This window comes from Mesorhizobium sp. M0296 (genome assembly GCF_040321675.1).
Classification (GTDB): domain Bacteria; phylum Pseudomonadota; class Alphaproteobacteria; order Rhizobiales; family Rhizobiaceae; genus Mesorhizobium.
In genome coordinates this window covers 1-55,742 of sequence record NZ_JAMYRZ010000032.1, presented here as the reverse complement: position 1 = coordinate 55,742, position 55,742 = coordinate 1, and the positions used below count along the sequence as shown (strand labels likewise).

Annotated in this window: 53 protein-coding genes and 1 tRNA gene (1 of these 54 running past the window's edge); 34 read left to right on the top strand and 20 right to left on the bottom strand. The window is 62.9% G+C overall.

Annotated elements, in window-relative coordinates:
* Together NKI97_RS25790 and NKI97_RS25785 are read left to right on the top strand one after the other, a co-directional pair.
* Window positions 1-989, top strand: partial view of a DUF2333 family protein gene (locus NKI97_RS25790; protein WP_352837293.1) — the 3' portion only. It extends 136 nt beyond the left edge of the window; only the last 989 of its 1,125 coding nucleotides appear in the window; its start codon lies beyond the left edge, outside the window; its stop codon occupies window positions 987-989.
* Between the two features lie 303 nt (window positions 990-1,292).
* Complete coding sequence (locus NKI97_RS25785) at window positions 1,293-2,972, top strand: formate--tetrahydrofolate ligase (RefSeq protein ID WP_352837291.1); 1,680 nt, start codon at window positions 1,293-1,295, stop codon at window positions 2,970-2,972.
* A 78-nt stretch (window positions 2,973-3,050) separates the two neighbouring features.
* Here the strand turns inward: NKI97_RS25785 and NKI97_RS25780 are convergent, their stop codons facing one another.
* Window positions 3,051-3,698 carry a cysteine hydrolase family protein gene (locus NKI97_RS25780; protein ID WP_352837288.1) on the bottom strand — a complete coding sequence of 216 codons (648 nt, stop codon included), beginning with the start codon at window positions 3,696-3,698 and terminating at the stop codon, window positions 3,051-3,053.
* Between the two features lie 128 nt (window positions 3,699-3,826).
* On the opposite strand from NKI97_RS25780, the gene NKI97_RS25775 reads away from it, so the two are divergent.
* From NKI97_RS25775 to NKI97_RS25765, 3 genes are all read left to right on the top strand, one after another.
* On the top strand, window positions 3,827-4,816 hold the full coding sequence (locus NKI97_RS25775) for a helix-turn-helix domain-containing protein (RefSeq protein WP_254819147.1): 990 nt from the start codon (window positions 3,827-3,829) through the stop codon (window positions 4,814-4,816).
* A 187-nt stretch (window positions 4,817-5,003) separates the two neighbouring features.
* Complete coding sequence (gene parS, locus NKI97_RS25770) at window positions 5,004-5,483, top strand: type II RES/Xre toxin-antitoxin system antitoxin (protein WP_352638288.1); 480 nt, start codon at window positions 5,004-5,006, stop codon at window positions 5,481-5,483.
* Window positions 5,480-5,989, top strand: a complete 510-nt coding sequence (locus tag NKI97_RS25765; RefSeq protein WP_352833387.1) for an RES family NAD+ phosphorylase — start codon at window positions 5,480-5,482, stop codon at window positions 5,987-5,989. Before parS ends, NKI97_RS25765 begins: the two co-directional genes overlap by 4 nt.
* A gap of 58 nt (window positions 5,990-6,047) precedes the next feature.
* Here NKI97_RS25765 and NKI97_RS25760 read toward each other — a convergent pair whose 3' ends face one another.
* Window positions 6,048-6,605 carry a sugar O-acetyltransferase gene (locus tag NKI97_RS25760; protein ID WP_352837284.1) on the bottom strand — a complete coding sequence of 186 codons (558 nt, stop codon included), beginning with the start codon at window positions 6,603-6,605 and terminating at the stop codon, window positions 6,048-6,050.
* Between the two features lie 147 nt (window positions 6,606-6,752).
* Here NKI97_RS25760 and NKI97_RS25755 point away from each other — a divergent pair, with 147 nt between their 5' ends.
* From NKI97_RS25755 to NKI97_RS25745, 3 genes are all read left to right on the top strand, one after another.
* The gene (locus tag NKI97_RS25755) at window positions 6,753-7,214 is read left to right on the top strand and encodes a DUF4126 domain-containing protein (protein WP_352450545.1); all 462 of its coding nucleotides are present in this window, start codon (window positions 6,753-6,755) and stop codon (window positions 7,212-7,214) included.
* Entirely contained in the window at window positions 7,211-8,587 is a 1,377-nt protein-coding gene (locus tag NKI97_RS25750) for an FAD-containing oxidoreductase (RefSeq protein ID WP_352837281.1), read from the top strand. The genes NKI97_RS25755 and NKI97_RS25750 overlap by 4 nt, the downstream gene beginning before the upstream one ends.
* Window positions 8,588-8,688: 101 nt before the next feature.
* Complete coding sequence (locus NKI97_RS25745) at window positions 8,689-9,738, top strand: M14 family metallopeptidase (protein WP_352744290.1); 1,050 nt, start codon at window positions 8,689-8,691, stop codon at window positions 9,736-9,738.
* Between the two features lie 14 nt (window positions 9,739-9,752).
* Here NKI97_RS25745 and NKI97_RS25740 read toward each other — a convergent pair whose 3' ends face one another.
* The gene (locus tag NKI97_RS25740; RefSeq protein WP_352450548.1) at window positions 9,753-10,523 is read right to left on the bottom strand and encodes an isocitrate lyase/PEP mutase family protein; all 771 of its coding nucleotides are present in this window, start codon (window positions 10,521-10,523) and stop codon (window positions 9,753-9,755) included.
* Window positions 10,524-10,843: 320 nt separating this feature from the next.
* Here NKI97_RS25740 and NKI97_RS25735 point away from each other — a divergent pair, with 320 nt between their 5' ends.
* Window positions 10,844-13,033 carry an anthranilate synthase gene (locus tag NKI97_RS25735; protein ID WP_352837278.1) on the top strand — a complete coding sequence of 730 codons (2,190 nt, stop codon included), beginning with the start codon at window positions 10,844-10,846 and terminating at the stop codon, window positions 13,031-13,033.
* A 32-nt stretch (window positions 13,034-13,065) separates the two neighbouring features.
* Window positions 13,066-13,995: a cation diffusion facilitator family transporter gene (locus NKI97_RS25730; protein ID WP_502895031.1), complete on the top strand. Its 930-nt coding sequence runs from the start codon at window positions 13,066-13,068 to the stop codon at window positions 13,993-13,995.
* Between the two features lie 88 nt (window positions 13,996-14,083).
* Here NKI97_RS25730 and NKI97_RS25725 read toward each other — a convergent pair whose 3' ends face one another.
* Entirely contained in the window at window positions 14,084-15,172 is a 1,089-nt protein-coding gene (locus NKI97_RS25725) for a hypothetical protein (protein WP_352450550.1), read from the bottom strand.
* A gap of 101 nt (window positions 15,173-15,273) precedes the next feature.
* Here NKI97_RS25725 and NKI97_RS25720 point away from each other — a divergent pair, with 101 nt between their 5' ends.
* From NKI97_RS25720 to NKI97_RS25695, 6 genes are all read left to right on the top strand, one after another.
* Window positions 15,274-15,726 (top strand): DsrE family protein, encoded by a 453-nt coding sequence (locus NKI97_RS25720; protein ID WP_352450551.1) that lies wholly within the window; start codon window positions 15,274-15,276, stop codon window positions 15,724-15,726.
* A 171-nt stretch (window positions 15,727-15,897) separates the two neighbouring features.
* A complete protein-coding gene (locus tag NKI97_RS25715) occupies window positions 15,898-16,695 on the top strand; it encodes an SDR family NAD(P)-dependent oxidoreductase (RefSeq protein ID WP_352837275.1) in 798 nt (265 codons plus the stop codon).
* Window positions 16,696-16,744: 49 nt separating this feature from the next.
* On the top strand, window positions 16,745-17,053 hold the full coding sequence (locus NKI97_RS25710; protein WP_352837273.1) for a putative quinol monooxygenase: 309 nt from the start codon (window positions 16,745-16,747) through the stop codon (window positions 17,051-17,053).
* A gap of 270 nt (window positions 17,054-17,323) precedes the next feature.
* Window positions 17,324-18,412, top strand: coding sequence for an AbrB family transcriptional regulator (locus NKI97_RS25705; RefSeq protein WP_352450554.1), 1,089 nt, complete (start codon window positions 17,324-17,326; stop codon window positions 18,410-18,412).
* A gap of 182 nt (window positions 18,413-18,594) precedes the next feature.
* Window positions 18,595-20,682 (top strand): TonB-dependent siderophore receptor, encoded by a 2,088-nt coding sequence (locus NKI97_RS25700; RefSeq protein WP_352837270.1) that lies wholly within the window; start codon window positions 18,595-18,597, stop codon window positions 20,680-20,682.
* Entirely contained in the window at window positions 20,682-21,896 is a 1,215-nt protein-coding gene (locus tag NKI97_RS25695; RefSeq protein ID WP_352837267.1) for an MFS transporter, read from the top strand. The genes NKI97_RS25700 and NKI97_RS25695 overlap by 1 nt, the downstream gene beginning before the upstream one ends.
* Before the next feature lie 20 nt (window positions 21,897-21,916).
* Here the strand turns inward: NKI97_RS25695 and NKI97_RS25690 are convergent, their stop codons facing one another.
* The 4 genes from NKI97_RS25690 to NKI97_RS25675 form a co-directional block, all read right to left on the bottom strand.
* Window positions 21,917-22,993, bottom strand: coding sequence for a siderophore-interacting protein (locus tag NKI97_RS25690; protein ID WP_352837264.1), 1,077 nt, complete (start codon window positions 22,991-22,993; stop codon window positions 21,917-21,919).
* A gap of 200 nt (window positions 22,994-23,193) precedes the next feature.
* Window positions 23,194-23,508 (bottom strand): nuclear transport factor 2 family protein, encoded by a 315-nt coding sequence (locus tag NKI97_RS25685; RefSeq protein WP_352697516.1) that lies wholly within the window; start codon window positions 23,506-23,508, stop codon window positions 23,194-23,196.
* Window positions 23,509-23,526: 18 nt separating this feature from the next.
* The gene (locus NKI97_RS25680) at window positions 23,527-24,303 is read right to left on the bottom strand and encodes an esterase family protein (protein WP_352837261.1); all 777 of its coding nucleotides are present in this window, start codon (window positions 24,301-24,303) and stop codon (window positions 23,527-23,529) included.
* A gap of 4 nt (window positions 24,304-24,307) precedes the next feature.
* Window positions 24,308-25,474, bottom strand: a complete 1,167-nt coding sequence (locus tag NKI97_RS25675; protein ID WP_352837259.1) for an ATP-grasp domain-containing protein — start codon at window positions 25,472-25,474, stop codon at window positions 24,308-24,310.
* An 808-nt stretch (window positions 25,475-26,282) separates the two neighbouring features.
* Between NKI97_RS25675 and leuA the strand changes: the two genes are divergently transcribed.
* The 4 genes from leuA to NKI97_RS25655 all read left to right on the top strand — a co-directional run bounded on the left by leuA (window position 26,283) and on the right by NKI97_RS25655 (window position 31,742).
* Window positions 26,283-28,019 carry a 2-isopropylmalate synthase gene (leuA, locus tag NKI97_RS25670; protein WP_352837256.1) on the top strand — a complete coding sequence of 579 codons (1,737 nt, stop codon included), beginning with the start codon at window positions 26,283-26,285 and terminating at the stop codon, window positions 28,017-28,019.
* Between the two features lie 143 nt (window positions 28,020-28,162).
* Entirely contained in the window at window positions 28,163-29,959 is a 1,797-nt protein-coding gene (locus NKI97_RS25665) for a tetratricopeptide repeat protein (protein ID WP_352837253.1), read from the top strand.
* A gap of 227 nt (window positions 29,960-30,186) precedes the next feature.
* Window positions 30,187-30,990: an alpha/beta fold hydrolase gene (locus NKI97_RS25660; RefSeq protein WP_352837250.1), complete on the top strand. Its 804-nt coding sequence runs from the start codon at window positions 30,187-30,189 to the stop codon at window positions 30,988-30,990.
* 134 nt (window positions 30,991-31,124) lie between these two features.
* Window positions 31,125-31,742, top strand: coding sequence for a hypothetical protein (locus tag NKI97_RS25655; RefSeq protein ID WP_352452908.1), 618 nt, complete (start codon window positions 31,125-31,127; stop codon window positions 31,740-31,742).
* Between the two features lie 75 nt (window positions 31,743-31,817).
* Here NKI97_RS25655 and NKI97_RS25650 read toward each other — a convergent pair whose 3' ends face one another.
* The gene (locus NKI97_RS25650) at window positions 31,818-32,750 is read right to left on the bottom strand and encodes a metallophosphoesterase family protein (protein ID WP_352837321.1); all 933 of its coding nucleotides are present in this window, start codon (window positions 32,748-32,750) and stop codon (window positions 31,818-31,820) included.
* Window positions 32,751-32,803: 53 nt separating this feature from the next.
* On the opposite strand from NKI97_RS25650, the gene NKI97_RS25645 reads away from it, so the two are divergent.
* Entirely contained in the window at window positions 32,804-33,304 is a 501-nt protein-coding gene (locus NKI97_RS25645; protein WP_352837247.1) for an NUDIX domain-containing protein, read from the top strand.
* 1 nt (window position 33,305) lies between these two features.
* Here NKI97_RS25645 and NKI97_RS25640 read toward each other — a convergent pair whose 3' ends face one another.
* Entirely contained in the window at window positions 33,306-34,295 is a 990-nt protein-coding gene (locus tag NKI97_RS25640) for a glutathione S-transferase family protein (protein WP_352837245.1), read from the bottom strand.
* 281 nt (window positions 34,296-34,576) lie between these two features.
* Between NKI97_RS25640 and NKI97_RS25635 the strand changes: the two genes are divergently transcribed.
* From NKI97_RS25635 to NKI97_RS25620, 4 genes are all read left to right on the top strand, one after another.
* Window positions 34,577-35,131, top strand: a complete 555-nt coding sequence (locus NKI97_RS25635) for a GNAT family N-acetyltransferase (RefSeq protein ID WP_352837243.1) — start codon at window positions 34,577-34,579, stop codon at window positions 35,129-35,131.
* A 63-nt stretch (window positions 35,132-35,194) separates the two neighbouring features.
* Window positions 35,195-35,956, top strand: a complete 762-nt coding sequence (locus NKI97_RS25630; RefSeq protein WP_352837240.1) for a 3-hydroxyacyl-CoA dehydrogenase — start codon at window positions 35,195-35,197, stop codon at window positions 35,954-35,956.
* Between the two features lie 16 nt (window positions 35,957-35,972).
* Window positions 35,973-36,734, top strand: a complete 762-nt coding sequence (locus NKI97_RS25625) for a HugZ family pyridoxamine 5'-phosphate oxidase (protein WP_352743344.1) — start codon at window positions 35,973-35,975, stop codon at window positions 36,732-36,734.
* 173 nt (window positions 36,735-36,907) lie between these two features.
* Window positions 36,908-37,246 (top strand): ArsR/SmtB family transcription factor, encoded by a 339-nt coding sequence (locus NKI97_RS25620; protein WP_023679553.1) that lies wholly within the window; start codon window positions 36,908-36,910, stop codon window positions 37,244-37,246.
* 90 nt (window positions 37,247-37,336) lie between these two features.
* Here the strand turns inward: NKI97_RS25620 and NKI97_RS25615 are convergent, their stop codons facing one another.
* Window positions 37,337-38,341: a L,D-transpeptidase gene (locus NKI97_RS25615; RefSeq protein WP_352452914.1), complete on the bottom strand. Its 1,005-nt coding sequence runs from the start codon at window positions 38,339-38,341 to the stop codon at window positions 37,337-37,339.
* A gap of 312 nt (window positions 38,342-38,653) precedes the next feature.
* On the opposite strand from NKI97_RS25615, the gene NKI97_RS25610 reads away from it, so the two are divergent.
* Window positions 38,654-39,451, top strand: coding sequence for a TrmH family RNA methyltransferase (locus tag NKI97_RS25610; RefSeq protein ID WP_352837237.1), 798 nt, complete (start codon window positions 38,654-38,656; stop codon window positions 39,449-39,451).
* A 37-nt stretch (window positions 39,452-39,488) separates the two neighbouring features.
* Here NKI97_RS25610 and NKI97_RS25605 read toward each other — a convergent pair whose 3' ends face one another.
* Entirely contained in the window at window positions 39,489-40,652 is a 1,164-nt protein-coding gene (locus NKI97_RS25605) for a coiled-coil domain-containing protein (RefSeq protein ID WP_352837234.1), read from the bottom strand.
* 149 nt (window positions 40,653-40,801) lie between these two features.
* Window positions 40,802-41,383: a DUF1134 domain-containing protein gene (locus NKI97_RS25600; protein WP_023679557.1), complete on the bottom strand. Its 582-nt coding sequence runs from the start codon at window positions 41,381-41,383 to the stop codon at window positions 40,802-40,804.
* Between the two features lie 340 nt (window positions 41,384-41,723).
* Here NKI97_RS25600 and chpT point away from each other — a divergent pair, with 340 nt between their 5' ends.
* Together chpT and NKI97_RS25590 are read left to right on the top strand one after the other, a co-directional pair.
* Window positions 41,724-42,353 (top strand): histidine phosphotransferase ChpT, encoded by a 630-nt coding sequence (chpT, locus tag NKI97_RS25595; RefSeq protein ID WP_352452917.1) that lies wholly within the window; start codon window positions 41,724-41,726, stop codon window positions 42,351-42,353.
* A 239-nt stretch (window positions 42,354-42,592) separates the two neighbouring features.
* Window positions 42,593-42,961: a response regulator gene (locus NKI97_RS25590; protein WP_023679559.1), complete on the top strand. Its 369-nt coding sequence runs from the start codon at window positions 42,593-42,595 to the stop codon at window positions 42,959-42,961.
* Between the two features lie 105 nt (window positions 42,962-43,066).
* On the opposite strand, the gene ctrA is transcribed toward NKI97_RS25590, so the two are convergent.
* The gene (ctrA, locus tag NKI97_RS25585; protein ID WP_006203583.1) at window positions 43,067-43,762 is read right to left on the bottom strand and encodes a response regulator transcription factor CtrA; all 696 of its coding nucleotides are present in this window, start codon (window positions 43,760-43,762) and stop codon (window positions 43,067-43,069) included.
* A gap of 450 nt (window positions 43,763-44,212) precedes the next feature.
* On the opposite strand from ctrA, the gene NKI97_RS25580 reads away from it, so the two are divergent.
* The gene (locus NKI97_RS25580; RefSeq protein WP_023719275.1) at window positions 44,213-44,590 is read left to right on the top strand and encodes a flagellar export protein FliJ; all 378 of its coding nucleotides are present in this window, start codon (window positions 44,213-44,215) and stop codon (window positions 44,588-44,590) included.
* Window positions 44,591-44,650: 60 nt separating this feature from the next.
* Here the strand turns inward: NKI97_RS25580 and NKI97_RS25575 are convergent, their stop codons facing one another.
* Entirely contained in the window at window positions 44,651-45,046 is a 396-nt protein-coding gene (locus NKI97_RS25575) for a winged helix-turn-helix transcriptional regulator (protein ID WP_352469683.1), read from the bottom strand.
* Window positions 45,047-45,139: 93 nt separating this feature from the next.
* On the opposite strand from NKI97_RS25575, the gene NKI97_RS25570 reads away from it, so the two are divergent.
* The gene (locus NKI97_RS25570; protein ID WP_352837231.1) at window positions 45,140-46,066 is read left to right on the top strand and encodes an NADP-dependent oxidoreductase; all 927 of its coding nucleotides are present in this window, start codon (window positions 45,140-45,142) and stop codon (window positions 46,064-46,066) included.
* Window positions 46,067-46,123: 57 nt separating this feature from the next.
* Here NKI97_RS25570 and sciP read toward each other — a convergent pair whose 3' ends face one another.
* Complete coding sequence (sciP, locus tag NKI97_RS25565; RefSeq protein ID WP_023679563.1) at window positions 46,124-46,399, bottom strand: CtrA inhibitor SciP; 276 nt, start codon at window positions 46,397-46,399, stop codon at window positions 46,124-46,126.
* 261 nt (window positions 46,400-46,660) lie between these two features.
* Between sciP and mnmA the strand changes: the two genes are divergently transcribed.
* On the top strand, window positions 46,661-47,851 hold the full coding sequence (gene mnmA / locus NKI97_RS25560) for a tRNA 2-thiouridine(34) synthase MnmA (RefSeq protein WP_352456412.1): 1,191 nt from the start codon (window positions 46,661-46,663) through the stop codon (window positions 47,849-47,851).
* A 13-nt stretch (window positions 47,852-47,864) separates the two neighbouring features.
* On the opposite strand, the gene NKI97_RS25555 is transcribed toward mnmA, so the two are convergent.
* Window positions 47,865-48,839 (bottom strand): Gfo/Idh/MocA family protein, encoded by a 975-nt coding sequence (locus tag NKI97_RS25555; protein ID WP_352837228.1) that lies wholly within the window; start codon window positions 48,837-48,839, stop codon window positions 47,865-47,867.
* Window positions 48,840-49,075: 236 nt separating this feature from the next.
* On the opposite strand from NKI97_RS25555, the gene NKI97_RS25550 reads away from it, so the two are divergent.
* A tRNA-Met gene (locus tag NKI97_RS25550) sits at window positions 49,076-49,152 on the top strand.
* Here NKI97_RS25550 and NKI97_RS25545 read toward each other — a convergent pair.
* Window positions 49,109-50,737, bottom strand: coding sequence for a recombinase family protein (locus NKI97_RS25545; RefSeq protein WP_352837318.1), 1,629 nt, complete (start codon window positions 50,735-50,737; stop codon window positions 49,109-49,111). The two genes, NKI97_RS25550 and NKI97_RS25545, sit on opposite strands and share 44 nt — an antisense overlap.
* 570 nt (window positions 50,738-51,307) lie before the next feature.
* On the opposite strand from NKI97_RS25545, the gene NKI97_RS25540 reads away from it, so the two are divergent.
* Together NKI97_RS25540 and NKI97_RS25535 are read left to right on the top strand one after the other, a co-directional pair.
* Entirely contained in the window at window positions 51,308-51,817 is a 510-nt protein-coding gene (locus NKI97_RS25540; RefSeq protein WP_352837225.1) for a Vgb family protein, read from the top strand.
* A gap of 233 nt (window positions 51,818-52,050) precedes the next feature.
* Window positions 52,051-52,293, top strand: coding sequence for a hypothetical protein (locus NKI97_RS25535; protein WP_352837222.1), 243 nt, complete (start codon window positions 52,051-52,053; stop codon window positions 52,291-52,293).
* Window positions 52,294-52,313: 20 nt separating this feature from the next.
* On the opposite strand, the gene NKI97_RS25530 is transcribed toward NKI97_RS25535, so the two are convergent.
* Together NKI97_RS25530 and NKI97_RS25525 are read right to left on the bottom strand one after the other, a co-directional pair.
* Complete coding sequence (locus NKI97_RS25530) at window positions 52,314-52,568, bottom strand: hypothetical protein (protein WP_352624653.1); 255 nt, start codon at window positions 52,566-52,568, stop codon at window positions 52,314-52,316.
* 947 nt (window positions 52,569-53,515) lie between these two features.
* Window positions 53,516-54,232: a pentapeptide repeat-containing protein gene (locus tag NKI97_RS25525; protein WP_352837219.1), complete on the bottom strand. Its 717-nt coding sequence runs from the start codon at window positions 54,230-54,232 to the stop codon at window positions 53,516-53,518.
* Window positions 54,233-55,742 lie beyond the last annotated feature (1,510 nt).

Genomic DNA, 55,742 nt, shown 5'->3' with positions numbered 1-55,742 from the left:
AGGCGGTGCTCGGCCTGGCTGTGCTCGTGCTGATCGGTCTCTATGTCAACTTCTTCTACGCCACCCAGTGGTGGAACAATTTCGACCCGAATTACGTCGACAAATACACGTTCGAAAAACGCAACAGCTCCGCCGGTGAACAGGTTTCCGCCGGCGTCGGCACCGACACGGCCAAGACCTGCGGAAATTCAGCCATTGCCCAGGTTGCGGCCGACCTGACCGACTTCAACGTCAACCAGAATGCCTGGGTGTCGTCGATGATCCTTTACAAGCTCGGCCTGTTCGGCATCGACTGGGATCACACGCCGTTCATGGACAACAAGGCTTCGTTCCAGCGCGGCATCAACCAGGCGGTGCGGCGCACGGCGACCGAGCTTGCCGATAATCTCGGCCGCGTCCGCACCACCTCGCAGATCGACGCCGACCTGCAGGATGCCCGCGGCAATCTGCAGTTCGACGAGGAAACCTGGTATTTCGGCTTGAACCCGTTCGGCCCCAAGACGCCGACGCCGAGCTACTATCGCGACGCGGTGCGCAAGCTGCGTTCCTTCAACGCCCGCCTCGCAGCCTGCCAGGCGACGTTCGATGCCCGCGCCGACAATCTCAAGCAGTATATCGACCGCATCTCGTCCGACATCGGTTCGACCTCGGCGATCCTCAAGGAGCGTGCCGAAAACCACAATAATGGCTGGTTCGACACTCGCGCCGACGACCGCTTCTGGTTCGCCTATGGCCAGCTCTATGCCTATTACGGGCTGATGAAGGGCGCACAGGCCGACTTCGAGGACGTCATCAAGGAAAAGCACCTGCAGAACCTGTGGGATACGATGGACGCGCAGTTCGTCTCGGCACTGCGCATCCAGCCCTTCATCATCGCCAATGGCCGCGAGGACGGCTGGCTGTTGCCGACACATCTGACGACTATGGGCTTTTACATACTCAGGGTGCGCTCGAACATGGTCGAGATCAGCAACGTCCTGACGCAGTAGCGGATCGTCCCGCACAGCCGGCGCTGGTGAATTTGCGCCGTTGCTTCTGTCGCTTTTCGCGTATTACGCGGCTGTTTTGAGACGGCGGAACCGCGCCTGCTCTGGCTTCTATACGGCGCGGCAACCGGCGCGAAAAGAACCTGTAGCAGGGCAGCCGGCCGCAGAGGCATTTTCTTCGTAGGAAACATAGTTGCATGAAAGTTGACGCCGCGGCAGCGACAGGGGTAGAACATGCCCGCGCCTGCAATGCCGGGCTATTCTTGCGACCACACTAGTCAAGTCCAATTCAGAGGGAAGTCGTCCATGGCCGAAGTGAAGTCCGACATCGAGATCGCGCGCGGCGCCAGGAAGAAGCAGATCCAGGAGATCGGCCAGAAGATCGGCATTCCGAGCGAACATCTTCTGCCCTACGGCCACGACAAGGCGAAGATCTCGGCCGAGTTCATCAAGTCGGTGAAGGGCAACAAGGATGGCAAGCTGATCCTCGTCACCGCCATCAACCCGACACCGGCCGGCGAAGGCAAGACGACGACGACGGTGGGCTTGGGCGATGGCCTCAACCGCCTCGGCAAGAAGGCCATCGTCTGCATCCGTGAGGCTTCGCTCGGACCGAATTTCGGCGTCAAGGGCGGTGCCGCCGGCGGTGGCTACGCGCAGGTCGTGCCGATGGAGGACATGAACCTCCACTTCACCGGCGATTTCCACGCCATCACCACCGCCCATAACTTGCTGTCGGCGCTGATCGACAACCACATCTACTGGGGCAACGAGCTCGGCATCGATACCCGCCGCGTCGTCTGGCGCCGCGTCATGGACATGAACGACCGGTCGCTGCGCGAGATCATCTGTTCGCTCGGCGGCGTCGCCAACGGTTTCCCGCGCGAGGCCGGTTTCGACATCACAGTCGCCTCGGAAGTCATGGCCATCCTGTGCCTGTCGAACGACCTGAAGGACCTGGAAAAGCGCCTCGGCGACATCATCGTCGCCTATCGCCGCGACAAGTCGGCCGTCTATGCCCGCGACCTCAAGGCCGACGGCGCCATGGCCGTACTCTTGAAGGATGCCATGCAGCCCAATCTCGTGCAGACGCTGGAGAACAACCCGGCTTTCGTCCATGGCGGCCCCTTCGCCAACATCGCGCATGGCTGCAACTCCGTCGTTGCCACGACGACGGCGCTGAAGCTTGCCGACTACGTCGTCACCGAAGCCGGTTTCGGCGCCGATCTCGGTGCCGAAAAGTTCTTCGACATCAAATGCCGCAAGGCCGGCCTGAGGCCCGCCGCGGCGGTCATCGTCGCCACGGTTCGCGCCATGAAGATGAATGGCGGCGTCAAGAAGGAGGACCTCGGCAAGGAGAACGTCGAGGCGGTCAAGAAGGGATGTGCGAATCTCGGCCGCCACATCGAGAACATCCGCCAGTTCGGTGTGCCGGCAGTGGTCGCCATCAACCATTTCTACTCCGATACCGAGGCCGAGGTCCAGGCGATGAAGGACTACGTCGCCTCGATGGGCGAAGAGGCGATCCTGTGCAAGCACTGGGCCCAGGGATCGGCCGGCATCGAGGAACTGGCCAAAAGAGTCGTGGCGTTGGCCGAATCCGGCGCGTCGCAATTCGCCCCGCTCTATCCCGACGCCATGCCGCTGTTCGAGAAGATCAACACCATCGTCCAGCGCATCTATCGCGGTTCCGAAGCGATCGCCGACAAATCGGTGCGCGACCAGCTCCACGCCTGGGAGCACGCCGGCTACGGTCATTTGCCGGTCTGCATGGCCAAGACGCAATATTCCTTCTCCACCGATCCGAATCTGCGCGGCGCGCCAACCGGCCACACCGTGCCGGTGCGCGAGGTCAGGCTGTCTGCCGGCGCCGGCTTCGTCGTCATCATCTGCGGCGAGGTGATGACCATGCCCGGCCTGCCCAAAGCGCCATCCTCGGAAAAGATTTTCCTGAACGAAATGGGCCAGATCGAAGGCCTGTTTTAGGGATAATCAACGCTTGAACGGCAAAGGGCGCCGCAACGCTGCGGCGCCCTTTTTGGCGACTTCGCGACGAGCTCGTCCCTAAGCCGCGCTTCGCGCCAGCGCGCGCTGGTTGGAGGCATAGGGTGTGTCGTGCTGGGGTACCACGCCGGTCTTCAGGCAATCGATCCACTCGGCGGTCTTGAGAACGGCCGCGAAGCGCGACTGCAATACGATCGTCACCACGCGATGGATTTCCTCCCCCGAAGCGTAGCCGGCGCTGTTGGCGTACGGCAACGACCCCGTTGCGTCCGACAGGAACTCCACCTCGAAGCCCATATGCACGGCGTGGATGACCGTCGACAGATCGCAATTGTGCGTCATGTAGCCGATGACTGTGACCGTATCGATAGAGTTGGCGCGCAGCCACTCCTCGAGGTCCGTGCCGGTGAAGGCGCTGGGCAAGTTCTTTTCGATGTAGTGGTCGCGGTTTCGCCTAGCGATTTCCGGGTGCAACTCGGCGCCATGGCTGCCCTTGGCGAAGACCGGTGAGGTTTCCGGCGCCAACTGTTTGATGACCACCACCTTGACGCCTGCCTCGGTGGCCGCATCCATCGCTCGCGCCACATTGACGACGCTGTCGCGGAACGGCGGATGCTGGATGGCGAGGTTGCCGCCGTCATAGTCGTTTTGAACATCGATGACGATGAGGGCGCGGCGTGGAGCTATGCCTTTGGCTGGTTGCGACATGGGGTTTTCCTTTCCCGTTGGACATTGATGGGCGGACGATAAGCTCGGCACCGGATTGCAAAAAGTGTCCCGATTGACATTATTCGAAAGAATTGGGACAATCGGCCTCACCCGTTGCTGGAGCTCCCATGACCGATCCTGCCGTTGCCGCCATCGCCTTCGATGGCATCAGCCCGTTTCATCTCTCCGTGCCGTGTCTCGTGTTCGGCGCGGATCGCACGGAGCTCGGCCTGCCGCGCTTCGACTTCCGGGTCTGCGCGATTGAGGACGGGCCGATCCGCACCGATGCCGGTCTGACCATCAGCGTCCCGCACGGGCTTTCCGCGCTCGATGACGCCGACATCGTCATCGTGCCAAGCTGGAAAGATCTCGGGAGCTCGCCTCCAGCGGCATTGATCGACGCGTTGCTTGGCGCGCACGAGCGCGGCGCGCTGATCGTCGGACTGTGCTTGGGAACGTTCGCTGTTGCGGCGACCGGACTGCTTTCGGGGCGGCGAGCGGCGACGCACTGGGCCTACGCGGATCAGCTGCAGGAACTCTATCCCGACATTCTCGTCGAACCGGAAGTGCTCTACATCGACAATGGCGATGTCGTGACATCCGCCGGCGTCGCCGCCGGGCTCGACTGCTGCCTGCACGTCGTACGGGCTCGTTACGGCGCGGAGGCGGCACTTCGCCTTGCCCGGCAGATTGTGCTTTCTCCGCACAGGCAGGGCGGGCAGGCGCAATTCATCGAACGTCCCATCGCCAGGACCGGCAATGCGGACCGCTTCACCCAGGCTCTCGAAGCGGTGCGCAAAACCCTGGGTGAGCCGCACAGTCTGGACAGCGTTGCCGGTCACGCCGGCCTCACCCGCCGGACGTTCACGCGCCGTTTCCAGAAAACGATCGGCACCAGTTTCGGCGACTGGCTGACCGACCAGCGCGTCCAGCTGGCGCAACGGCTGCTGGAAGCAACGGAAAAATCGATGGACACGGTTGCCTTCGAGGCCGGCTTCGGCAGCGCTACCTCGCTGCGCCAGCATTTCGCAGCGCGCCTCAGAACCTCGCCGGCGCAGTACCGGCGCGAATTCTCGAAGAGTGCTCAGGAGGAGCGCGTGGCGCACATGCCGAGGTGAAATTCGGCTCGCGCTCGATTCCAGGGCAATCGCTTCAGTGCCGACGTTGGACTGCCATCTGGCCCGAGTAGGCTATCTTTTCTCTCGAAGCGATTGCCCTGCTCTCGATCCTGTCGTGGTTGAAAGGCTCTGCGTCATCTGTCATATATTAAAGCGACAGATGACGCGAAGAGGGCTCGCCGTGGCGATGGCATTGGAAAAGGCTGCGCCAGCAGCAAAAAACAATGAACTTCAGAAGGTGGCGAAATTGCTAGGCGGCAGCCGCATTCTGGCAAGGCGCCTCAGCAGCGCTTTGGATGCCCACGAGTTGCTTCTGCACGGCCTGCCGGCTTCAGCGCTGGACCATCTTATCGGGCAACTCGTCTTCATCCAGAAGACCGATTCGCTGGAGAAGGCCGTCGGCATGAGCCTGCGCACCTACCAGCGCCGCAAGGATGCTCCGTCCAAGCCTCTCAGTCAGGACCAGAGCGGACGAACCTGGAAGTTCGCGGAGATCCTGTCGAAAGCTACCGACGTGTTCGGTTCGCAGGCGGAGGCAGAGCAATGGCTGGAGCGCCCGGCGATTGGGCTCGACCAGCGTCGTCCAATCGACCTTCTGGCGACGCCGGCGGGGATCGAGCTTGTAGAAGACTATCTGGAACGGCTTGAATATGGCGTTTATGCATGACGCCGCTGCCGGCGGCGCTTGGTGGCTCCGACCTCATCGGATGGCGCCTCGATCAAGCCGCGTTTGCGCCTACATGGGATAGTGGCGAGGGCGCATACAGGGTGGGCGGACGCTGGAACAGCAAGGGCGTGCGCGCCGTCTACTGCTCGATCGATCCGTCGACTGCGATCCTCGAGGTTGCGGTCCATAAGGGCTTCAGGGCGCTCGACACGATTGCGCATGTCATGACGGCAGCAATCGTCAGCGATGTCGCGGATGTGCATATCGTCGACCCCGCCGCCGTGCCCAACCCCAAGTGGTTGCGCCCTGGCATTCCGAGCTCCGGACAACAGGCGTTTGGCGACGATCTTCTGCAACGGCACCGGTTCGTGGTGATTCCGAGCGCCGTATCGCAGCGTAGCTGGAACCTGATCTTCGACGCGAGCCTCGCCAGAGGGGCATACGCCATGAAGACCCAGGAGGCGTTTGCGCTCGACACACGGTTGCATCCACCTCCGGCCAAGTGACATAGCCGCCCCCATGTCCATCAGAACGAGGACGTGACCGGCAACAGAAGCACGGTGCTCAGTTGTTGCTGATTACCCGTGCCGGATTGCCGACCACCGTGGTGTTCGCCGCGACGTCGCGCGTCACCACAGCACCGGCGCCGACGATGGCGCCATCGCCGATCCTGACTCCGCCGAGGATGACGGCACTGCCGCCGATCCAGGCATTGTCGCCGATCTCGACCGGCTTGGCGATCTCCAGCCCTGCCCGTCGCCCGGCAGCCTCCTTGTGGTGCTCGGCGCAATAGATCTGCACATTCGGGCCGAGCAGCGTTCCCTTACCGATGCGCACTGGCGCCGTGTCGAGAATGATGCAGCCGGCATTGAGAAAAACGCGGTCGCCGAGAAAGATGTTGAAGCCATAAGCGCAGTGGAACTGCGCCTCGATCCGGGCGCCCTCGCCCGCAGCGCCGAGCAGCGTCCGCAATCCACGCCCGATGTCGCGACGCTGCCGGGGCGGCAGGCTGTTGTGCTCGAACACCGCGTCTCGCGCCGTGATGCGCAACGCCTCCAGTTCCGGATCGAGGCAGCAATACCACTCGCCCGCCGCCATTTTCGTGCGTTCGCTTTCGGCCATGGCCGCAACTCCAGTCTCAATCTTTGCCAAAGCACAAGTGCTGCAAATGCGGAAGCGCCGGCGGCGACACCACCTCTGGTCAAATACCGGACCTATGGTAGCTTGCTCTCTCGGACCTGTCCCAAGCCGGCCATCGAGGGATCAATCATGCTGTACATTTTTGCACTCCTGATTGGCATCGTTGCCGGGCTTCGCGCGATGACCGCGCCCGCCGCCGTCGCGTGGGGCGCCTGGCTTGGCTGGTTGCCGGTCGCGGACACCTGGGCGAGCTTCATGGGCCACTGGATCGCCGTCGGCATCTTCACCATCCTGGCCATCGCCGAGCTGGTCACCGACCAGCTGCCCTCGGCGCCGAGCCGCAAGGTGCCGCAGCAATTCGGCACGCGTATCGTCTTGGGCGCTTTCACCGGCGCGGTGATCGGCGCCACCGGCGGCGCCACCATCGGCGGCCTGATCGCCGGCGCCATCGGCGCGGTGATCGGCACGCTGGGCGGCGCCGAGGCGCGTAAACGCCTGGCCGCCGCCTTCGGCAAGGACCCGCCGGCCGCCTTCATCGAGGACGCGGTGGCGATCGTCGGCGGGCTTCTGATCGCGGCGGCGGCGGCATGACGGCAAAGACATTCGACGCCATCATCGTCGGTGCCGGGCAGGCCGGCCTACCGCTCGCCGGCCGGCTGAATGCGGCCGGCATGAGCGTGGCGCTGATCGAGCGAAAGCTGGTCGGCGGCACTTGCGTCAACACCGGCTGCACGCCGACCAAAACGATGGTGGCAAGCGCCTATGCCGCGCATCTCGCCCGCTCGGCCGCGGATTACGGGGTGACGCTGTCCGGTCCCGTCGGCGTAAACTACAAGGCGATCAAGGCGCGCAAGGACAAGGTCTCCAACGGCGCCCGCGGCAATCTCGAAGACTGGATTGCCGGCATGGACAAATGCACGCTCTATCGCGGCCATGCGCGCTTCGTAAGCGCCAACACGGTGCGCGTCGGCGACGATCTGCTGAGCGCCGAAAAGATATTCCTCAACACCGGCGGGCGCGCCTCGGTGCCCGACCTGCCTGGCATCGACGGCATTTCTTACCTGACCAATTCCTCGATGATGGATCTCGACGTGCTGCCGCGCCATCTCATCGTTGTCGGCGGCAGCTATGTCTCGCTCGAATTCGCGCAGATGTTCCGCCGCTTCGGTTCCGAAGTCACGGTCATCGAAAAAAGCCCGCGCCTGATCGGTCGCGAGGACGAGGATGTCTCGGACGCCATTTTGTCGATCCTCGAAAACGAAGCCATTGCCGTCCATCTCGGCGCCGACGACATCCGCTTCGCCAGGCGAGGCAACGAAATCGCCGTGACCTTCTCGCCAGGCAAGGCGGCTGCGGTCGGCTCGCATGTGCTGCTGGCGCTCGGCCGCACGCCAAACACCGACGATCTCGGCCTCGACAAAGCCGGCGTCGAGGTCGACAAACGCGGCTTCATCGTCGTCGACGACCAGTTGCGCACCAGCGTGCCCGGCATCTGGGCGATGGGCGACTGCAACGGCAAGGGCGCCTTCACCCACACCTCGTACAACGATTACGAGATCGTCGCCGCCAACCTGCTCGACAACGATCCGCGCAAGGTCAGCGACCGCATCGAGGCCTATGCGCTCTATATCGACCCACCGCTCGGCCGCTGCGGCATGACCGAAGCCGCGGTAAGGAAATCCGGCCGCCGCGCCTTGGTCGGCCAGCGGCCAATGACCCGCGTCAGCCGTGCCGTCGAAAAAGGTGAGACGCAAGGCTTCATGAAGATCCTGGTCGATGCCGACACCAAGGAGATCCTCGGCTGTTCGGTGCTCGGCCCGGGCGGCGACGAGGCGGTGCACTGCGTGCTCGACCTGATGTATGCCAAGGCGCCGGTCAGCACGCTGGCGCGCGCCGTGCACATCCACCCGAACGTCTCGGAGCTTCTGCCGACCATCGCCCAGGAACTCAAGCCGCTGGTGTGACGGCCGGGTAGAATCGTGCGCCCATAGCGGCAGCGACTGGACCAATCGACAGCCCAGCGGCAAAAGGGCATGTGTTCCGCCTCTTCTCCCGGAGCCATCCCATGCAGAAGTCCATCGAACGCGTCGCCGGCGACAGCGAAGGCGTTTCCTACGAATTCCCCGTCTTCCGCTTCGCCGGAACGGACAAGACGGCGCCTTCCGCCTATCTGCAGGCGGCACTTCATGCCGGCGAATTGCCGGGCGTCGTCGCCATCGACACGCTGATGCCGATGCTCAGCAAGGCGGAAGCCGAAGGCCGCATCACCGGCAATATGACCATCGTGCCCTGGGCTAATCCGATCGGCCGCGCGCAATATCTTTACGGCGACCATCAGGGCCGCTTTCATCTGGGCACGCGCACCAATTTCAATCGCGGCTTTCCGCGGCTCGCCGCGCCCGACCTCACGCTGCTGCCGGCGCACGGCACGGTCGACCAGCGGCTGAAAACGCGGCTGCTGCAGCTCTCCATTGGCCACGACATCGTGCTCGACCTGCATTGCGACGATGAGGGCCTCGCCTATCTTTACGTCCACACCAGCCTGTGGCCGGCCATGGCGGATTGTGCAGCGGCCATGGGCGTCGACGCGGTGATGCTGTGGGACGAAGACCCCGACGGCACCTTCGAAGGCGCCTCGATCATGCCGTATCAGAACGTTCCCGCCGACGTCGCGTGCCTCGACCGGCGCGTCGCCACCACGGTCGAATATCGCGGCATACTCGATGTCGACGGCGCCCTCGCCGGCGCCGATGCCGAAGGGCTCTACCGGCTGCTGGTGGCGCGCGACGTCATCCAGGATCAGGCGCTGCCCGCGCCTGGCAGCTTCGTTGGGCTCGTCGCGCCGCTCGAAAACATCGAGATGATGCCGGCGCCCCGCTCGGGCGCGATCCTTTACGACGTGAAGCCGGGCGACCGCGTCACCAAGGGTGCGCGCCTTGCCACCATCGTCCACGCGCCCGGCGAGCCCGACGGCCGCACGGAAGTGTTGGCGCCGCAGGCGGGCCTCATCCTGACGCGGCGTTCCCGCCGCATCATCCGCGCCGGCGAAGACCTCTTGAAGCTGGTCGGCGACGGGACGAGCGCCGATGCAAGGTCGGGAACGCTGGAGGACTGACGCACCCCGCCAGGCTACCCCGAAATCGCCTGTCGCGCCTTGGCCTCCAGCCATTCGGCCATCTGCCGGTACGGCACCGGACCATGGCTCACGCGGGCGACGCCGAGTTCGGCAAGCCTCTGGCGCGGCGGCACATGCGCCAGGGCAATGATGTTGACCGGCAATGCCGTTGCCTCGCAGAGCGCCTCGATCAGGCCTTCATCGGCAAGCCCCGGCGCAAAGAAGCCATGCGCTCCGGCCCTTTCGTAGGCGTGCGCCCGCTCGATCGCCTGATCGAGAAGAGCCTTGTCGTGCGCATTCGGTTTAGTCTTCAGGAAAATGTCGGTTCGGCTATTAATGAAGGCCGGAATACCCGACGTCTTCACCGCCGCTGCAGCCGCTTCGATCCGCCTCACCTGTATGGCGATGTCGTGCAGCCCACTGCCGCCGACGATCTGATCCTCGAAATTAAAGCCGACGGCTCCAGCCTGCACGGCGAGCGTCACGCTGCGGGCGACAACCTCCGGAGCGACCCCGTAACCCCCCTCGAGGTCCATGGTTACCGGCACATCCACCGCCGCAACGATGCGTTTGATGTTTTCGAGCGCCAGTTCCAACGGGATTTTCTCGCCATCGGCGAATCCGAAAGCGGCCGCGACCGGCCAGCTTCCGGTGGCGATGGCCTTGGCCCCTGCTTTCTCGATGATCTTGGCGGAGCCTGGGTCCCAGGCATTGTAGAGGACAATCGGGTTTCCCTTGACATGGAGAGAATGGAACGTCCGTGCGCGGTCGAACTGCTGGGTCATTTGATGTTTTCCCGTCTTCCTGCTGTTTGATGCAGAGTCTAGGCAGGACGGCCGGTCTTGGCCATGTGCCATGGGTTGCGAAAGCGGCAGCCACCCCACAGACTTTCAAACCTGTTGCGCATACCGCTTTTCGCGGCTATGGATTTCGCCATGAATATGCGTTCGATCAAGACCATTTGGTGGTGGGCTCGCTGACAGCGGCCTGTTCGAACGCGTTCGCGTGACAATAGAGGGTGGCCGCAGCGGAATGTCCGGGCGGCCATTTGTTTTTTCAAGCCATTCCCGGGTCCGTTGCCCCAAAGACGCTGATGGAGACGGCAATGACGACGAAAATTCTGGAGAATGGCGCCGAGCGCTTTGTCACGGCGGGTGGCGTGGCGATTACCCGCCAGCGCCATGACCGGCCTTACGAGGGGGCGATCGACGGCTATGTCGATGGCCTGAATTCGCGCCGCGGCGCCGTGTTTTCCTCGAATTACGAATATCCCGGCCGCTATACGCGCTGGGACACCGCCATCATCGATCCGCCGGTGGTGATCTCGGCACACGGCCGCGCCATGCGCATCGAGGCGCTGAACCGCCGCGGCGACGTGCTTTTGCCGGTGATCGGCACGGTGCTTGCCGGCCTTGACGATGTCACGATCGCCGAGACGTCCAACAAACTCATCCGCCTCGAGGTCGCCAAGCCCGATCGTATCTTCACTGAAGAGGAACGCAGCCGAGTTCCCTCCGTCTTCACCGTGCTGCGCGCCATCACGGCTTTGTTCAAGACCGAGGAAGACGCCAATCTCGGCCTCTATGGCGCCTTCGGCTACGACCTCGCCTTCCAGTTCGATCCGGTCGACTACAAGCTCGAGCGCAAGCCAAGCCAGCGCGATCTCGTGCTGTTCCTGCCCGACGAGATCCTCGTCGTCGACCACTATTCGACCAAGGCCTGGACCGACCGCTACGACTATTCCGGCGATGGCTTCTCGACCGAAGGCCTGCCGCGCGACGAAATCGTCGAGCCGTTCAGGACCGCCGACCGCATCCCGCCGCGCGGCGACCACGAGCCCGGCGAATATGCCAAGCTGGTGCGCAAGGCGATGAAGAGCTTCGAGCGCGGCGACCTGTTCGAAGTGGTGCCGGGGCAGATGTTCTACGAACGCTGCGAAACCCAGCCCTCCGAGATTTCCCGCAAGCTGAAGAGCATCAACCCTTCGCCCTATTCCTTCTTCATCAATCTCGGCGAGGGCGAATATCTGATCGGCGCCTCGCCGGAAATGTTCGTGCGCGTCAACGGCCGCCGCGTCGAGACCTGCCCGATCTCCGGTACCATCAAGCGCGGTGACGACGCCATCTCCGACAGCGAGCAGATCCTGAAGCTGCTCAATTCGAAGAAGGACGAATCCGAACTCACCATGTGCTCGGACGTCGACCGCAACGACAAGTCGAGGGTCTGTGAGCCGGGCTCGGTGCGCGTCATCGGCCGCCGCCAGATCGAAATGTACTCCCGCCTGATCCACACCGTCGACCACATCGAGGGGCGGCTGCGCGAAGGCATGGACGCCTTCGACGCCTTTCTGTCGCATGCCTGGGCGGTCACCGTCACCGGCGCGCCGAAATTATGGGCCATGCGCTTCATCGAGCAGAACGAGAAGAGCCCGCGCGCCTGGTATGGCGGGGCGATCGGCATGGTCAATTTCAACGGTGACATGAACACCGGCCTGACGCTTCGCACCATTCGCATCAAGGACGGCATCGCCGAGGTGCGCGCCGGCGCCACGCTGCTCTTCGACAGCATTCCCGAGGAAGAAGAAGCCGAAACCGAACTGAAGGCATCCGCCATGCTCTCCGCCATCCGCGACGCCAAATCAGGCAATGCCGCCAGCACCGAACGCAGCACCGCGCGTGTCGGCGACGGCGTCAACATCCTGCTGGTCGACCACGAGGACAGTTTCGTCCATACGCTCGCCAACTATTTCCGCCAGACCGGCGCCAATGTCTCGACGGTGCGCACACCAGTGCCGGATGAGATCTTCGACCGGCTGAAGCCAAACCTGGTCGTGCTCTCGCCCGGCCCCGGCACGCCGAAGGACTTCGACTGCGCCGCCACCATCAAGCGGGCCCGTGCGCGCGACCTGCCGATCTTCGGCGTCTGCCTCGGGCTGCAGGCGCTGGCCGAGGCCTATGGCGGCGAGCTGCGCCAACTGCACATCCCGATGCATGGCAAGCCGTCGCGCATCCGCGTGTCGAAGCCGGGCATCATCTTCTCCGGCCTGCCCAAGGAGGTGACGGTCGGCCGCTATCATTCGATCTTTGCAGATCCGGTGCGGCTGCCCGATGGTTTTGTCGTCACCGCCGAGACCGAGGACGGCATCATCATGGCCTTCGAGCACCGCAAGGAGCCGATCGCCGCAGTGCAGTTCCACCCGGAGTCGATCATGACGCTCGGCCACAATGCCGGCATGCGCATCATCGAGAACATTGTCGCGCACCTGCCGCGCAAGGCCAAGGAAAAGGCCGCTTAATTCGAGGGCTCTGTGTTGGGATCTTTTCCCCAGTGACCGCGGCGGAAATCAAAGCCGCCGCCAGGCAGAAGGTCGCCAGCCTCGCCTTCTGGTCGATCGTCGTCGCCTGCGTCGTGCTCGGCCTGAAGCTGGTGGCCTGGTACGTCACCGGTTCGGTCGCGCTTTATTCGGACGCGCTGGAATCGATCGTCAACGTCATTGCCTCTGCCGCCGCCTATTGGGCGATCCAGGTCAGCTACAAGCCAGCCGACCAGGACCATCCGTTCGGTCACCACAAGGCCGAGTATTTCTCGGCCGTCCTCGAAGGCGTGCTGATCGTGCTTGCCGCCTTGCTGATCCTCAATGAGGTCTGGTGGTCCTGGCAGCATCCCGCCCTGCTGGAACAGCCATGGACCGGCCTTGCCGTCAATGGCGTCGCAACGGTCATCAACGCCGTCTGGGCCTTGACGCTGATCCGCACCGGCCGAAGCGAAAAATCGCCGGCTCTCGTTGCCGACGGCAGGCACATCATGACCGACGTGGCGACCTCGGTCGGTGTGTTCATCGGCCTGGTCGGCGCCGTGCTGACCGGCTGGCAGGTTCTCGATCCGGCTCTTGCCGTGATCGTGGCGCTGAACATCCTGTGGCAGGGCTGGCACGTCATCGGCTCGTCGATGAACGGGCTGATGGACCGCGCCGTCGACACCCAGGAACATATCCGCATACGCGACATCATCTCGGCCAATTGCAAGGGCGCGCTCGAGGTCCACGACCTGAAGACGCGCATCGCCGGCCGCGCCACCTTCATCGAGTTCCACCTGGTCGTCGACGCCGACATGTCTGTCGGCGCCAGCCACGTCATCTGCGACCGCATCGAAGACGCGCTGCAGGCCGAAATCCCTTCCGTGCGGGTCATCATCCATGTCGAGCCCGACGACGAGGCGAAACTGCCCAAGGGCACGACGGCCGTGCCGTTCGCGTGAAGCGATAGCGGGACGCCGCCATCCAAAAACCTTGAGGTCGGCGGGACAGCACCCCCCTCTGTCCCGCCGGCATCGCGTCTCTGAACTGCTACAGCCCGCAGGCAGCCTGCGGCATCGGCTCCAGCCGGTAGACCTTGTCGTCGGAGCTGGTGTCACCTTCCGCCGCTTTCGAGCACAGATCGATGATCGGCAGGCCGCTGTTCGGGTTGGCCAGCATCATCGTGCCGTTGGCGCCGCGGCGAAGGAAGACCTCCCTTTGCGCGATGTCACAGGACGCAGCACCCGTCTTCGCGCTCGCCGCGCAGCGCCACTGGTCGCCCTCGCCCTGACAATTATAGACCTGCGTGACCTTGGCCGATTTCTGCCGCGTGGTAACCGAAACGGCGATATCGGCGCCGCTTGGCCAATTGGCCGGATCGCCCTCCTTGGCGAAAGACGCCAGCTCGACCGGTCCGCGGAACACCCTGATCGACTGGGTCAGTTGGTCGGGATGCGAGCCGAGATGCTCGGCGTCGTAGTCGCGTCCGTAGCAGAAGGCCTGGTCCGGCTTCAGCCGCTCGCGCAATGGCGGGCCAAGTGCCGGATCGATCGGGTCGATGCGCGCGAACTCCGCCTTGCAGGTGGCGGCCGGCATCGGATCGAGCCTGAAGCCGTTGTCGTCCTTGCCCAGCGCCTGCCTTTCGTACTCCGCCTTGCCGAGCTCGTCTTCCGATCCGGCGTCGAGATAGAGGTCGGGCTGCACGTCCGAGACGATCAGCCGGCCTTTGTCGTCGACCTTCAGCGAAGCCATGGTGCGGTCGCAGTCCATACCGCACCGGATCGGGCCGGTCTTGCCGTCCTCCGACTCATGACTGCACCAGCCGCCAAGCCATTCAGGCGCCTCGGCGCCGCGCACCGTCGTCGCCATGAAGCCATTGTAGGAGGAATCGATGCCGGCGCTTGGCTCCTCGTTTGGCCGGCTGACCGGATCGCGGCCGTAATAGAAGAAGATGCGCGTCACCTTCTGCTGCGGATGCGACTTGAGATGCGCGGCGTCATAGACGCGGCCGAAGCAGGCGTCCTTGCCGTCGGGGCTGAGCTCGGTGAGTTTGAGCGTGTCGTCGGCGAAAGCAGAGCCGGCGACGGCGGCGAGCAAGGCAACCCCAACTCCGGCGCCCATCACGGTCCTTGATATCATGCTGGCTCCCCCTGCCCCGACAAGACGTGGCTTCAATTTATGTTAGGATCGAGGCCGAGGCCACGCAAATTGCGCGCGCCGGCCAAATGGGAGATGAAGCCATGCGACGCCGCGATATTTTCCGCGTCGGTCTTGCCGGAGCCGCCGGGCTTTTCGGGCTGCGCCCCACCAAGGCGGCAGCCATTGAAGTCAAGGCCGTCGAAGAGGAAAGGCAAAAGGTCGCCTATCACCTCAGCGATCTCGACAAGGTCAATTTCGTGCTCGGCAACATCAAGAACCACTTCGAAGGCACCGACGGCAAAGTCGACATCGCGCTTGTCGTGCACGGCCCGGCACTTGCCGCCTTCAAGTCGAAGGGTATATCGGCCGCCATTTCCGGGCGGTTCGCCGGCCTTGTCCAGGATGGGCTCAGCCCGCACGCTTGCGCCAACACCATGCACGGCATGGATATCGGCCTGGCCGACCTGCTCGACGGCTTCCATGCAGCCGACAGGGGCGGCGTCGTCAAGCTCGCCGAATTGCAACGCCAGGGCTACGCCTATCTCAGGCCATAGGGCAATTCCAGGAAAAGTGTGAAACGGTTTGCCGTCCGGAATTGCGTCAAGACAAAGAGGGAGCGGTTCGCCGTTTCCGTGAAACGGTGAACCGCCCTAAACTTTTACGGACTTGAACGCGAGGACTGCGAGGGCCTACGAAGAGCAGGCAGAGTCCCCGGAGGAATAGACGTGCCAGCCACCACCACCCTTGTCAGCCCCTCTCTCGTCATCCCCGACCTTGCCGGAAAGGCGGTCCTGGTCACCGGCGCCTCGACCGGCATCGGCGCGGCGCTCGCACTCGCCTACGCCGCGCAGAAATGCCGCGTCGCACTGCATTACAATTCGAGCCGCGCGGCTGCCGAAAACCTGGCCGCGACCATTCGCAACGGCTGCGGCGACGTGTTCCTCGCCCAGGGCGATTTCTCGATTCCCGCCGATGTCGAGCGCGTCGTCGAGGACAGTGCGCAACATTTCGGCCGGCTCGACGGCCTCGTCAACAATGCCGGCGGCATGCTCGGCCGCGTGGCCTATGCCGAGCAGACCGAGGCGCATTACGACGCGGTGATGGACCTCAACGCGCGTTCCGTGCTGACAGCTTCGCGCAAGGCAATCCCATGGCTGAAGCGGCAGGGTGGCTTCATCGTCAACACCTCCTCGATCGCCGCGCGCAACGGCGCCGGCGGCGGCGCCGGCCTGTACGGCTCGGCCAAGGCCTTCGTCTCCAACGTCACGCGCGGCATGGCCAAGGAGCTGATCGGTTTCAACATCCGCGTCAACGCGGTGGCGCCCGGCACGATCGCGACACCTTTCCACGAGCGCTACTCGACCGACGACCAGATGAAGGGCATGATCGCCACCATCCCGCAGGGCCGCGCCGGCACCGCCGAGGACTGCGTTGGCGCCTATCTGTTCCTCTCCTCCGATCTGTTGAGCGGCTACATCACCGGCCAGGTGATCGAGGTGAATGGCGGGCAGTTGATGCCGTAGACGGCGAACTGCATACTCCTGGTTGCGTCATCTCAACGGAGCAAAGCGAATGTACGGACTGATCGGCAAGATGCGGGCGATGCGCGGCCAGCGTGACGCAATGATGGATATCCTGCTCGCCAGCACCGGCGCCATGCCCGGCTGCCTGAACTACATCATCGCCACCGACCCGGCCGATGCCGACGCGATCTGGGTGACCGAAGTGTGGACCGACGCCGAAAGCCACAAGGCTTCGCTGCAGCTGCCCGAAATCCAGGCGGCAATCGCCAAGGCACGGCCGATCATCGCCGGCTTCGAGTTCCAGGTGGAGACGCATCCTGTTGGCGGGTTCGGGTTGCCGGCGGTGAAGGCGGGATAGAGGGAGAGGCCTATGGGACAGCGCCCCCCTCTGGCCTGCCGGCCATCTCCCCCTCAAGTAGGGAGATTGGCAGCTTCGCCGACAGCGCTCTTTTTTGGAGATTGGCGAAGGCCGACGTGACATCCAATCTCCCCACTAGAGGGGGAGATGTCCGGCAGGACAGAGGGGGGCGCGAAGGATCGCTGCGGATGGTTGGTGCCATTACCACCCAAGCCCTTTTCCGCGCAAAAAGGGTTCGCATTTTTTCGCCACCGGTCTAAGAGCCCATCTATGGATTCTTCCCCGAACCCGCCGGCCATCGAGCATCTGGCGCGGATCCACAGGGCCTGGCAGTGGCCGGTCCTGGTGGTGGTCTCGGTGCTGTTTGCCGGCGCGCTGGAACTCGCCGCCCTGCCCGCCGCGCTCTTGATCGGACCGATGCTGGCGGCCATCGCTGCCGGCACCAACGGCGCCACGGTGCGCGTGCCGCGGGTTCTGTTCGGCTCAGCCCAGGCGGTCGTCGGCTGCCTCGTCGCCAGTTCCATCTCGGCCGATATCTTTCCCGTCTTCTACAAGGAATGGCCGCTGTTCCTTGGCGTCGTGATGGCGACGGTCGCGGCATCCAGCCTGCTCGGCTGGCTGATCAGCCGCTGGCGCATCCTGCCCGGCACCACCGCGGTCTGGGGCTCGTCGCCGGGCGCCGCTACCGCCATGGTGCTGATGGCCGGTGCCTTCGGCGCCGACCAGCGCCTCGTCGCCTTCATGCTTTATCTGCGCGTCATCTGCGTCTCGATGACGGCAGCCCTGGTGGCCAAGCTTTGGGTCGACACCTCAGGCATCGAGGTGCCGGCCATCGTCTGGTTCCCGCCGGTCGACCCGCAAGGCTTGGCCGCAACATTCGGCGTGGCGCTGGTCGGCGGCCTCGCCGGAAAGCTTTTCCGGCTGCCGTCGCCGTTTTTCCTCGGCACCTTCATTTTCGGCACCGTGATCCATCTCGGGCTCGGCGTGACCATGCAGTTGCCACCCTGGCTGCTTGCCTTGAGCTATACGATGATCGGCTGGAGCATCGGCCTGAATTTCACCAGGGCCATTTTGCGCCACGCGGCCCGCGCGCTGCCGCAGATCGTCGGCTCGATCATTGCCCTGATCGTCTTTTGCGGCGGCCTCGCCTTCCTGATCAGCCGCCTGCTCGGCATCGATCCGCTGACCGCCTATCTGGCAACCAGCCCCGGCGGCATGGACAGCGTCGCCATCATCGCCGCCGCCGCGCAGCATGTCGACATCTCCTTCGTCATGGCGCTGCAATCGGCACGCTTCCTGATCGTGCTTCTGGTCGGCCCAAGCGTGGCGCGGCTGGTGGCGAGAAGCCTCAAACCATAGCAGCTTGCCTCTCCCTGATTGGCAGCTGGTTTTCCTGAAACCGGTCACACTTTGCTGTCGCCGACCGTATCGGGCCAGCACCCGCACGAGCTCAAAAAATAACTTGACTCAAATACTCAGATTTGAGAGCCCCTTCCGTCAATGTACGGAAGAGTGGAGACGAGTTGATGCGGAAACGGACGATGACATGGCTCCTGGGGATATCACTGCCGGGCAGCATGGCCCTGCTCGGCCTGTCCGGGCCGGCTCACGCCCAGGACCAGGGCGGCGTCACCGTTCTCAACAAGATCGAGGTCGATGCCGAGAGCGACGAGATCCTCGTGCAGGACGGCTACGTCGCCAAGAAGGACCGCATCGGCACCAAGACCGACACGCCGATGGTCAAGATTCCGCAAGCCGTTTCGGTTGTGACGCAAAAGCAGATCGAGGACCAGAAGCCACGCGCGCTGAACGAATCGCTCGGCTATGTCGCAAGCGCCAATCCGAACAGCTTCGGCTTCGACACCCGCTATGATGCCTTCTTCCTGCGCGGCTTCCAGGCCTTTTACAACGGTATGTTCCGCGACGGGCTGCGCCAGTACAACGGCCCCTCGGCCTGGTTCAAGACCGAGCCCTACGGCATCGAGGGCATCACCATCCTGAAGGGTCCGGCCTCCTCGCTTTACGGCATCAGCGGTCCGGGCGGCATCGTCAATCTGGTCACCAAGCGCCCCAAGGAAGAACAGTTCCGCGAAGTCGAAATGCTGCTCGGCGCACACAATCGCTTCCAGGCCGCACTCGACGCTTCCGGCCCGGTGAACGAAGATGGCAGCGTCCTCTATCGCTTCACCAGCCTCGGCCGCACCAGCGACACCGACCTGGTCGGTTATCCCGACGACAAGATCTATCTGGCGCCGGCAGTCACCTTCAAGCCGGATGAGGACACCAAGCTGACCATCCTCGGCGAATATTCGAAATCCGTCACCGGCGGCACCGCTGCATTTTACAATTCGGGCGGCGCTCTGACGCACCTCTATGAGGGCGATCCCGCCTGGAACGACTTCGACCAGACCCAGGGCCGCATCGGCTACGAATTCGAGCACCGTTTCAACGACGTGCTGACGGTCCGGCAGAACCTTCGCTACAGCGCCGTCGACGCCGACATCGAATATAGCGGTCATTACCCGGCCGGCGTGGATCTGAAACGCTATTGGGGCCACTACACCGAGACCATGAAGAACTTCGTCGTCGACAACATGGCGCAGTTCGAATTCGATACCGGCCAGGTCAGGCATACGGCGGTAGCCGGCATCGATTACGCCTGGTCGAACTATGACGCCGGCAACGGTATCTCCTACGTTTCCGTCGACGACATCAAGGCCGCTCCGGTTCCTTACTCTGGCGGGCAGGAGATGAACCAGCTCGGCGCCTACCTGCATGACCAGATGGAGTGGAACGATTTCACCCTGTTCGCCAGCGGTCGCTACGATTGGGCCGATACCACCTCGACCGCCGCCGACTTCACCAAGTCCAAGCAGGACGACAGTGCCCTTTCCGGCCGGCTCGGCCTGTCCTACCAGACCGAATGGGGCATCACGCCCTATGTCAACTATTCGACGTCGTTCTCGCCCAATATCGGCTTCGTCTATGACGATGTCAGCAGCCCCATCGGTCGCGTCGCCCGTCCGACCATCGCGACGCAAAAGGAAATCGGCGTCAAATACGAGTTTGCCGATTACAACGCCGCCGTCAGCGCCGCTCTGTTCGACATCGACCAGAAGGATGGCGTCGTCTTCGACGCCTCGACCGGCATCAACAAGCAGCGCCAGCTCGACCTGAACTCGCGCGGCGTCGAACTGGAAGCCAGCGCCTCGCTCGACAACGGCCTCAGCATACTCGCCTCTTACACCTATCTGCGCGTGAAAATCGAACGCGGCGCCACGGGAACCGCAGGCAAGGAACTGTCGGCGACGCCAAATCACATCCTGTCGCTCTGGGGGCAGTACCAGTTCGAGGACGGGACGCTGCAGGGGCTCGGGCTGGGCAGCGGCGTTCGCGTTGCCGGCTCGAGCTATGGCGACGACACCAACACCTTCAAGAACGACGCGCGCGCCTTCGTCGACGCCTCGCTCTCCTACGATTTCGGCTACCGCAATCCCAAACTCGAGGGCGTGAAGCTGCAGGTCAACGCCAAGAACCTGTTCGACACTCAAAAATCCATCTGCTCGGCCGGCTATTGCTACCGCGACGAGGGCCGCTCGCTGTTCGCTAGCCTGCGCTACCGCTTCTGATGTCGATCGCCGTTTCCAGCCGGGCATCGACACCTGTCGCGATCGTCCTGGCGATCGGCGGGCTCTACGTCGCGCAGAGCGTAATCGGCGGCATCACCTGGGCGGGCCTGCCGGCGGTGATGCGCGACCAGGGCCTGCCGCTCGACCGGATCGGCCTGGTCTCGCTGATCGCGCTGCCATGGGCGCTCAAGTTTCTATGGGCGCCGGCCGTCGAGCGCTATCGGCTGCCGCCGGTCGGCAAGAACCGCACCGGCACGATCGTCGCCGCCGGTGGGCTCGTGTCCATCGCCGGGCTGTGGGCCGTCGGCGCGCTCGGCCCGGAGGCCTGGTGGCCGGTTCTGGCCTGCCTGACCATCGTCGCCTTCGCCGCCTCGACGGTCGACATTGCCTGCGATGGTTTCGCCGTGCAGAGCCTGGCCAGGGAAAACCACGGCTGGGGCAATGCCGCGCAGGTCGGCGGCGCCTACCTCGGCTCGGCCATCGGCGCCGGCCTATTTCTGCTTCTGGTCGACGCTTATGGCTGGCGCATCGCCGTTTGGGCGATGGCCTTGCTGCTCCTGCCGCTCGGTCTGCCCTTCCTGCTTGGCGTGGCCAACCGCGCGCGCGAGGAGACGCGCGAGCATGTTCCCAGCCTTCTCGACGCGTTGAAGCGTCCCGAAATTCGGCGCGGCCTGGCAGCGTCGGCCATCTATGTCCTGGCCCAGAAGGCGGCACTCGCCATGCTCGGACCATTCCTGATCGACGCCGGGCTCGACCTCCCGATGGTCGGACTTGTCAACGGCGTCGGCAGCATGTTCGTCGGCCTGGCTGCCGCACTCGCCGGCGGCGCTCTCGTCAAATGGTTCGGCCCGCGCAACGTGCTCGTCCTGGCGCTTTTCCTGCGGGGCGGATCGCTGTTCTTCTTTTCGATCTTCGATTTTCTTGGTGGCTTCTCGACCACCGCTTTGATGGCCATCGCGGTGCTCAGCTCGTCCGGCTTCATGGCTCTCGGTTTCGTCGCGCTTTACGCGCAGTTCATGCGCTGGTCAGATCCAAGACAGGCGGGCGTCGACTTCACGCTGTTCCAGTGCATGGACGCACTGATGAGCATGGCCGGCGGGATCGCGGCCGGCTACGCCGCGCAGTATTTCGGCTATGGCGCGTTCTTCGCAGGCGCCGGCCTCGTCGCGCTTCTGGCCGCACCGGCGATCGCCTTCGTATCCGACCGCGGCTGACCGCGGAGCATCGTCGCGCGCTATTCTTCGCTGCCGTCCGCCGCTTGCGTCCCGCGGCGCCAGTAGGCGGTGACCAGGTGCCGGTCGCGCGGCACACCCCATTCCTTGCGGACGATCCTGCGGATCTCGCGGAAATCGCCGAACTCGCATCCGGCCCAGACATAGAGATTGTCGGCAAGCGCGGTCCGGCTCCGCTGCTGCAGCACCGCCGGTAACAGCCTGGCTGTACCGGCCTCGCGCCCATGCCGATAGAACCAGGTGACGGCAACGGCCTCGCCCGCGGCCAGCGGCATCCGATCGTCGGGACCATCGACCTCGATGAACGCTTCGGCGCGGGTTGACGGCGAAAGCTGCTCCAGGATCCTGCCGATCGCCGGAAGCGCGGTGTCGTCGCCGAGCAGCAGCAGGTTTTGCGCCTCGGGCACGCCACCTCCGCCCGGTCCGATCATGCCGATGATCTCGCCGGCAACTGCCTTTTCGGCGAAAGCGGCCGCCGGCGTCTCCATACCGGGGTGGAGGACGAAATCGACATCCAGCCAGCCGCTTGCGGCGTCCAGCGCCCGGATCGTGTAGACCCGCACGACGAGCGCGTCCTCGCCCGACGGCCAGACCATCAGGCCGTCGGCGCCCATCGACGGCCACACCGGCAGCCTGCCGCGCGGCGGCAGCAGCAGCCGCACATGCAGGCCGCCACGGCCAAAGCGGCCGAGATCGTTGCCGGTGAAGCGGACGCGCTGCATATGCGGAGAAATCCGCGTCGAGGACAGCACCGTGATCTCGCGGAAGAACACCGGCGTACCGGCATCGCTGCCGTCGCCCTGCCAGGCGATGCCCCTGGTCGTGCCGAGATGTTGCGAAAAATGGCCGGCGACCGCCATCTTCATGTAGGACAGGCAGGTCTGGTCCTCGGCCGCGACGCTAATCAGCACGCTGTTATCACCGAGCGTCGCCTTCAACGAACCGTAATGCGTGCGAAATTCCCAATGATCGGCAAGGCCGGTATCGATCTCGGATTCGCCGTGCTCGGCGCGCAGCCTGTCCATCACCGACCGGATGGCGGCACCGCTGATCCGGGTTTGCGCACTCAATTGCTCCATCGCTCAGCCTTTCGATGCCGTTTGAACCCGAGCGCGCCATAGACGCCGGCGCCCCCGCCATCGCGGCATGCCACAGCCGGCCTGGCGTTTCCACTAAAAGATGATAAACATAGTCATGTTTTTGGCATCAAGCCAATGAGTCCCGCGCGAGCAACGGCGGCGTGTCGGCGAGATGGGCTAAAGGGCCCTCAAAATGTCCTTCAGCTGATCACCAGGCTGGAGATGCGGTCGCCGTCCAGGGTGAACGCCATGTCGCCCTCGCCGTTGAAGCCGTTGCCTGTGACGGCAATGCGGACGTGATAGGTCTCGCCCGCCGGTTCGATACGAATGATGCTAAGTTTGGACTGCACGCCGATATTGTCCGACTGGTTCCAGCGCGCAATCTGCTCGCGGCCCTTGAACGACCGGCCCCAGTCGCTCAGGAAGGCATCGGGCGTGAACGTCTCGAGGAAAGCCTTGGTGTCGCCGGCGTTGGTGGCTTCGACAAAGCGGCGGATGGCATCGGGCGTGGTCATTTCCTTCCTCCAGGTGGCCTAATCCAGCCGGTGCATCAGATCGTCGTCCAGCCAGCGGGCGAAGAAATAGACCAGTTGCTTGTGCCACCACGGCCATTCATGCGCGACATCGCCGCCCCAATAGTCGACCCAGGCCGGAATCGACTTGTCACGCAGGATCTGTTCCAGCGCCTGCGTATCGGCCAGCATCCGTTCCTCCCAGGCACCCTGCCCGCAGCAGAAGATCAGCCGCAGCGCCTTCAGCCTGACAAGCAGCCCCGGATCGACGATACCCGGCAGGTAGTCGAGCGGCGAGTTGAAGAAAATCTGTCCGTCGAGCGCATTGCCGAAGAAATCGTGGGTCGAGTAAACCCCCGACAGCGCGATGACGCCGCTGGCCAGTTCCGGAAAGCGGAAGACGAAATTCGACGAATGGTAGCCGCCCATCGAGCAGCCGCAAAATAGCGGCTTCAGCGTACGCCCGCCATTGGCCTCGGCTGCGACAGACAGGAGTTCCGGCAGCGCCTCTTCGCGCACATAGCGGAAATACGCTTCATGCCGGGCGATGCGATGGGCCGGCTCGGCATGGCGGTCGAAGAAGGATTCCGCATCGATGCCGTCCAGCGTGAACAACTGGATGCGACCGGTGTCGACGAACTCGGCGAGAGCCGAGACCGCGCCGGAATCCTCGAACTGGTAGAACCGCCCTTGCGAAGTCGGGAACACAACCACGGGTCGGCCGGCATGGCCGTAGCGCTTGTATTCCATGTCGCGGCCGAGGTTGCGGCCAAAACCCTTGTGGTAGGAAACGTCCATCGCCTCACGCCTTTTCCGCATGGATGTAGTCGACCGCCCGGCGCAGCGCCTTCGGGTCGGTGGAGCGCAGCTGATAGGCGTAGTTTCCCATGGCGCGGCTGAAAACCTCCTCGATGGCGTGATGATGGACGATCATGCCGCCATGGGCGGCCAGCACGTCGGCGTGGCTGTGCACATAGTTGAGGTGCCGCTTGCGGCTGGCATAGGCGGTGAAATACTTGCCCCTGTAAGGGCCGCCGGCGGCGTCCTTGACCACCATGTCGGCCCATGCGGCATAAACATCGATATCGAAGGTGTAATTGATGGCATCGGTCATCCAGGCGCCAGGCGGCCGCATGTTGACCTCCAGCGCGATGACCCTGTCGTCCCTGGTTTCGAACAGCTCGATGTGGAAGAAGCGCTCGCGCACGTCGAACGCCTTGAGGATTTTCCTGCCGGCCTCCTCGACCGCCCGGCTGATCTCGGGAAAACAGACATAGCTCATATGGCGGTCGCGGTTGACCACCTCCATGACGCTCTGGTCGTAGCGGTGGCTGGCGGCCAGCACCACCTCGCCGTCGCGGTTGATCAGCCCGTCATAGGTCACCACCAGCCCTTCGATGAATTGCTCCATGACGAAGCTGACGCCTTCCGGCTTGTCCCTGAAGAAGCTGTCGAGTTCGCCGGCGTTGGAGATTTTGAAAGTGTTCGAGGCGCCAGAGCCCGAATCCGGCTTCACCACCACGGGATAGCCGACACGGCGGATGAAGGTCATGGCGCCGGCGCGGTCGGAGCATTTGCGTTGCGGGATGGTTTCGACGCCGCTCTTGCGGAAGAACGCCCGCATGCGGCTCTTGCGTTTCAAATTCTTGACGAAGTCGAGCTTGGTGCCGAAGATGTTGAAGTCGGTGCGGATATTGGCTTCCAGCTCCAGCCAATGCTCGTTGAGCGATTCGAACCGGTCGACGCGGCCCCATTTGTGGATGAAATGGCCGATCGCCCGGAACACCGGATCGTATTCCTCCATGTCGTCGATGCGGTAATATTCCGAAAGGGCTGCCTTCAATTTGCCGTCCAGCGCATCGAACGGGGCGTCGCCAATGCCGAGCACAGTGGCGCCGGCCTTCTTCAGCCGGTCGCAGAAATCGGCGCCATTGGCTGGAAAATGCGGCGAGAAGAACACGAAGTTCATGGACGATCCCTCCCGGCGGCGAGCCATCGCACCCCCGCCGACAATCGACTCTGGCGCATTTGCCGGGCTCGGGGAAGAGCAACTGGATCAGGTGAGCGGCTGGGCCCGCGAAAGGTGACGCCAAAACCGCAAAATAAAAAACCCGCCTCGACAGCGGGTCCTCGGCGCCAGTCAGCACCATACCCAAATTAGTAGCATAGCTGCCGGCACAAAGCAAGAACAAAGTTGCTGTAATCAGGAAAAATCGCTTCATGTCGGCGCCGCGCCTTCATTGCAGCTTGGGTTCCTCGCCCCACGAAATGGGGATAGGTGGCTCGGCGAAGCCGAGACGGAGAGGGGACTGCGCCCTGCGAAGGCCCCCTCTCCGGCCGCGGAGCCTGTCCTTGGGCTTGCCGAAGGCAAGACCCGTGGACAGCCACCTCTCCCCCGTTTCGCGACGGCGAGGAACGCAAGTCTTGAGGCTGGATCGGCAGCTTCTGCGACAGCGAGGCTCCCACTTGCCTCGCTTTGCCCGCTCCTGTATGAAATCCGCCATGAGCCCGCGCGCCACCTCTTTTGCGTCCCGTCAGACCGGCATTGCCGGCCAGACCGTTCGCGCGCTTGCCTCCACCCTGCTGCTTCTCGGCCTTATCGGCGATCGCCGGGTTCGCTGAAGGAGCGCCCGGCGGTCGAATTCGCCGCTCACGCGCACGCTCCTTGGCCAGTCACAAATTGGCACGTCACATCAAGCGAACGAAATTCTGGTAAAGGCGCCGCTCGCCACCAATCCGCCTGAAGCTGGATTCGCGAGCCGCCGGGAGAAAAGACGATGAACGCACGAGAAGATATCCGTCTGAATGTAGAGGAAACCGCCAAGCCCGCGAAGGGCATGCCGGACGCCGCCCGCAAATACCAGCCCTATCCGACCGTCGGTCTTGCCGATCGCACCTGGCCTTCGAAAGTGATCGACAAGGCGCCGATCTGGTGCTCGGTCGACCTGCGCGACGGCAACCAGGCGCTGATCGATCCGATGGGCCAGGAACGCAAGGCGCGCATGTTCGCCCTGCTGCTCGACATGGGCTTCAAGGAGATCGAGATCGGCTTCCCGTCGGCCTCGCAGACCGACTTCGATTTCGCCCGCTGGTGCATCGAACAGGGCAACGTGCCCGCCGACGTCTCGCTGCAGGTGCTGGTGCAGTGCCGGCCGGAACTGATCACCCGCACTTTCGAGGCGCTGAAGGGCGCCACCAACCCGATCGTCCATTTCTACAACTCGACCAGCGAATTGCAGCGCCGCGTCGTCTTCGAGAAGGACGTCGCCGGCATCAAGCGCATCGCCACCGATGCGGCCAAGATGATCACCGACATGGCGGCCAAGGCCGGCGGCGGCTACCGTTTCGAATATTCGCCGGAGAGCTTTACCGGCACCGAGCTCGAAGTGGCGCTGGAGATCTGCAACGCCGTCACCGAGATCGTCAAGCCGACGGCGGAGAACAAGCTGATCATCAACCTGCCCTCCACGGTCGAGATGTCGACGCCCAACATCTATGCCGACCGCATCGAATGGATGTGCCGCAATCTCGACGAACGCGAGAACCTGTTGATCTCGCTGCATCCGCACAATGACCGCGGCACCGGCATCGCCACCACCGAACTCGGCCTGATGGCGGGCGCCGACCGCGTCGAAGGCACCCTGTTCGGCAACGGCGAGCGCACTGGCAATGTCGACATCGTCACGCTGGCGCTCAACATGTACACGCAAGGCGTCGATCCCGGGCTCGACTGCTCCGACATCAACCGCATGAAGGACGTCTACGAATACTCCAACCAGCTGAAGATCCCCGAGCGCCATCCCTACGTCGGCGAGCTCGTCTACACTGCCTTTTCCGGCTCGCACCAGGACGCCATCAACAAGGGCATGAAGGCGCTGCGCAAGGCCAACACGCCGCACTGGGAGGTGCCCTATCTGCCGATCGACCCGGCCGATGTCGGCCGCAGCTATGAAGCCATCATCCGCATCAACTCGCAGTCCGGCAAGGGCGGCATCGCCTATGTGCTGCATGCGGATTACGGCCTCAACCTGCCGCGCAACCTGCAGATCGAGTTCAGCCAGGCTATCCAGGCGATCACCGACTCCGAAGGCAAGGAGGTGCCGGTCAAGCGCATCTACGAGCGCTTTCTCGACACCTATGTCGACCAGCCCGGCGCGCGGCTGAAGTTCCTCGACCACCACACCTATCCCGACACCGAGGTCAAGGGCCGGCGCGTGGTCGAGGCGGTGATTCTCGACAAAGGCAAGGAGGTGACCATATCAGGCACCGGCACCGGCCCGATCGACGGCTTCGTCGATGCGCTGTCGCGCCATGTCGGGGTGCCGATGTCGGTGCTCGATTATTCCGAGCATTCCATGCAGCGCGGCTCGAATGCCTCGGCCATTTCCTATGTCGAGATGGAACATCCGGACGGCAAGCTGTTCGGCGCCGGCATCAACACCAACATCGTCGCCGCCTCGCTCGAAGCCGTGGTTTCGGCCGCCAACCGCATCGTCGGCCGAAAGGGCGGCTAGCCGGGACTGCCAGGCCCGCGCATCAGCCCACCGGAAATTTTATCCGGTGGGTACGCTATCGCACCATAAGCACATGCTTGTAAGGCGCCGCCAGCGCGATATGATCGTACCTCAACCTGTGCCGAATTCGAAGGGATCGACACTTGCAGCATACCACGCCTGCCGCCCCCGCAGTGCGCGAAACGTTGGAGCGATTGCTTGCCAGCGAAACGTTCGGACGATCCGAGCGCGCGCGCAAGCTGCTCCGCTACCTCGTCGAGCGCGAGCAGGCAGGCGAAGCCGACAGGCTCAAGGGCTTCTCCATCGCGATGGACGTGTTCGGCAAGGACGGCGATTTCGATCCGTCGACCGATGCGGTGGTGCGGGTGCAGGCCGGCAGGCTGCGCGAGCTGCTGCAGCAGTATTTCGCCAATGAGGGCGTTGCCGAACCGGTCCGCATCGCCATTCCGCGCGGCGGCTATGTTCCGTCCTACGAACTCAACGCCATTCGCTTGCCGGCGGAGGTGGAGCCCAAGGCAGAAAGCAAGCCGGAGCCGGCAACAGAGGAAGCGGCGACGACCGCCCCGCCCGGATCGCTGGAGGACGCCCGCAACCGGGCACATCCGGCTGCATTGCTGAGCGTTCCAGCCGTCGCCCCTGCTGCTCCTTCGCTGCAACGCCATTTGCAGTTCTTCTGGCTGGCGATCGCGCTGGTCATCCTCATGCTGGGTGTGCTGATCCTTCGCCAGGGCAGCGTGGTGTTGCTGACCGGCGGCGACACGGCGATCGAGACCGCGGTGGCGACCGGCAGCATAGCAGCGCCTCCGGTTGAAAACCTCCCCCAGGTCTACATCGCCATCAAGGCCGACAGCGACCTGGCTCGCCGTGTCGCCGCATCGCTGCGCGCCGGCCTCAGCGGCTTCGATACCATCAATTTCATTGGCCGTGATGCCGACAGCCCGCCCGATCCAGTAACCGACGCCGCCAGCTTTGTATTCGATGTCCTGCCCGGGCCGCGTAGCGGCGACATCATGCTCGAGCTGCAAAGCGTGGCGACCGGCCGCGTGCTGCTCTCACGCAACCTGACCGCCGGCGACAGCGCAAACACCGCCATCGAGGACCAGATCTCCGGCATTTTGAGCTCGGCTCTTCCCGCCTCGGGCACGATCTACAACTACATCGAGCAGAGCGGCATCCAGACCGGGCTGACGGCGTGTCTGGTGCTCAACGGCAAATATTATCTCGACCAGAATGCCCAGACGCATGAAGCCGCCTACCGCTGCCTCGAAGATCTTGCCAACCGGGAGGCGAAGTCGTCGCTCGTCTATTCGGAACTCGCGTCCTTGCATCTCGAAGCGGTCACCGACCACTATCCCTACCCCGCCGACGCGACGATCGACAAAGCCATGACGTTTGCCCATCGCGCCATCCAGATGGGCCCGACCAGCCCCTACGCGCACCGCGCCCTTGGTTATCTCAATTCGCGCATGGGCGATTCCGCGGAATCGATCCGCTGGATGCGCAAGGCCTATGAGCTCAATCCCTACGATCTCGCAATGGCCGCCGCCTATGGCTACGGGCTGGTTTTCGCCGGCAGGTACAGCGAGGGCACCCCGATCCTCGCTCACGCGGTGGACATCGCCAGCGCCCATCCGACATGGTGGGATTACGGGCTGTTCGCCGGAGAGTTCATGATGGGCGACATTCACAAGGCCACGCTCGCCAGCGACGGCTTGCGAACGACGGAAATGAAATCGCATTATCTGGCGGCGCGGCTGATCGGCGCCAAGGCTGCCGGCCGCGAGAAGCTGGCGAGCAGGCTGCTGCAGGAACTGACCACCAAATTCCCGAAATTCGCAGCCGATCCGCGCGCAACCTTCGTCGAACGAAGATATCCCGCCGATCTGACCAACCGGCTGGTGGAAGCCCTGCGCGCCGCCGGCCTTGGCGGCGCCAGCTGACGTCTCCCGGCGCGTGCACGACGTCAGGTGATCGCGAAGATTTTACTGGCCATCCGGACGGCCAAAGCGCAATTCAGACACAATTTGAACCGGCCAATCTGATCCCACATAGGTCTGATCCCGCATAAGACTGATCTCCGCATAAGTCTGACCTCCCGCAAAGACTGATCCGCATAAGACCGCCCCCGGCATCCTGACTGATCCCGGCACCAAGCCATAAAGTTTGCATGACCCCATCCCTTTACGCCGCCGAACGGGGCACCGGCCCGACAACGATCGCCTTCCTGCATGGTTTCGGTGGCTGCCACGACGACTGGCGCGACGTGGCCGAGTCTCTGGCGCCCGGCGCGCGGACCCTGGCCTATGATCTGCCGGGACATGGGCTGTCGCTCGATTTTCCGGGCGGCGGTCCGGCCAGGATTGCAGCCAGTGCCGTCCTTGCCGATCTTTCCGCTCGCGGGATAAAGCGGGCTCATCTCGTCGGTCATTCGATGGGCGGCGCCGTGGCCGCCCTGATGGCATTGAGCGAGCCTGAAAAGATGGCCTCGCTGACGCTGCTGTCGCCGGGCGGTTTTGGTCCTGAGATCAATGGTCCGCTGCTGCGTCGCTACGCCGCCGCTGCCGGCACGGATGAAATCCGCGCCTGTCTTGCCGCCATGTCGGGACCGCAAAGCCGGCCCTTGCAGCATAGGGTCGATCTCGTCGACGAGATGCGCCGGCGTCCCGGCCAGTCGCGGACACTTGTCGAGTTCGCAGCCGCCATGACCAGGGATGATCGGCAAGGCGTCATTCAGCGCGAACGGCTGGAAACGCTGAACATGCCGGTCATGGTGGTTTGGGGAACCGACGACGCGGTGCTGCCCGTCAGCCAGGCGGACGGCGTGCCGAAGCATTTTCATCTGCACCACGTGCTGGAAGCCGGCCATATGCTGGTCGAGGAAGCGCCCGGCCTGGTCGTCGAGGCCGTCCGTCGCAATATGCGACGCCGCAGCAGGCGGCTTCGTCCGGGATTCGCCGCTGCGGCGAGCTGATCGGTCTTCGCGCAGGCACGGCGGCGGCGCTGGTGCTGCTCCAGCGAACCCTTGCCCGCTCATCGATCTCGCAAGTGCATTTTGGCGGCGGCTGTGTTAATTCGGTGTTAACCAAACCCCGCGAGGCAACGCCGATGAAGGACGCAGGCGAGAACATCACCCAGATCGATCAGTCGCGAAAACTGTCCGATGCCATTCGCGACGTCAAGAACGCCTTCGCCGACCGCGATGACGTCGTCGTCGAGATGCGCGAAGCGCATCGCATGCGGCTCGATCTGCTTGCCGCCGAACTCGCGCCGGTCTTCGGCGACGTACCCACCGATATGGACAGTTTCGACTTCGCCGTCTCGTCCGGCCTGCAACCACGGCTGTGGATCGACGCGGTCAGCCATGTCGCCATGGGACGCGACCGCCGCACCTACCGCTTTCTCAAGGACACGCGCATCGGCCGCGTCGTGCTCGCCGAGTCGACCGAGATGAAGGTCGTTGCCGATCAGGTGACGCGCTATGTCGCCGAGCGCGTCGTCGAACGCCAGAGGATGATGGAAGGCGGCATCGAGCAGGCCGTCGCCGGCCTGAAACGCGCCCTGGTGGCGGAGGCTGAGCCGCCGCTGCATGTCCCTGCGCGCAGCAACGGCTGGTCGGCGTTCTTCTCGGGTCTCGGCCTGATCGCCGCCGGCGCCCTGGTCGGCCTGGCGATTTCGCTCGTGCTGTTCTGGGACCGCATCGTCGCGATGAAAATCAGCTTTTAAAGCATTTGCAGCCAAGTGATGTCACTTGGCGTCGCAGAGTGCGGCTGACGACCGGCGAGACGCTCCCATCTGAGTTCACCGCGCCCCGGCAAGCGTGGCCTCGGCCCCCACGCCAAGCTCCATTGTCTGCAGGTCGCTGGGCGGCAATGCCGGCCCGGTCAGGCCGCGGCGCGTCAGCCTGATCCGCCAATTGTCCTTTTCACCGTCGATGTCGAGCAGATTGTATTGCGCCGGCGCATGCGAACTGCCGGGCGCCTGCCCCGCGGCGGCGACCCCGACCACCGGAATTTTGATCTTGCGGGCGCCGATGAAGAACAGCGACGGCACATGCGAATGGCCGTGCAGCACAAGCTCGGCGCCGTGCCGGTGAAGAACCTTGTGGAAGCGCGAGATGCCGAACAGCCGCTTGTTCTGCGAAACGGCGCCGCGCACCGGCGGGTGGTGGATCATGATCACCCGGAACAGGCCGCGCTTGCCCGTGGCGTCGAGCATGTCGCGCAGCCGTTCCGCCTGGCCCTCCAGAAAGAAGCCGTTGGCCATGAATGGAGCCGTGGCGCGCGCCGTCGTGACGCCGACCAGCGCAACATTGCCGCGTACGCGCAAATAGGGAAAGGTGTTGCGGTCGACCGGCGTATTGACGCCGTCGCCGGTCATCCACGCCGCCCAGGACCGGCAGGTCTTGTCGAAGGCGCCCGGCACATAGGCGTCATGGTTTCCCGGCACGACCGACACGTCATTGGGCGAGCCCAGCGTCTCCAGCCAGTGCTTGGCCATCTCGAGCTCACCGTCGAGCGCCAGATTGACCAGGTCACCGGTGATGGTGAGATGGTCCGGCCCGCTGGCCTTCATATCGGCGACGATCGTGTCGATGACGGCATCGTGCATGTAGCGGCGGCGGTTGCGCTGCCAGTTGACGTAACCGACCACGCGCTTGGAGGCGAGATCGCGATAGGTTACATCGGGAAGCGGCCCCAGATGGACATCGGAAATATGCGCGAGCCTGAACATCTTTTCTTCATAGGCGAGGCGCGCGCGGCTTTCCACTCACGGTTTCGCGGACGATGACGACGCCGGATCCGGAGCAAGCCCTGCGTCAGACCGGCTGGCCGGGCTTCAGGGCAAGGCTGTTTCACCTGTACTTCGTACTGCGGCGTCCGATGACGCTCGGCGTGCGCGGCTTGATCCACGACCGCCCCTCCAATTCCGTCTTCCTCATCCGCCACACCTATGTCCCGGGCTGGCACCTGCCCGGCGGTGGCGTCGAGTTGGGCGAGACGATGATCGACGCGCTGACACGCGAAGTCTTCGAGGAAGGCAACATCGCGCTGACCGGACCGCCGGTGCTGAAGTCGCTGCATTTCAACCGCCGCGCCAGCCGCCGCGACCATGTCGGCCTCTATCTGGTCGAAGAGTTCGACCAGCCAAGCCCTAAGCTGCCCGACCGCGAGATCGCCGAAGCCGGCTTCTTCCCGCTCGACCGCTTGCCGGTGGGCACGACACCGGCAACTTTGCGGCGGATTGCCGAGGTTTTTGATGGCGCGGCGATATCGCCCTACTGGTAGATCACGCCGCCTTCCTGAACCTGTCGCGGTCATGCAGCGCGCCATAGTCGAGCTCAGGCCCGACCGGCACGATGCGCGTCGGGTTGATCGTCTCGTGGCTGCGGTAATAATGCGCCTTGATGTGGTGCAAATTCACCGTGCCGGCGACGCCAGGCACCTGATAGAGATCGCGCAGGTAATTCGACAGGTTCGGATAGTCGGCGATGCGGCGCAGATTGCACTTGAAATGGCCCACATAGACCGGGTCGAAGCGGACCAGAGTCGTGAACAGCCGCCAGTCCGCCTCGGTGATGCGGCCGCCGACGAGATAGCGCTGCCTCGACAGACGGTCCTCCAGCATGTCGAGCGCCGAGAACAATTCGCCGAACGCCTCCTCGTAGGCCGCTTGCGTGGTGGCGAAGCCGGCGCGATAGACGCCGTTGTTGACCGCGGGATAGACCAGCGCATTGATCGCATCGATCTCGCCGCGCAACGGTTGCGGATAAAAATCGAGCTTGGCATCGCCCCATTCGTCGAAGGCCGAATTGAGCATCCGGATGATCTCGGAGGATTCGTTGGAGACGATGGTCTGCTCGCGTTTGTCCCACAGCACGGGAACGGTGACCCGGCCCGAATAGCCGGGATCGGCCCTGGTGTAGATCTGGTGCAGGAAATCGAGGCCGTAGAGCGTGTCGCCGGTGGCGCCGTCCTCGGCCAGGAACGTCCAGCCGTCGCCGCCCATGAAATGATGGACGACCGAGACGGAAATCACGTCCTCGAGTTTTTTGAGCACGCGAAAGATCAACGTCCGATGCGCCCACGGGCAGGCGAGCGAGACATAGAGGTGGTAGCGGCCGGGCTCGGCCTTGAAGCCGCGTTTTCGCCCTTCGGCCGGCGCGCCGTCGCGGGTCACCCAGTCGCGCCACTGCGACTGCGCGCGCACGAATTTGCCGCCGCTCTCCCCGCTATCGTACCGGCGGTCCTGCCATTGGCCTTCGACTAGCAATCCCATGCAATATCCTTTCGCGTTCCTACCCGATGTAGGGCACCAAGCGGCGCCGCGGAAATCCCCGATGCTGAACAGATCGTCAACGGCTGCGTCGTCGAGTGCGGTCGGCTGCGCCGGCCGATTGCGGCGGCTGAAAATTGGTGCTAGCGGACAATCCGCATGTTCGACTTTGCCCTGATCCGGTTCGACCGACGACGAAAGAGCGCCCACGCTTGATGAAGCGCTGACTGGCGAATGCTGCCGCTTGCAGCAAACCTTCCCTCGCATACCGGAACGCAAAGACCATGAGCCTTGCCGACTTGAAATACCTGGCCGACGTGAAATACCTGCCGGAAACTCCGGCGCACGATCCTGAAATCGAAGCCATCAATGACGAGGCCTTCGGGCCGGGCCGTTTCGTGCTCGCCGCCTACAAGATCCGCCAAGGTGGCCCGCATGAACGCGCTTTGTCCTTCGTGGCCGTCGATGGCGCAATCGTCGTCGCCTCGGTACGGATGACGCGCATCGCCGCCGGTGCCGGCCGCGCGCTGATGCTCGGGCCGCTCGCCGTGCGGCCGGCCTTCAAAAATCTCGGCATCGGCCGCCGGCTGGTGGTAATCGCGCTGGAAGCCGCCGCCAAGGCCGGCGCACCGGCGGTGATGCTGGTCGGCGACGAACCTTACTACGGCCCGCTCGACTTCAGGAGGCTGCCGCGCGGGCAGATCTCGATGCCGCGTCCGGTCGACCCCGACCGGCTTTTGGCGCATGAGATCGTGCCGGGCGCGGTGGCGAGGCTGGCGGGCGAGGTTTGCCACGCCGACCAGGCAAGGATTGCCGCGCACATCGCCGCGATGGCATGACCGTGCCGGTGCTGTCGCACGGTGGCTTGGCGGCATAGTCTGGGCACGGAGGAGGACGTCGAGATGAACCCGAACGGCCAGATTGCGATCGTCACCGGTGGCGGCTCCGGCCTTGGCGAGGCGACGGCGCGCGCTCTTGCCGCCGGCGGCGCCAGGGTTGCCGTCCTCGATCTCGGTATCGAGCGTGCGGCCAAGGTGGCGGCCGACATCGGCGGCATCGCCGTCCGATGCGATGTGAGCGACGCCGAGAGCGGTGCCGCCGCAGTCGCGGAAGCGGCAGAGACGCTCGGCGCACCGCGCATCCTGGTCAATTGCGCCGGCATCGTTGTCGGCATGAAGACGATCGGCAAGGACGGACCGCATCCGCTCGATCAATACCGCAAGGTGATCGAGGTCAATCTGGTCGGCACCTTCAACATGATTCGCCTGGTTGCCGACCGGATCGCCAGGCTCGAGCCGCTGCAGGGCGGCGAGCGCGGCGTCATCGTCAACACCGCGTCGGTCGCAGCCTATGACGGCCAGATCGGCCAGGCCGCCTATTCCGCGTCCAAGGCCGGCGTCGTTGGCATGACGCTGCCGGTGGCGCGCGATCTCGCCCGCTCCGGCATTCGCGTCTGCACCATCGCACCCGGCATCTTCAGGACGCCGATGATGGCCGGCATGCCGCAGGAGGTGCAGGATTCGCTCGGCGCCGCTGTGCCCTTCCCTTCCCGTTTGGGCGAGCCTTCGGAATACGCGGCACTTGCCTTGCACATCATCGAGAACCAGATGCTCAACGGCGAGACCATTCGCCTCGACGGCGCCATCCGCATGGCGCCGAAATAAATGCGACGGTGATGCCTTGGACGAACCCAGGAAAGACGTGATCCGCGCGACCGATACCGAGGCGATCAGGCTGGCAAAGACGCTGATCCGCAGCGCCCGTTTCGGCGCGTTGGCAGTGCTCGAACCAGGAACCGGTTCGCCGCTGGCCAGCCGGGTCGGCGTCGCCACAGACATCGACGGCACGCCATTGATCCTGGTATCGATGCTGTCCGCCCATACCGGCGCCATCCTTGCCGACCCGCGCTGCTCGTTGCTCGTCGGCGAACCCGGCAAGGGCGATCCGCTGGCGCATCCGCGATTGACGCTCGTCTGCCGCGCCGTGCGGCTCGAACGCAGATCGAACGAACACGCCCGCGCCGAGCGGCGCTACCTCAACCGCAACCCCAAGGCAAAACTCTATGCCGGGCTCGGCGACTTTTCGATCTTCCGGCTCGAACCGGAGCGCGCCAGCCTGAACGGCGGCTTCGGCAAGGCCTATCTGCTCGACCGCACCGATCTGGTCGCGACGGGAGCGATCGTCGAAGAGCTTGCCGCCGGGGAGCAATCGGCGCTCGACCACATGAACGCCGACCATCTCGATGCGATTGCCCTCTACGCAAGTCATTTCGGCGGGGCCGAGAGTGACGGCTGGATCGTCACCGGGTTCGACGCCGACGGGATGGATCTCGTATCGGGCGACAATGTCTGTCGGGTTTTCTTCCCCGAGCCGCTGAGAGCGGCGCGCGACCTCAGGCCTGTCCTGATCGACATGGCAAAGGCTGCCCGATCGGCAAATTAATCACAGCCGCACGGTTAATCGGCTTGCATGGAAAGCAAGCCTTGAGATTTGAGCGAAATGTTCTACCTTTGCGAGTGACGCTGAATCGTTGGCGTGCATCTATAGGGAAAGTCTATGGAATCCGACGCTATTGCCCCCATAGCGGCGGATGAGCAAGAAGGCATGGGGGATCTATGGTCTCGAACAAACTAGTCGCCAACGCCGGAACCGCGGCTGCGTTTCTGACGCTGATGGGCAACGAAAAACGTTTGTTGATCATGAGCTATCTGGCCGAGGGCGAGATGTCGGTCGGCGCCATAGCCGAGAAGGTATCGCTCAGCCAATCCGCCCTGTCACAGCATCTGGCCAAGCTGAGGGCTTCCGACCTTGTCGAGACCCGCCGTGACCGGCAAATGATCTATTATTCCTGCAAGTCCGCGGCGGTGCGCGAATTGCTGCACATGCTGGACGGCATTTTCGGCGAAGGTGAACTGTCGCAGATGGCTCACCGGCTGCGTCGCGCCGGGACCTGAGCGGCCGAGGCGGAGAATGCCCCCGCCAAATCCGCTTTGCTACCAAGTCCGCTTTGCTGCCAAGTCCGCTTTGCTGCCAAGTCAGCCTTGCTATTGAACGCGCTCGTCGGCGGCCTGCGCAATCTCGTCCTTGAACTCGACCTTCGTGCCCGGCTGCACCATGGAGGCAAGGTCTTCGGCATCCCAATTGGTCAACCGGATGCAGCCATGCGAAAAGGTCGTGCCGATCTTGCTTGGTTCGGGCGTGCCGTGGATGCCGTAGCTTTCGATGGAGAGATCGATCCAGACCGATCCCACGGGATTGTTCGGCCCGGCAGCGATGGTGAAGGGCCGCTTGGTCTTGACCCCCTTGAAAGCGAAGTCCGGATCGTAGTGATAGGTAGGGTTGTGCACCACGCGCCTGACCTCCGCCATGCCGCTTGGCGCCGGCTTCTCCTCGCTCCCAATCGAGGCGGGGTAGACCGCCAGCCATTTGCCGGCACGGTCGAGCACACGCACCAGGCGGGCGCCCTTGTCGACCTCGACGACGGCAACGCCGGCGGGAGGGTCGCCCCTGCTGACATCAGGCACCACCAACGTCCTGCCTGGTTTCCTGAGGCTGGTGCCCGGATTGAGCATTCGCAGCAATTGTTCGCTGACGTGGAAGCGCTCAGCCAACCTCTCCACCGCATTGCGATAGCCGAGCCGCCGCAAGCGGGCCATCCTCTCCAAGCGAGCCGGAATACGCCTGGTGAAAGGTCCGCGCACATCCTTGCGCATCACCTCATAGGTCACCAGCACCGGCTTGGCGGAGGTTGCGATGAGTTTGCTCCAGGTTTGTGGACTGAGCTTGCCATCGGGCGGAAGTCCGTTTGCCGCCTGAAACGCGGCGACGGCCTTGGCGAAGTTCTGGGAAAGGCGACCGTCGATGAGGCCCGGCGAGAAGCGGGCGCGATCCAGAAGGATCTGCGCCTTCAGCAGCATCGGATCGACACCCTTCGGTTCGCCGATAGTGAATTGGGCCTGATTGACGGTGGCTGGATCGAGCTTGGCCGCGCGAGCCACGCCGCATGCGAGGGCAAGCGTGGCGGCAAAGACGAGGAGGAGCCTGATCATCGATGTCCTCCCAGGACCGCAGCAGGAGCCCGCCTCTATGACGCGGCATGGCCCCGTGGGGTTCCTTCGCCCCATCGAAATTCTGCATTGAAGCGGCTTGGCCGAAGTGCCGTGCCGCGGGAATCAATATCTCCATGCCGCCAGGAGGCCAGGCAAGGCGTCTCGGCCCGGCGCCTTGTGATTGGATTTGACCGTTAGAACGGCGTGCATCCATTTGGACGCTGAGATACGGTCAGAGCTTCGGATCCGGCATCATGCCTTCCGAAGCCGAATCCCGATTCGCGGCCGACGCCAAGATCCGCCGAGGAAGCCATGAATCCGATCCGCATAGACGACCCGCAGGATCCTCGCGTCGCCGCCTATCTCGACATCCGGGAACGCGATCTTGCCGGCCGGCAGGGCCGTTTCGTCGCCGAAGGCAAGGTGGTGCTCGACACGCTGCTTGCCGCCCGTCGCTTCGAGGCAGAATCGGTGCTGGTGCTCGAGAACCGGCTGGCCGGCCTCGATGACGTCCTGCGCAAGGCGCCTGCCAGGCTTCCGATCTATGTCGCATCCGGCGAAGTCATCGACAGGATTGCCGGATTCCACATGCATCGCGGCATATTGGCGATCGGCCGCAAGGGCGCGGCCGTCTCCGCTGAAGCTTTGCTCGGCGCACTGCCCGCCCGCGCGCTGATCGTGGTGCTGGTCGGCATCGCCAATCATGACAATATGGGATCGATCTTCCGCAATGCCGCCGCCTTTGGCGCGGATGCCGTGCTTCTCGATCCGACCTGCTGCGATCCGCTGTACCGCAAGGCAATCCGCGTCTCGGTGGGCGCGGCCTTGAAAGTCCCCTTCGCCTGCTTTGCCGATACCGCCGGCTGCACCGCAATGCTCGACCGGCAAGGCTTCAGCCAATTCGCCTTGTCGCCGCGCGGGCAGATCGACATTCGCGATGCCAAGAGAAACGAGCGGCTGGCGCTCTATCTCGGCACCGAGGGCGAAGGCCTGCCGGAAAGCCTGCTTGCCCGCCTGCAGACGCTGCGGATCGGTATGGCGCAGGGCTTCGACAGCCTGAACGTCGCCGCCGCGTCAGCCATCGCGCTGCATCATTTTTCCGGAGCCTAATTTAGAGCCGGGGCGTCCCGCTCGCGCTTGTGGAATCTTAGTCGGTCGAAGCGGCCTTCTGCAGCGCCCGCACCCGATCGGCAAGGCTGCGTCCGCCGCTCCCCGGCCGCGTATCCTCAGGCGCTGCAAGCGCCCGGGCGATCGGCGAATCCGGCCCGTCGAGCTTTGCCGTCAAGGCGACGACTTGCGCCGCCAGATCGTTCATCTCTTCGCGCAATGCCGCGCTGGCGCTGCCGGTATCGTCTCCGGTCCGCGATTTCGACGTTTCGACGGCAGCAAGATCTGTCTTCAGCCGCCTGTTCTCGCGTGCCAGCGACGTCAGCCTGGCCTCCAGCCGCTCGCGGTCGGCGTCGAGCTTGGCGGTTGTCTGTTCGATGTCGCCGTTGGCGGCCACATTGACCTGGGTGCCTGGCACGCCGGCAAGACCCACCGCAGGCGCCCTTTCAGCGCCTTTCGGCTTTTCGCGAAGGCGCACCAGTTCCTTCTCGCGGCGCTCGAGCCTGTCCTCGCGATCGGCCAGCGAGGCGAGCAGGCGTTCGACCTTCTTTTCCAGATCGCCGGTTCTTTTCTTCTCGGCCTTCAGCGCGTCCCGCAAAACCTTGCTTTTGGCTGCCAATTCCTGGCTGCGCCTGTCCGCCTCCTTGCGCTGGCCGCGCAGCAGCGAAATGTCGCTTGCCAACTTCTGCAGCTCGGATTCGCGCGCCACCAGCTCGATCTGCCTGCTGCTGGATGAAAAACTGGCGTCGTCATACATGTGCTCCAGTTTCCGCAGTTCGAGCCCGCGCTTTTCGAGGGCGCGCTCGGTCTCCGCAAGCCGTTCCGACAGCTGCTGCAGTTGCTCATCGCGCTTGCGAAGCTCCTCGCCGCTGGCTGTAAGATCGGCGACGACCCGGTTCTTGTCCTGTCGCTCGGCCGCCAATTCCTTCAGGGCTTCGCGGTCGCGGCCGATCTCGACCAGCTGTTCGGCGGCTTTCTCGCGCAATGACTTGACGGTCATTTCAAGCCGGCGCACCGAAACCGCGAACTCGGCGCGAATGCGATCCTTGTCCGCCTGGATCTCGGCCAGCGTCAACGGCATCGAGCCCTCGACGCGCTTGCGCGTCAGCGCCACCGCCCGCCGCCACACGGCCGGAGCAATCATCAGCGCCAGGAAGCCGGCGCAGAGAAAGCCGAGAACAAAGAACAGGATCGACTGGACCAAGATGACTATCCGTTGTGCATGGCAACCGCCAAAGGTCGACTTTGCCATCTCCGCATGACGGAAATCCGGCGCCACGGCAAGAGTATGCCGCGGCAAAGCTCAGACCGTGGGATCACAGCTCCAATCGCAGTGGCGCCATCATGCAGGTGTCAGAACGGATTCCAGGTCGCGCGCTGGGTGAGCTTGAGGTAGCCGAGATTGACGCCGAGACGAGCGCCGACGCCGGTACGGATCGGCACGAGCAGCACATTGTTGTTCTTCAGCACGTTGAAGCCGACGCCGGCGACGACATAGGCGGAGCCGGCGACGCCGCCAAAACGATTATAGAGGCTGCTCACATCGTCGAGATTGTAGACCAGCATCATGACGCGCGAGCCCTCGCCGCCGAAATCCCAGCCGAGCGAAGGGCCTTGCCAGAACACTTTGTGGTCGCCGGCATTCTTGGTGTAGAGCGTGCCTTCGCCATAGGTCAGGCCACCGATCAGCGCCCCGGACCCCTCTTCGCCGAGCAGATAGCCGTTCGGCAGGCCATAGGTGGCGAAAATCTTCTCGACGACGGTGGCGAGCCCGCCCGATGTCGCGCCGAAGAATTTATGACCGGAATCGACGATCTCCTGCGCGGTGTATTCCTGCGCCCGCGCGGCCGATGCCGAAAAGGCGACAAGGCCGATGAGCGCGATCGTCATTGAGATGACACGGAAAAAAGTCCGGTCGTAGAATCGGGAAACCATGCTTCCAATCTCCGTCAGGGAGCACTTTCGCCGACGCCTCGCACCCGTACGGCTCTTTGGCGGCCGTTAAGGATGACTGTTAGGGGCAAACTATGCCGTAATCCTTTTTCAACCATTAAACTCCCACATGAAGATGGCGGTTCGAAGGCTGTTTTCACATCGCCCGCGCAGCACCCTGCTGCGTGAACACGCCATTTTCAACAATCATGATTTCGGATTTGTTGCTGCACGCACAAGCGCTGTGTATTCAGAATGCTTGGGAGAGAGCGTGATTCGTGTGGACAGGCGTGATCATGATCGCCCGGTCATTGTGTTGTGAAATTTGCAGGGATTTTTGCCGATGGCCGAGCTTTTCACCCTTTCCGCACCCGATCTGGCAGCGCTGCTGTGCAGCCGGGTCTGCCACGACATCATTTCGCCGGTCGGTGCCATAAACAACGGGCTTGAGCTGCTCGACGAAGGCGGCGCCGACGAAGACGCCATGAAGCTGATCCGCCAAAGCGCCAAAAACGCCTCCGCCCGCCTGCAATTCGCCCGCATCGCCTTCGGTGCCGCCGGTTCCGCCGGCATGCTGATCGACACCGGGGACGCCGAGGCCGTGGCCATCGCCTTCCTGAAGAACGAGAAGCCGGAACTGATCTGGAACGGAACCCGCGCACTGTTGCCCAAGAACAAGGTCAAGCTGCTGCTCAATCTCATCCTCGTCGCTAACGCCGCCATTCCGCGCGGCGGCAGGCTGGTGGTCACGCTGGAGAACCTCGAGACCGAGCCGCGCTTTGCGCTCGCGGCGAGCGGCCCGATGCTCCGCGTGCCGCCCAAATTCCTGGAATTGCATTCCGGCCACAGGCCGGAAGAGCCGATCGACGCGCATTCGGTGCAGCCCTATTACACGCTGCTCCTGGCCCGCGAAGCCAACATGACGATTTCGATCCATGCGACCGCCGACGAGATCGTCCTTTCCGCAGCCTGAAGTTCTCCTAAAGAGTGGGGAAAGTATTTTTCTCAAGTCATATTTGCGGCGTTGTCCTAACATCTGTGGGGCGGGCTTGCGGATTGATTGTGTGAAGCATTGCGAAAGAAGATTTCATTTAAAACACCTTCAGGAAAATTTTACCTAACGGCTTTTCGGCTTCTTTACCAGATCGGCCTATGTTCCCCGGCAGATGCCACGACGCTGCCGGTTCGCCGCATGGCAAAGAGGGTCCCGGAATGAAACGCTGCATGTTCGTCGACAATTCGAGCGTCATCAGGAAGGTCGCAAGGCGTATCCTGGGCGGTTCCGGCATGATGGTGATCGAAGCCGCCAGCGGCCACGAGGCGATCGAGATGTGCGCGGTCGACATGCCTGATATCATCGTCGTCGACGGCGCCTTGCCGGACATGCAGGCGCAGGACCTCATCCGCCGCGTGCGCGCCATGGAAAGCCCGGTAGTGCCGCAAGTCTTGATTTCGCTGGTCGAAGTCGACGTCGGGGCGATCATGCGGGCAAAGCGCGCCGGCGCCCAGGGCTACCTGCTGAAGCCGTTCAACCGGCCGCAACTGCTCGAGTGCTTCCGCGCCTTGAAGATTGCCGCCTGATCAGAGCTGTTCCATTCCGACGAAAATCGGATCGGCTCTATCTTGTTGTTTTGCCGGGTTCTTTTCCGAAAAAATCGGCGCCCACCTTGGGATCACGCCCCTAGTTCAGGCGCTGACGCGGATATCTTCGGGCTCACGCAGCACATAGCCGCGGCCCCAGACGGTCTCGATGTAATTCTGCCCGCCAGACGCGGCGTCAAGCTTCTTGCGCAGCTTGCAGATGAAGACGTCGATGATCTTCAGCTCCGGCTCATCCATGCCGCCATAGAGATGGTTGAGGAACATTTCCTTGGTCAGCGTGGTGCCCTTGCGCAGCGAGAGCAGTTCCAGCATCTGATATTCCTTGCCGGTCAGATGCACGCGCTGGCCACCGACCTCAACGGTCTTGGCATCGAGATTGACCACCAGGTCGCCGGTGGTGATGACCGACTGGGCGTGGCCCTTGGAACGCCGCACGATGGCATGGATGCGGGCGACCAGTTCGTCCTTGTGAAAGGGCTTGGTCATGTAATCGTCGGCGCCGAAGCCGAGGCCGCGCACCTTGTCCTCGATGCCGGCCATGCCGGAGAGGATGAGGATCGGCGTCTTCACCTTGGACAGGCGAAGTGTTCTCAAAACTTCATAGCCCGACATGTCGGGGAGATTGAGGTCGAGGAGAATGATGTCGTAATCGTAAAGCTTGCCTAGATCGACGCCCTCTTCGCCAAGGTCGGTCGTATAGACATTGAAACTTTCCGATTTCAGCATCAGCTCGATGCTTTGTGCGGTTGCACTGTCGTCTTCTATCAGCAGAACGCGCATTTCATTCCCCTTTTCTGCTGCCGGACCATTTCACGACCCGTCCAGGACCGGAGCAGTGATTGCCTGAGCAGAGGCTGCCATCGAATGGTTAATAAAACCTAATTCCCCGTCCATGACGGTATCAGATTTTTTAACCCCTTTCTACACCTTGTTGAATCCAATAACGAATCACAGACCCAAACCGTTAATGCAGCACATTAATAAGCCAGACTAAGTGACTCTTCGGACTCGTTGGCCGGGTTTCCCGACGAGAAGCAGAATTTTTACCCGCCCTTAAGTCCTGAGCCGTATGATTAACAATGCCCGTAAACGAATGGTTACCGCCGGCAAAAAACTTTAGGAGTTTGTTTCCCATAGTTCGGGGAAAGCCGGTGGAAACGGGTCAAGCCTGGGCCTTGCCGGGTGAATTGGACGATATGTGCAGGTGTGCGTTTCCGGGAGTACCGAATCATGAAGTCACGTGAAAACCTCGTTCGGCTGAAGCAATTTCAGGTGAGCGAGAAGCGGCGGCAGCTGCTGCAGCTCGACATGATGATCGCCGAATTCGAGCGCATGGCCGTCGAGCTGGAACTTCAGATTGCTGCCGAAGAGAAGAAGGCCGGCATCACCGACATCAATCACTTTGCTTATCCGACCTTCGCCAAGGCGGCACGGCTACGCCGCGACAACCTTAGAAATTCGCAAAGCGACCTCGCCCAGCAGCGAAATGTCGCCGAATCATTGCTGAGCGAAGCCGAAGCGGAGCTTTCCAAGGCCGAGATGCTGGAATCGCGCGACACCAAGGCGCGCGACACAGAAGCCGGCGGCCGCAGCGCCATGATCGGGTGAAAACAAGACTTTAACGCGCGTCGCGCTTGCGCGCTGTTGCTGCACCGAACTGTGCCCGCCTCAGGCATCCAGATCTTCTTGCTGTTCCGCCGCCCGTGCGCGCGCATTTTTGATGTCGGGCACATGCTGCTCCGACCAGGCTCTGATCTGATTGAGCAGCCCTGCCAGGTTCTGGCCAAGTTCGGTCAACTCATATTCGACCCGCGGCGGAATGACCGGGAAAACCTCGCGCCGCACAAGCCCGTCGCGTTCCAGGATACGCAGCGTCTGCGTCAGCATTTTCGGCGTGATGCCTTCGAGCTTGCGCGCCAATTCGCCGTTGCGGAGCCGGCCCCGGCGCAGCGCACAGATCACCAGGTAGACCCATTTGCTGGCGAGCGTCTCGAGCACGGCGTGTGACGGGCACGACCGCCGAAAGGCGTCATAGCCAAAAGGGGAAACATCTTCACTATCCATGGGGTGCATATATATCAAAAAGGTACATACTAGACAAGAGAAAATAACTATCCAAATGGTAGTGGCACATCAAAACCAGCAGGAGAGCCTTCCATGCGTGCCATTATCCAGAATTCCTTCGGCGGACCCGATGTCCTCGTCATTGCCGATCGCCCCGCGCCATCACCCGAAGCCGGCGAAGTGCTCGTCCGCATCGAAGCGGCCGGCATCAATCCGGTCGATGGTGCGGTGCGCGGCGGCCACTATCCGCTGCTTGGCGAGCCGCCTTTTGTCCTTGGCTGGGATGTTTCGGGGACTGTCGAGGCGCTGGGCTCCGGCGTCTCCGGCCTCAAGGTCGGCGATGCCGTGTTCGGCATGCCGCGCTTTCCCAAACAGGCGGCAGCCTACGCCGAACTCGCCGCTGTCCCGGCTGATGAGCTTGCGCCGAAACCTGAAGGCATAGATCACGCGCAAGCCGCCGCGCTGCCGCTGGCCGGCCTGACGGCCTGGCAAGGCCTTGTCCGCCATGGCCGGCTCGATTCTGCCAAGCGCGTGCTGATCCACGCCGGAGCCGGCGGCGTCGGCCACCTGGCGGTGCAGATCGCCAAGGCGCACAGCGCTTACGTCGTCGCGATCGCCAGCCCGGAAAAGCTCGATTTCGTCCGCTCGCTCGGCGCCGACGAGGTGATCGACTACACAAGGGATGATTTCACCGCGAAGGCCCGCGACATCGATCTGGTTCTGGACCCGTTCGGCGGCGTGCATGCGGAGCAATCACTGAAAGTGCTCACTGCCGGCGGCGTTCTGGTGTCGCTGCTCGATGTCAGCGATGCCACCAAGGCAAAGGCCAGGACGCGAGGCATCCACGTCGAGCGCATGTCCGTAGTGCCCGACCGTGCCGCTCTGGTGGAGCTCGGCAAATTGATCGACGCGAAAAAGCTGGCCGTCCACGTGGCAAAGGCGTTTCCCCTCGAACAGGCCGGTGCCGCCCATGCCTTTCTCGCCACCAGGCCGATCGGCAAGGTGGTGCTGACGGTCTGAAATTGCAGATCGTCGCCCCTCACAGACGTAAGGGCGCTGATCAGCGCCCTTATCGGCCTAATGCCGGTATTGCTGGATGCGCGTGGTGCGCAGGCCGGCAAGGCCGTATTCGTCGATCGACGCTTGCCAGGACAGGAATTCCTCGGTGGTGAGCTTGTAGCGCTGGCATGCCTCTTCGAGGCTCAAAAGCCCGCCACGCACCGCCGCCACCACTTCCGCCTTGCGCCGGATAACCCAGCGACGTGTGTTCGTCGGCGGCAGATCGGCGATGGTAAGTGGGCTGCCGTCCGGCCCGATAACATATTTGACTCGCGGTCTAATTAGATCGGTCATCGTACTCTCTACAAAAAACTCAAAGACCCAATCCCCACCACATTACCGCCACAGCTTTAAAATTTGCCTAAGCAGACCCTAATGGTTAGGTAAGGATCATGAACGCGGCGTTAGCCTTTTCATCGGCATTTGAAACATCTGCCGGCAAGCGCATTGAACCCGGCAGGAAAAATGAGCCGGCCCGGCAAAGCTGGCGCAGCCGAGACGCTTGACCTATATTCCGGCCATTGGCATTGAAGCGCCGCGCAGAACGAAAGAACCATGAACAGCCTCGATCTTCCCGGACGCCCCGAAAACACCCGCGTCGTCGTCGCCATGTCGGGCGGTGTCGATTCGTCGGTCGTTGCCGGCCTCCTGAAGCGCGAGGGCTACGACGTCGTCGGTGTCACGCTGCAGCTTTATGACCACGGCGCGGCAACGCACCGGGCCGGCTCATGCTGCGCCGGCCAGGACATCGACGATGCCCGCCGCGTCTCCGAGACGCTCGCCATCCCGCATTACGTCCTCGATTACGAGGAGCGCTTCCGCAAGGCGGTGATCGACCCGTTCGCCGAGAGCTATGTCGCCGGCGAAACGCCGATCCCTTGCGTTTCCTGCAATCAGACGGTGAAATTCGCCGACCTTCTTGCGACCGCCAAGGAACTCGGCGCCGACGCGCTGGCGACCGGCCACTACATCCGTTCCGGCGCCAATGGCGCCCACCGCGCGCTTTACCGGCCGGTCGACGCCGACCGCGACCAGAGCTACTTCCTGTTCGCCACCACCCAGGCACAGATCGACTATCTGCGTTTTCCGCTCGGCGGCCTGTCGAAGCCTGAGGTTCGCGCCATCGCCGAGGAGATGGGACTGACGGTTGCGGCCAAGCAGGACAGCCAGGACATCTGCTTCGTGCCGCAGGGCAAGTATTCCGACATCATCGCCAAGCTGAAGCCGGCTGCCGCCAATCCAGGCGACATCGTCCATATAGACGGGCGCGTGCTTGGCCGCCACGAGGGCATTTTGCGCTACACCGTCGGTCAGCGCCGCGGCATCGGCATCGCCTCGGGCGAGCCGCTCTACGTCGTTCATCTCGACGCCGACCGGGCCCGCGTCGTCGTCGGCCCGCGCGAGGCGCTGGAGACCCACAAGATCTTCTTGCGCAACATGAACTGGCTGGGCGATGGCCCGCTGACCGCTATCCCGGCGGCCGGGCTTGAGCTTTTCGCCAAGGTGCGCTCGACGCGGCCGCCGCGCCCGGCCGTGCTGCATCACCGCGCCGGTGTCACTTCGGTGGAACTGGTAGACGGCGAATCCGGCATCGCGCCCGGTCAGGCTTGCGTGCTCTATTCCGACGATGGCAACGAGGCGCGCGTGTTCGGCGGCGGCTTCATCGAGCGCTCCGAGCGCGGCGCCGAGGCCGAGGCGATGCTGACGCGGCTTGCCGTCCAGCCGGCGCGGGTACCCGCCGAATAGACGGCGTTTTCTCTTAGGGCCTTGTATGGGCGGGCCTTGTATGGGCGACGGTGCCGGCGGTCAGGATGCGCAGCACGCGGATGGCCTCCTCGCCGCTGGTGCGCGGTTCGGCCCGCGTCTCGATGCAGTGGATGAAATGCTCCAGCTCGCGCGTCAGCGGCATGCCCTCACCGACCGCGACATAGGACGGCTCGTTGGCGGTGAACGCCCATTGGCCGCTGTCCTGCCACACCGCGTGGCGATAGACGGCAAGCTTGCGCTCCCACGGCTCGACATCGTCGAACACCGCCATCGCCTTGGTGCCGACAACGGTCAGCCGCCGCTCGCGGTAAGGGTTGAGCCGCGAGGCGAACAGATGGCCGCGCAGGCCGTTGGGAAAGCGCATGTGTAGATGCGCAAAGTCACTGAGATTGTCGAGAAGAGCAGCGCCTTCGCCGCGCACTTCGACCGGTTCGGTGCCGGTGATGGCCAGGATCATCGACAGATCGTGCGGCGCCAGATCCCATAGCGCGTCGTTTTCGGTATGGAACTTGCCGAGGCCGAGCCGATGCGAATGGATGTAGCGGACTTCGCCGAGTTCGCCATTGTCGATCAGCGCCTTCAGCGTCTCGAAGGCGGGATGAAAGCGCAGCACGTGGCCGACCATGAAGACACGGCCATTATCGGCGGCCGACTGCACCGAGCGTTCGGCATCGGCCACCGTCAGCGCGATCGGCTTCTCCACCAGCACGTCCTTGCCGCCGAGCACGGCGCGCACCGCCATGTCGGCATGGAACTGCGGCGGCAGCGCCATGACAATGGCGTCGACATCGTCGCGGGCAAACAGCGCCTCCGGCTCTATCGCCAGGCAATCCTGCTCGCTGGCAAAACCCTCCGCACGCGCGGGGTTGACGTCCGAAACCGCATGCAGCGCGCCGAGCGCCTTTAGGGTGCGGATGTGGTTGCTGCCCCAGTATCCGCAACCGAGGACTGCAATGCGCGGTTTCATCAATTCATGACCATGGCTTTCGTGGCCGAGACATAGCGACGTGCCTCGCTGAACTCAACCCCGGCCTGTGCGCCCAAATGTCTGCCCGGCAAAGCTTTAGGCGCCAGCAATATGCCGGCGCGGCAGCCACTTCGATGCTTGACAGGCTTGGCCTCGCAACCTTATATCCGCGCGACCTTGGCGAACGCGCCGATATGCCTGCCGATTTAAGCTGGATTTCGGGCCTTCGCCGCCCTGGCGGGGTAGCTCAGTTGGTTAGAGCACGGGAATCATAATCCTGGGGTCGGGGGTTCAAGTCCCTCTCCCGCTACCACCATTCCCCCCACTCCTTTGACGCCGTGGGGGAAGGCACCCTCACCCAGGAGTACCGTTAGCCGCCCAGCGATTTCGACTTCGATCCCGCCGATCCTCGATGGATCTCGAAACACCGTGACGGTTTCGATCAAGTCCCGCATCGCCTCTGCAGTTTCGGAATCGCCAGCCACAACGCCCCTGGCGAGCCCTGTCTGAAGCTGGTTCAGTTGTTCCTCGTAGCGTGCGAGCACCGCAGGATGCAGCGCGATCACTCCGGTCGCGGCGGGCACCCGATCCAACTCTGCCAAAATGCACTTACGCTCTTCATTCAGCGTTGTTGACTGCGGTCCCAGTACGGCTGGGTCGCCGTGGCCCTTGGCAATGGCGTTGACCAGCCGCTCGATCTCCCGAGATAATTCTCCAAGCCGTCGCTCCAAACGAGTGCGCCTGGCATCGGTGTCGGCTGCCAAGCGCTTCCGTTCTTCGTGGTACGTCTGGACGTATTGGGCAATCACTTCAGGATGGCGCAACTCGGCGGTAAGCCCGTTCAGCACTGCAGTTTCGACCGTATCCAAATAAAAGGTCTTAGGATCAGCGCATGTTCCGCTTTCTGTCGCGGCGGAACAGCGGATGCGAATGCGCTTGGATTTGTCCATGCCTTTTGACGACATTCCCGCACCACAGGCACCGCACCTCAGGAGCCCCGCCAACATATGCCGTGGTCGGCGCTGATGGCTCGGATGGGTGGTTGCGCGCGCCTGTTTCCGCGCGTGTGCTGCGTCGAACAGGTCGGACGAAACAATGGCAAGGTCGGGTACTTCGACTATTCGCCATTCACCCTTGGGATTCGGACGCGAGACCCGTTTCCCCGTATCAGGATCCTTGATCATTCTGACCCTGTTCCAGATCAAGCGACCGGCGTACAGCTCATTATGAAGCAGCCCCGTCCCTCTCTGCGCATTTCCATTGATAGTAGAGGCATTCCAGGCTCGACCGCGAGGCGGCGGTATGTGCTCTCTATTTAGATTGTGCGCGATATCACGCGGGGTCCGTCCATCAACATACTCCCTGAAGATACGACGCACGATCTCCGCCTCGTCGTCTGCGATCAGGCGCTTTCCGGGGTCGCCTAGCACGTAGGAATAGCCGTAGGTCAATCCACCGGCATGGAGCCCCTTGCTGACTTGGCCGGCCTGGCCCCGACGGACTTTGTGAGCGATGTCCTCTCGATAGAGTTGCCCAACAAGACCGCGAAGCCCGACCAAGACTGTGTTCACCACGCCCTCGTGGACGGCACGAATTTCGATGCCAAGAAATGAAAGGCGTTTGTGAATGCCGGCAAGGTCTTCCATGTCACGCGAGAGCCGATCAAGGGCCTCCACAACGAGAACATCAAATTCGTGCTCACGAGCTTTGTCCATGAGGTGAAGCAAACCGTCACGGCCCATGACGGAGCCGCCGGAGCGCGCTCGGTCGTCAAACGTTGCGACAACGTTCAACCCCTCACGTTCTGCGTACGCTCGGCATAAAGCGAGTTGATCGTCTATCGATCGCTCGTTCTGGAGGTCGGTTGAGAAGCGTGCGTAGATCGCGGTTCGATTCATGATGAGGTTTCTCGGCCTGTTCACGCGCGTGATCTTCGCGGGCCGCTTGGCGCGCGAGAGCGCTTGCAAGGCGCAGAATCGCTCTGTCAGGCACCTGGCGCAAGACCCGTTTGTGGGATTTCACAACCATTGCGGGTGGCCCTCGCTACGGATCAATAATAGCGACGGACTTGCGACGGCGGAAATAGCAGTCCGCAGGATGCATGGCCTCCCTCAAGCCTGCCGAGATCATGATGTTGGTCCATGTCTCCCAAGATGTGCACAAGCGGGAGATGAGAGAAGTCACCAAATCGATCGGTCGCAGAAAGGGATAGCAAGGCGTGCTTTTCGGAAATCCGCGAGCCTAATCGCTTGCTCTCCGGCCAGCCTTGTTGGCAAAAAATGAATTCAGTGGCCGCACTGTATTGGCGGTATCCCTCTACTGACTCGAGCCCGACCGTTTCTTAGGTCGCGCCTACCTTTTTGCACGCCCTCCCCTGCACGGCCGTGACGGAAGGTTCGACGGCGACGGCCTCCTCTGGTTCACCGGGCAGAGCGGACTACGGAAGGCCCGACCCTGCGACGGGCGACATGAAAATTTTCCACGCTCCAGAGGGCCGCGGCCCCTACGGGATTACTGCGACCCCGAACGGAGACGTCTACTTCGTGTCGCTCGCCGGCAGCTATCTGGCAAGCATCGACCGCAAGAGCGGTGAAGCTCGAGTGATCGAGCCTCCGACCCCGGACCAGGGGGCGCGCCGCGTGTGGTCGGACAGCCGGGGACGGCTTTGGATTTCGGAATGGAATGCGGGACAGGTATCGGTCGACGACCCCCATGACGGCGGCTGGAACTCTTGGCGTTTGCCCGGCGACCTTCCTCGCACCTATGCGGTCTATGTGGACGAGCGCGACATTGTCTGGCTCTCCGATTTCGGAGGGAACGCCGTGCACGCGTTCGATCCGCAGACAGACAAGTTTACGACGTACCCCAAGTCCACGGAAAACGCTGATGTCCGCCAGATCAATGGCCGCCGCGGAGAGGTTTGGCTGCTATCCGGGGCCGACCGGCTGGTCGTGATCCGCACCGTCTCCGCCAAGTGAGGCGGTCCCAGCCGCGGCTTCATTAGCGCCAGCATGGCGAAGTTCGGTCTCCCCGTCCTTCCTCCGCGCTGCTAGCGCCGCGCTCCGTGCAGGATCGACGCGGATCCGCATCCGCGGATCGGCGCCGCCCCTTTTGCGGCGGCTCATTCCGTCAACGCTGTGCGCTTCATTGCTATGACCGTAAAGGCGCTTTCGAGCACGCAGAGCGGCTTGGATAGGCTCTTGAGGTGAAAATGGCGAAATGGTTCGAGCCGACCGGCGACAGCTATTTCTCGCATATCAACCGCCAGAGCATCGAGGCCGTCATTCGGGAGGCGAAGGGTGATCAGGCCGCGCTTGCAGTCAAGGCGGCGGGCAAGAAGTTCGACGATCATTTGCATCGAGTTGTGGCTCATCTGGGGATCACGACCTGCACGGCCTCCACTCCGGTAACAACAGGCTGCAAAATTGGAACAGTCGTTTGGCCCTCTCCATAGCCCTTCAGATGCGTCTTTGATCATTGCCTGAGGAACGCGCCCGTGTAGGTCTGGCCAGCAAGCCTAACGGTTCCGGCGAGGGCTCCGTCGGACAGCATAACAAAACTGACCTCCGCGCCATTCGGTAGGCGCTCAAGCTTCAACGTAGTCCCCACAATTCTTCCAGCGCCGGCGGCCTCCCCCGGATAGTTGTCGCCCAGATTTCCCCACGCATAGGTGACCGTCACCTTCCCATCGGAAGAAATCGTCTGAACAGCAAGTTTGGCGTCATACATCCCATCCAGTCGTCCGGCCCATAGACCCGAAAAAGCAGCGTACTTAGTTGGAACGCCCTTGCCAGGGGGAGTGACCGTCACGGATTGATGCATGATTGCTGAGTCGGAAGGAACCAAGGCAGGTTGGGGAGGAATGGCACCAGGTTCTAACGCAGGTTCGAGAGTGGCCGGTTGCGACGTTTCAGCAGCCGATTGGCACGCGGCTAGGGCAAGTGCCGCGAAGCCAAGCATTGCGTTGCACATTCGGTGTGCCATCTTCTGGTGCCCCCGCCATCTTTGAATCTAGCGCAGGCCGACCTTATCGCGCGTTTTCACAAGCTGTGTCTACGCAAGGTAAGTCATAAGACAGCGGGTCGTCGAAGAACCCGCAGCGGTCGTGAGTGAATGCCTCCATTCGTCGCCCAAGTAGCGGCCTGGAGCGCCATTCGCCCGGCATCCGCTGGTTCATTAGGAGTTGAGCGGGAGGATCAGCAGTTGACCTTCCAGATCACATAGTGAGGCCGTTGCGACTGTATTCCTGAACCTTCGACAAACGAGTACACGCCGGTCGAACGGACTCACCAAGCTGCTGAATGAACGCTCTAGATGCATTCGACAGGCGTTTGACCGACGAAAGCTAAGCCCCCCAAGATGCCGCGGCCTATTTCAAGTGCTGCGAGGCGAGTATGATCGACGCGTTGGTGCCAGGCTTCTGAATGATAATCACGACGATGGTAGTCATTCTCGACGATACAAGAGTTGCTGCCACTTATTCGGACAGGAGCTACCCGTTCGATTGAACCGGTAGCGGTGAACGGAAGGGGCACAAACACCCTTCGGCCGCGATTTCGCCAATAGCAATACCGCAGAAACGTGCCACTTTGGCGGAGGATCTGCGCCCTCCGAAGGCAGAAGTTACAGGTTCAAATCCTGTCGGGTGCAGCATTGCACAGTTCGCTTGCCGACAACTATTCCTGCTGGAATCGACAGGGCCAATCTTCAGGCCTCGTCAAGCCAGAAGGCAACTCGGTCCGGGCGTCTCCGCAAGCCATGTTGAGCTGCCACTGGGACAGACCCGCCGAATTGGAAAGATCGACGCCCTCGATACGGGTCAGAAAGAAAAAGGCGCGGTCAAAGTCTATCGGCGCGGTGAACGTCGCTCCTCGGAAGTCCGCCCGTGCGAGATTGGCAAACGAGAAGCGGCTGCCGCTGATATCGGCGTCATGGAACTGCGCACGCCCCAATTCTGCCTTTGTGAAATCAACATTGGTCAGATTGGCGCCCTGGAAATTCGAGCGCTGTATTTCCGCGCTCGCAAACACAGCGCCCTGCGCGTCCATACGGCTGAAGTCGGTCCTGTAGGCCTCGATTCTGTCGAACCGGGCGCCTTTGGCGGTCGAGTCGGCCAGGGAAGCACGCACAAGCGTTGCCTTCTCAAGATTTGCCGCAAGGAGATTGCTGTTCCTGAGGTCGGTCGAAGTGAAATCAACACCGAACAGGTTCGCCCCGCTCAGGTCCTGTCCTTCTAGGATGAGAAGCTTCTTGTCACACTCGTGCCAATTGACGCCAGGCGTCGCGGCTGCATCGCAATTCTGAGCAGCAGTGGCGTTCTGCCAAGCAAACACAGTGCAAACCGCTATAACCAAGCCGGACGCGCCGTGAGCTCTGGTTCGTCTCAAAGTCATTGTTGCTGGACCTCTGCCACTCGCCGACACTCAACCTTACCACATCTGCTGACACACGAGCCACGGTGACCACCGCCGTCACAGTTAGCGCATTTCTCATATTCAAGCTTTGATGTTGATCAACCGATCACCCCGCGCGTAGGGCGCGATTTGCGAGCGCCTCCCCATATCATCGGCGGTCCAGCAGCGATTCATTTGTCACCGGCCAGGCGCATCATTCCGTAGGTATGCTTGACTAAGCCGAGGAGAGCGATCGTTCAGGCTGGCGAAGTCGCGTGCCAAGATTGGCCTCCGCTCTGGACGTTTGTCTCGCTAATTGGGAGCCTGCTCGGGTGCTGACCGCCACCGCCGCCGTCCGCTGCCGACAAGCGTGAATCCGCTTGGTTCCGCACCGATCGGTACTTCCCGACGGCGAGGGTGACCCGGCACGGGGTGCTCGTCGCATATCCTGATTCCGCTGTCGCATGAACCCCACGACTTCGCTTAGCGAAGCCGAAGTTGATCTCTGCCATCTCCCAGGTCGAAGCATCAACCCCGTATATTTGTGTCGTAAGCTGACGTGCCGCGAATACGCCTTTTTCGGTTGGCGGGCTTTATGGCGGACGCGCAACCTATTCTTGTATTTTTATCAACGTAAACAATGTTTTATGGCGGAGAGGGAGGGATTCGAACTCCGCGCTTGGAAAAGCGTCCCTCTCGTCTTCACCGTGCAGGCCGCTTACTCTGGGCGGCAGAGTGCCCTTCCGCGCTTCGCCAAACCTGCCGTGGGAAATGCCTTGCCGTTTTTTCCGGCGGGGCTTTGATCAGATCGTGACTATTAGTGATTTATGCTGGAACTGGTTGCGGAGGTTAGAGTCGGACCTATTTGCGCCGATTAAGAAGTCCCGTCAGCAAACGAACTCGGTTACAGCAGTGTATCGGCGGTATCCCTCTACCGACTCGAGCCGCGACCGTTTCTTAGGTCGCGCCTACCGTTTTGCACGCCCTCCCCTGCCCGGCCGTGGCGGAAGGTTGAACCAGTTGGGCGACTGCTAGGTTCCAGACTGGAGGTAAGGTCGGCTCGCTGAAAGCACGGCAGGTGGCATGCGGCACATGCGCGACAACGGCGGCGGAGGGTTTGAGAGGGCCGGAGCCCCGACAGCTTTCGGCAGTTCGAACGATATAGTCGAACGGCCGAAATCGGGGCGCAAAGCTGCCATTCGGCACAAAGATAACAAGTAGCATCGGCGATCGGCTGAAACCGCTCCTTCTCAGTCTGCTGGCGAACCGCGTAACCGGGGCAGATTTCCGGGCGAAGGGGTTTGCAGGCGAGCGCGTTCGTGATTCACCCTATGCGTGACGCTACCACCGACTGATTCGTTTGAAGGCTGTCGCTCGCGGAACTCCGCGGGTTGGTTACTGCGCTGATCGGCGAAGTGCGCGGTCCAAACATGGTTCGAAGTGGTCGATCGCAGGGCCGCGTCGCACGGTGCAGAAGGCCATGCATCGTTGATTATGCGCAAACTGCTAT

Bases quoted from the DNA above. Each gene is read 5' to 3' on its own strand.
- NKI97_RS25785 (WP_352837291.1), top strand. From the start codon at position 1,293: ATGGCCGAAGTGAAGTCCGACATCGAGATCGCGCGCGGCGCCAGGAAG.
- NKI97_RS25780 (WP_352837288.1), bottom strand. From the start codon at position 3,698: ATGTCGCAACCAGCCAAAGGCATAGCTCCACGCCGCGCCCTCATCGTC.
- NKI97_RS25775 (WP_254819147.1), top strand. From the start codon at position 3,827: ATGACCGATCCTGCCGTTGCCGCCATCGCCTTCGATGGCATCAGCCCG.
- parS (WP_352638288.1), top strand. From the start codon at position 5,004: ATGGCATTGGAAAAGGCTGCGCCAGCAGCAAAAAACAATGAACTTCAG.
- NKI97_RS25765 (WP_352833387.1), top strand. From the start codon at position 5,480: ATGACGCCGCTGCCGGCGGCGCTTGGTGGCTCCGACCTCATCGGATGG.
- NKI97_RS25760 (WP_352837284.1), bottom strand. From the start codon at position 6,605: ATGGCCGAAAGCGAACGCACGAAAATGGCGGCGGGCGAGTGGTATTGC.
- NKI97_RS25755 (WP_352450545.1), top strand. From the start codon at position 6,753: ATGCTGTACATTTTTGCACTCCTGATTGGCATCGTTGCCGGGCTTCGC.
- NKI97_RS25750 (WP_352837281.1), top strand. From the start codon at position 7,211: ATGACGGCAAAGACATTCGACGCCATCATCGTCGGTGCCGGGCAGGCC.
- NKI97_RS25745 (WP_352744290.1), top strand. From the start codon at position 8,689: ATGCAGAAGTCCATCGAACGCGTCGCCGGCGACAGCGAAGGCGTTTCC.
- NKI97_RS25740 (WP_352450548.1), bottom strand. From the start codon at position 10,523: ATGACCCAGCAGTTCGACCGCGCACGGACGTTCCATTCTCTCCATGTC.
- NKI97_RS25735 (WP_352837278.1), top strand. From the start codon at position 10,844: ATGACGACGAAAATTCTGGAGAATGGCGCCGAGCGCTTTGTCACGGCG.
- NKI97_RS25725 (WP_352450550.1), bottom strand. From the start codon at position 15,172: ATGATATCAAGGACCGTGATGGGCGCCGGAGTTGGGGTTGCCTTGCTC.
- NKI97_RS25720 (WP_352450551.1), top strand. From the start codon at position 15,274: ATGCGACGCCGCGATATTTTCCGCGTCGGTCTTGCCGGAGCCGCCGGG.
- NKI97_RS25710 (WP_352837273.1), top strand. From the start codon at position 16,745: ATGTACGGACTGATCGGCAAGATGCGGGCGATGCGCGGCCAGCGTGAC.
- NKI97_RS25705 (WP_352450554.1), top strand. From the start codon at position 17,324: ATGGATTCTTCCCCGAACCCGCCGGCCATCGAGCATCTGGCGCGGATC.
- NKI97_RS25700 (WP_352837270.1), top strand. From the start codon at position 18,595: ATGACATGGCTCCTGGGGATATCACTGCCGGGCAGCATGGCCCTGCTC.
- NKI97_RS25695 (WP_352837267.1), top strand. From the start codon at position 20,682: ATGTCGATCGCCGTTTCCAGCCGGGCATCGACACCTGTCGCGATCGTC.
- NKI97_RS25690 (WP_352837264.1), bottom strand. From the start codon at position 22,993: ATGGAGCAATTGAGTGCGCAAACCCGGATCAGCGGTGCCGCCATCCGG.
- NKI97_RS25685 (WP_352697516.1), bottom strand. From the start codon at position 23,508: ATGACCACGCCCGATGCCATCCGCCGCTTTGTCGAAGCCACCAACGCC.
- NKI97_RS25680 (WP_352837261.1), bottom strand. From the start codon at position 24,303: ATGGACGTTTCCTACCACAAGGGTTTTGGCCGCAACCTCGGCCGCGAC.
- NKI97_RS25675 (WP_352837259.1), bottom strand. From the start codon at position 25,474: ATGAACTTCGTGTTCTTCTCGCCGCATTTTCCAGCCAATGGCGCCGAT.
- leuA (WP_352837256.1), top strand. From the start codon at position 26,283: ATGAACGCACGAGAAGATATCCGTCTGAATGTAGAGGAAACCGCCAAG.
- NKI97_RS25660 (WP_352837250.1), top strand. From the start codon at position 30,187: ATGACCCCATCCCTTTACGCCGCCGAACGGGGCACCGGCCCGACAACG.
- NKI97_RS25655 (WP_352452908.1), top strand. From the start codon at position 31,125: ATGAAGGACGCAGGCGAGAACATCACCCAGATCGATCAGTCGCGAAAA.
- NKI97_RS25650 (WP_352837321.1), bottom strand. From the start codon at position 32,750: ATGTTCAGGCTCGCGCATATTTCCGATGTCCATCTGGGGCCGCTTCCC.
- NKI97_RS25645 (WP_352837247.1), top strand. From the start codon at position 32,804: ATGACGACGCCGGATCCGGAGCAAGCCCTGCGTCAGACCGGCTGGCCG.
- NKI97_RS25640 (WP_352837245.1), bottom strand. From the start codon at position 34,295: ATGGGATTGCTAGTCGAAGGCCAATGGCAGGACCGCCGGTACGATAGC.
- NKI97_RS25635 (WP_352837243.1), top strand. From the start codon at position 34,577: ATGAGCCTTGCCGACTTGAAATACCTGGCCGACGTGAAATACCTGCCG.
- NKI97_RS25630 (WP_352837240.1), top strand. From the start codon at position 35,195: ATGAACCCGAACGGCCAGATTGCGATCGTCACCGGTGGCGGCTCCGGC.
- NKI97_RS25620 (WP_023679553.1), top strand. From the start codon at position 36,908: ATGGTCTCGAACAAACTAGTCGCCAACGCCGGAACCGCGGCTGCGTTT.
- NKI97_RS25615 (WP_352452914.1), bottom strand. From the start codon at position 38,341: ATGATCAGGCTCCTCCTCGTCTTTGCCGCCACGCTTGCCCTCGCATGC.
- NKI97_RS25610 (WP_352837237.1), top strand. From the start codon at position 38,654: ATGAATCCGATCCGCATAGACGACCCGCAGGATCCTCGCGTCGCCGCC.
- NKI97_RS25600 (WP_023679557.1), bottom strand. From the start codon at position 41,383: ATGGTTTCCCGATTCTACGACCGGACTTTTTTCCGTGTCATCTCAATG.
- chpT (WP_352452917.1), top strand. From the start codon at position 41,724: ATGGCCGAGCTTTTCACCCTTTCCGCACCCGATCTGGCAGCGCTGCTG.
- NKI97_RS25590 (WP_023679559.1), top strand. From the start codon at position 42,593: ATGAAACGCTGCATGTTCGTCGACAATTCGAGCGTCATCAGGAAGGTC.
- ctrA (WP_006203583.1), bottom strand. From the start codon at position 43,762: ATGCGCGTTCTGCTGATAGAAGACGACAGTGCAACCGCACAAAGCATC.
- NKI97_RS25580 (WP_023719275.1), top strand. From the start codon at position 44,213: ATGAAGTCACGTGAAAACCTCGTTCGGCTGAAGCAATTTCAGGTGAGC.
- NKI97_RS25575 (WP_352469683.1), bottom strand. From the start codon at position 45,046: ATGGATAGTGAAGATGTTTCCCCTTTTGGCTATGACGCCTTTCGGCGG.
- NKI97_RS25570 (WP_352837231.1), top strand. From the start codon at position 45,140: ATGCGTGCCATTATCCAGAATTCCTTCGGCGGACCCGATGTCCTCGTC.
- sciP (WP_023679563.1), bottom strand. From the start codon at position 46,399: ATGACCGATCTAATTAGACCGCGAGTCAAATATGTTATCGGGCCGGAC.
- mnmA (WP_352456412.1), top strand. From the start codon at position 46,661: ATGAACAGCCTCGATCTTCCCGGACGCCCCGAAAACACCCGCGTCGTC.
- NKI97_RS25555 (WP_352837228.1), bottom strand. From the start codon at position 48,839: ATGAAACCGCGCATTGCAGTCCTCGGTTGCGGATACTGGGGCAGCAAC.
- NKI97_RS25545 (WP_352837318.1), bottom strand. From the start codon at position 50,737: ATGAATCGAACCGCGATCTACGCACGCTTCTCAACCGACCTCCAGAAC.
- NKI97_RS25540 (WP_352837225.1), top strand. From the start codon at position 51,308: ATGAAAATTTTCCACGCTCCAGAGGGCCGCGGCCCCTACGGGATTACT.
- NKI97_RS25535 (WP_352837222.1), top strand. From the start codon at position 52,051: ATGGCGAAATGGTTCGAGCCGACCGGCGACAGCTATTTCTCGCATATC.
- NKI97_RS25530 (WP_352624653.1), bottom strand. From the start codon at position 52,568: ATGTATGACGCCAAACTTGCTGTTCAGACGATTTCTTCCGATGGGAAG.
- NKI97_RS25525 (WP_352837219.1), bottom strand. From the start codon at position 54,232: ATGACTTTGAGACGAACCAGAGCTCACGGCGCGTCCGGCTTGGTTATA.